Raw genomic sequence first — 55,009 nt, forward strand, 5'->3', positions numbered from 1 at the left:
TTCTACTGGTGGCTGGGGGGGTGGGGGCCCGCCATACACTTGGGGGGGCCCCCGCCACCGCCATGCCATGTCACCACTGGATTGTCGTTGTGCGGCTACCAGCGGTACCAGCGGCCGCTGCTGCCCTTGGGACGGGCGACAAAGCCGATGAGCCACAGGACCAGAACGATGAGGGCGACCCACCAGAGGATCTTCACCGCAAAACCGGCGCCGAAGAGGATCAGGGCGAGAAGCAGAACAAGAAGCAGGGGAACCATAGTTATCAACCTCCAAAGCACCTTGTGCCCGACCATTCCCCGCCCATGCATTCGATTCTTACTCGTTTCTTATGCCTGCTGGCGGGCAGGAGAACGCGCCCTGCAGCGTGAGGAGGGGCGAGGTGGTGGCCCGCCCGGGCGAGGTTTGCGGGCGGCGCGTGCGAGCAGGAGAGCGGGCACGACCAATCCGGCTACATCACGAGGAGGTCCCCATGTCGGGTGAGCAGAAGACCAAGGCACACGCCGAGCAGGTCAAGGGCAAGGCGAAGGAAACTGTCGGCCGCGTCGTCGGCAACGAGCGCATGACCGCCGAAGGACGCGCTGACCAGGTCAAGGGCAAGGCGCGACAGGTCAAGGAAGACACCAAGGACACGTTCCGTCGCTAGCCGGGCGGCAGGCCACCGTAGAACTGCTGGGGCCTTACGCGACGTCGGCCTACAAGACCTGGTCGTGGTCTTGTAGGCCGACGTCGTCATATGGGTTGTGACAGATGTCGATGAATTCCAAGAAGCCTCGGAGATCCCGACTGGACGGTGCGCTGACACGGTCTAGTTCAGGGGCCGGCTCGTTCAGCCCGACGCCGGGCAGCGGGTGTTGGACGGCATCCCTCGCCGCGGCCGGGACGAGGGCCTACTCACCGACACGGACAAGGCCCGGCGCGCCCCCCGCACGCGCTACCCCGGGGCGAATACGGCGTCGACCGCCTCCGGTTCGATGTCCAGATCTTTTGAGGGGATCGTGAGCGGGCCAGGAGCTCCCTCAGGCGGACGCCGCGCCCGCCCCGCCCGGTTCCGGATCGGGTGCGGGGCTGGTGATCTGCGTGGCGTCGAGCAGCCCGGGGAACCGGGCCTCAAGGTCATCGCGCCGCAGGGTGATGATCCGGGTCGTGCCCCGGACCTCGGTGTGCATCACACCGGACTCGCGCAGCACCTTCAGGTGGTGCGAGAGCGTGGACTTGGCGATCGGGTAGACGAGCTGGCCGCAGGAGCGGGAGCCCTCCAGGTGCATCACGCGCGCGATGTCCCGGCGGATGGGATCGCTGAGCGCGTGCAGCACCCGGTCCAGGGAGAACTCAGACCGATCAGGATGATGGAGCGGGCTGCGCATGAGCGACCTTCTTCGCGTGGTGGGCACCGGGACCGCGCCTTCCCTGCATGGTCGCTCCCGGCCGATTCAACGTTCGACGATTATAGAAGAATGAAATAGGAGGAGAGGTGACGGACCCTCGGACCCGTCGACCAGAGCCGCGATGTCGGGTACACGGCTGTCGGGGCCCTGGTGGCGGGCTGACCCGCCGGATACGAGCACGATCTTCCCGTCAAGCCCCCCCCGCAGGGAGTGCGAAGTGCCTCGCCGGTCCGCTCCAACCGGTACCGGGCGACCACGGGCAGCTGGAACGGGGCGGTACCGATCATGTTCGATCGGGTTGACTCCGATCGTGGTGTACCGGATGACCACCTGACCGGGCTCGGCCACGGGGTCGGGCAGCTCGGCCGGGTACAGGACCCCGGGTTCCCGGTAACGGTGGAAGAGGAGGGCGGTGCTCACGTGCCCGCCTCATGCTTGCCGAAGGCGCCGGATGCCGCGTACACGAAGAGCGAGAGCAGGTAGGCGGCGACGGTGAACCCGGCCACGCCCCAGAACCCTGTGACATTGCTGAGGAGTATGCCTCCGACGGCGCCGCCGACGGTGGTGCCCACGTACATCGCGGAGTTGGAGAGGGAGGAGACGGTGCCGCGGGCGGTCTCGGTCTGCGACTGCAGGATGCTCATGAAGACCGGGAAGACGCACCCGCCGGTCGTCATCACCAGTGCCAGCAGCGTCAGCGCGACCGGCAGGTTCGGGCGAGCGGGACCAGAGAGTACAGGACGGCCATGGTCAGCACGCCGGTCAGCAAGGACCGGTACAGGCCCAGACGGCCGACCAGACGGCTGCCGAAGAGGGAGCCGATCACGTTGCCCGCGCCCACCGCCGTCATCGCGGTGCCGACGGAGGCGACGTTCAGCCCGAAGTCCTTGGTGAACCAGGAGCCGAAGAAGGAGATCGCCTCGAAGTTGCCGGTCTGGAAGACGAGGTAGCCCAGCAGGTACCAGCGCAGCCGGCCGGTGCCCAGCACCGTCTTGTACGTGCCGAGGAAGGCCTTTGCCCCGCTGCCGGCGCCGGGCCGCCCGGGAACCGACGGGAAGAGGCGGCCAAGGAGCAGCCACAGCGCCACGGAGAGGCCGCCGATGGCCCAGAAGGGCAGGTGCCAGGAGACGGCGGCAAGCCAACTGCCGAGCGGGATGCCCGCGAACTGGGCGATGGACAGCCCCGCGGTGGCGAAGCCCATGGTCCGGACGATCTCCTGGGGCCTCACCAGCACCGGGATGGACGCCCAGATCTGCGGCGAGACGAACGCGGCGCTCACGCCGGCGAGGAACCGGAAGAGGATCATCGTCCAGAAGTTCTGAGCGAACCCGCACAGCGCAGTCATGACGATGAATCCGGTCATCCCGGTCAGCAGCACCGTGCGCCGGTCCCGCCCGTCCGAGATCGGCCCGGCGATCAGGGCGAACACGGCGTAGCCGAGGGCGTAGGCGCCGACCATCCAGCCCGAGATGTCGGGGGATACGTCGAAGGCGTGGGTCAGGGTCGGCAGGAGAGGGGCGACGAGGAAGGTGTCCGTCCCGATGACGAACATCGTGGCGAACGCGAGGAAAGCGACGGTCCGCGACGAGCGGGCGGCCGGGGCCTGCCCTGGCGTCGGGCCGGTCGAGGAGGAGAGGGGTGAGGTGGTGGTCATGTCATCATCACCGCCCAGGAGCGGTTGAGTTTCCCTTCGAGCATGTTTCGAGCATGTGCAGTGCTTGTATGCGTTGAATCCCTCGTCGGTGGTCTCCGACGGGGTGCCGGGCGTGCGTGAGAAGCCTCCGTCGGCAGGCCGCGCAGCCAGAGGACGGTCTCGTCTGAGTGCGGCGGGCGCAGGCCGAGGGCGATCAGGGCGCCGATCGCGCGGAAGGTCGCGAAGGTGTCGGACGGGGAGCCGGGCCGGTTGCCGTAGCCGCCGTCCGGTTTGCGGCATGCGAGCAGGTGTCGTCCGGGCCCGGGAGCGTCAGGAGGGCCAGGGCGGCGTATCGCAGGGTGCGGTTGGGGGGATCACGTCGGCGGAGTCGCGGCCGAGGGCGGCCGGACGCGGGCCTCTTCGTCAAGGAAGTGTTCCCGGACGAAGGTGCGGAGGAAGAAGGACTGGTCATCAGGGCTCCTTTGGGTGTGGAGCACGTGGGTCAAGGCGCCCAGGGCCCGAAGTTCGTTGTTCGGCGAAACTCGAAGTATGGGGAGGCTAGCAGACCAGATCCGATGCGACAGCACGCGAAGGGAAGGGAGTTGAGACGGACGGCGAAGGGGCTGGTGGAGCCGGTTGCCCGTCGAGACCACCCCGATGGTGAAGCTGTCGGCGGCCACATCGCCGACGACGACGGAGTCGGCTCATCGCTTTCGGCCCCGCGGTGCTGGCCGGCAACGTGATCCCGCCGCCTCACGCAGCGCATAATCCGGAGTCCGCGGTGGCGTTCCGAGAGCGCTGGGCCCTGCGTGAGGACAACGGCCCCAGTTGCGCGGAGGCTCTTGCGACAGTCCTGCGCGACGAGGCCATCCCGCAGATCGTCCACCTCCTCGACCGAGGCAATCTCCTGCAGGAGTGCCGCCACCCAGCGCTGCCAGTTGTGCGACTCGTGCCGCTTACGAGAGTGGAGATCCTCCTTCGGGTCGATGACGCTCCGAGGGAGGAGGTCGAATCTCTGCTGGACAACGTGCAGTTGGTCAGCCCGCACGATGACTTCATCAGCTGGACGCGCCGACGGCTGACGGCGCGAGACAGCACGGCCGATTGAGTGGAGCAGCTGACAAGATCGAGCTGATACCAAACGATCACCCGGAGGGACCGAGGACGATCTCGGTGCCCGGCTTCTCAAGGATCAGGCTTACGCATCGACGGTTCTGGCCTCACGGGGGCGGCCGTGAGAAGGACTCGCTTGGGGAGGAGGGGCGGCTTCGTGCGCCCGAACATCTGACGTTTGACCATTCTGATGTAGTCCGACACGGCCCTCCCCAGCTGGTCGAGACCTGCGCGGAGCAGGGCGCGAGACGGTACTGCTGCAGTCGAAAGGCCAAAGCCGCGAGCCGCCTCTTGTCCGCGGACAAGAGGCGGTACCCGAGTCCGACGGTTTCGGCTCCGAACACGCCCCTCGCGGGCAGGGCTGCGAGGGTCCGGGGAACTGCTCTAGTACGGGCCGCCGCGGAAGAGCAGACTGCCGTGGTGGCGCGGGCGGTCGCCGCGTTCGTACGCCGCATCGGAGCGGTCGGCGGGGGGGGGGCGGAGAGCTGGGCAAGCCTTCCGAGAGGATGGCGAGGCCGGCCGGCACCTCGTCACGGCGATCCGCGGACTTCATCCAGACCGGCAGCCGGGCGAACATCGACCTCGTCGGGGAGGTGTGCCGCTCGCGCAGCTGGGCGCCCACGTGGTCGGCGAGGGCTTCGATGTGTTCCTCGTTGTAAGCCCAGAGGATCCGCCCCGCGCAGCGGGTCTGAAGCCAGAGGGGCCGGCGGAAGAAGGGGTCCTCGGTGCCGCCGGGCACGGCACCGACCAAGGCGCCATCCCGCTCCGCGGCCGTCCACTCTGTGACAGGGCGCTGTAGTACTTCGGCTTCGCCATGCGCGGCAGAGACACGAGGAGCGCGCGGCCCCCGCACCGCGGGTAGACGATTGGCGGGTGACGTTGCGCGGTGCTTGCGGCAGCAAGAGCCGGTAGATTTCGTCCGGCCGCCACGACGGTGGCCCGGCGGTAGGTTGACGTGGAAGGGCGCCATGGAATTCTTGCGCGAGGAAGGCCACCGGCTGCTGCTGGGTTCTGCCGGGCTCCTCGCCATGTCGGTGTCCGTCGCGCTCGCGGTGCGGACCTACGGGCGGTGGCTGTTCGTCCGCAAGACGTTCGACGAAGGGCTACCTGCCCAGGGCAGGGTGCTGGACGCCTACGTGCTCCCGGGAGACCAGGGCCGGGCGGGCCTCCAGCACGCCATCGTGGGCTTCCGTGCGGCCGACGGGCGCGAGTACCGGCTCGACATCGACACCGACCGGCGGCGGTCACTGGGCGCGCAGATGCGACTCCGCTATCTCCCGTCGAGCCCGGAACGAGCAGTCCCCGTAGAAGCGGGCCGGGGCACCGTGCGCACGGTGCTGACCCTCCTGCTCCTGGTGGGCCTCGGGGTGGTCGGCGTCTACCTCACGGCGCTGAGCCTGCCCTGAGGGCGAGCCAAATCTTGCGTCGCAAGCACGCCAACCAACCTGCACGAACCGACCTCCAAACGATCGACCGCCGGCGGCTACGCAGTTGGTGACGTGGCCGACGGCCCTGGTGTCCCAGCGACTCCACGGATTCCCGGTCTCCTGATGCGGCCAGGAAGGCAGCAGCCCCGGGAACCTCCAACCACGCGCACCCGACCCAACTGGCTGCCGACCCCGATCCCATGTGCGCGAGGCTGTCGCAGACCACCCGAACCCTGCCCACCGATCTGCGCGACGTACTGGCTCCGCAATCGCATGGCAGTCGCCGCGTGAACGGGCACGCGCACCCCGGTCTGTTCGTCTCGGTCGACGGCCCGAACGCGGTCGGCAAACCGACCACGGTTGCCGAGCTCGGCCGCCTGCTCGCCGACCGCGGCGGCAGGGTGCACACGACGACCGAACCCTCGACGAGCGAGCTGGGGATGGCCCGGCCACACGTAATGTCCAGTTCAGCAAGCCTGCTCCCCACACCTACGGGCATGACCGCGCGTTCCTTGGTTGAGCTCGCACGATGGCCTGGACTGGCTCGCTGGCGATGAGCCCACGTTCGACCGTTCTGTCCGGAGGTCAGCGGGACGATCCGCGCTCAGCGCCCGCCGCTCACCCGTCGACGTTATCTGCAGCGCAGCCCTGCCGGTGCAGCGTCGGTGCTACGCGCCCGAGGCCGAAGCGCTGGGCACCCGGCGTGCCCCCGGGCGTACCTGCTGTCCTGTACTACCGGGCATCCGCCCGAGAGGATTCCGGATCTGCCGGCCGCCGACCGAAATGGCCCGAACCGACGATGGTCGATGTGAATGCGTGGGAGAAGCGTTCTCTCAACGGGAGATGACCGCAGTGCTTCAGAACGGCCTGCTGCCTACCCGAAGTGGCACGTCAACAAGTTTGCTCCCCGCGCCCGCTGCGATGACCCCAACCGAGGATCTGGCGGTGGTGCCGGGTGCGGTGGTGCGGTTCGCGGCCGAGTCGGCCTGGTACGCGGCGCGGAAGCGGACTTTCGGTGAGGCCGAGCAGGAGGTGCGCGTTCCTGGCGGCGCGCCGGTGTGGGCGTCGGTGGAGTGAGCCACGGGCGCTGTTCGACGGCCGGTGGTGGGGCTGGTGGACAACCGGGTGGCGCTGCGGGGGATCACGACGCTGACCCGGCTGCCGCGGGACCGGCTCGCTGACCTCCTCGGTGAGGTGCGCATCATCGGCTTCGCATGCTTTCTCCGGACGGGCGCCCGACCGGATGGGCGATGCCTTCGCCCACTACAGGAGATTCTTCAAGACCCTGCACCTGCTTCACTTCATTGGCCGAGGCCCGCCACCGTCTGGCCCGCCGGATCTTCTTCAGCCAGCGCGGCGAGCTCCGGGCGATCTTCATATGGGGCCGTTCACCGATCGCCCTGAACGCCGGCGCAAGCACGCAGGCTCGCCGTCGAATCAACGAAGCAGGGCCCGGCACCGGCCAGGCGGACCCGGAACCCACACCTGCGGCGTCGGTCCTGGAACGGGTGGTTCATTTCATCGAGGAAAGGGGCACCGCGTAGAGGCGTGGCTCTGAGCCTTTGTCGTCCGGGCCCCCCTTGTGCGGCGGGCGGTCCGCGCACAGTGCGTAGACGGTGTCGTCGACGCAGCGGGCTGTGAGGAGCCCCTTCTCGGGCAGGACGCGCACCGGTCCTCGGTGCCCGGTCTTCACGTCGACGTGGACCAGGCCGACGCCCTCGATGTCGGCCTGGAGGATCAGCTGGTCCTCCCGGCCCGCGGCGACGGTGAGGGACGCGGTGACGAGAAACAGGTCGCCGTGCAGCCAGCGCTGCTTCCCGTTGTGGATGTCCACGGCCAGGACGCCGGCCGATTTTCCGTCCGATGTGGACTTGGACATCACGACGGTGTCGCCGAAAACGAGGGGGAAGCCCGCGTCGGAAACGGACCACAGACGTCTGCCGTCTGTCGCGGACCAGGCGTCCACGGTGTCGTTCCCGTCCCGCAGGAACAGCTTGTGCTCGGGAGCCACGCGGACCTGGCTGTCGAGCTCCTCATAGGTGCCGATGGGCCGGCCGCTGGACGCGTCGAGCACGTCCAGGCCCTGGCGACCTTCGAAGAAGAGTCGGCCGGCGGCTGCGCCGACGTACTGACGCGACAGGGCGTTGTTGTCCCACTCCCAGGTCCACAGCTGCTTCCCGTCCACGTCCGCGATGGCAATCCAGGCGCGCTCCCTGCTGCGGGCGAGCACGGTGCCCGGGGCCTTGCCAAGGGCGGCAACGGTGGAGATGTCCGCCGGGAGTTCGTAGCGCCAGAGGACCGAGCCGTCCGCGTGGTGCAAGGCGGATACGTACTGGGCTTGTCCGACGTACACGGCCGCCGGTTCCGGAATGACGAAGGTGCCACTGGTGACGCGCTGGCCGGGCGGGTCGTAGGTCCATCGGGCGGTGCCGGTGCGCGGGTTCAGCGCCTGGAGCGCGCCGCCCGTACTGTCCGTGGCGTACAACGTGTCGTCGGAGAAGGGTGCCGTTTCGCGGATGCCCTCCGATCCCCGCCAGAGCTGCTCCCCAGTGCGGCGGTCGTACGCCACGGGCTCGTCCTTCTCCGGCACGACGATAACGGGGCCGGACAGTTCCGGCCTGACGCCGGGGTTGAAGGGGCGCTTCCACAGCGGCTTGAGCATGCCGGGTGCGCCCTTGTTCGCCCGCTGGCCGTTCTCACCGTCGTCGCCTCCGGCAGCAGCTTCGGCACTGACACCACGGTCGTCGACACGGAGACCACGCCCAGGAATCCGAGCAGGACCGTGCGCCGCCGGACAGGCCGACCGCTTCGCCGGTCTTCTTGCGGCTCTCCGCGCCGCTGGAGGGCGGGCTGCTGTGGGGGGATCCCCGGGCGGCCGACGGTCTCCGCGCCTCCCAGGCGGTGCAGCACAGCGCCCAGGCGCGCTGCCGTCTCGGCAGCCGAGGCCGGACGGTTCCCCGGGGACTTGGAGAGTAGCTCCATTACCAAATGGTCAAGGTCGGCCGGCAGCTCCCGACGGTGGCTGGACGGCCGATCTGGAGTCTCCGTCGCATGGGCGACGATCTGCGCCAGCGCGTCCCGGTTGCCGAACGGAGGCGCCCCGGCCAGCAACTGATAGAGCAAGCAGCCCACCGAGTACAGGTCCGAGGCAGGGCCGAGCTCCTCGCCGCGCGGCCTGCTCCGGCGACATCCACGGCGCGCTGCCCAGCACACCTCCGGCCTGGCTGAGCCGGTCGAGGCCGAGCGCGGGATGAAACCACGCGATGCCGAAGTCGAGTACCCGCACGACACCGTCCGCAGCGACCATCACGTTGGCCGGCTTGATGTCCCGGTGCACGATGCCCCACTCGTGGGCTGCCTCCAGCGCGACGCACACCTGGCGGGTCCACTCCACGGCACGCACCACCGGGGGTAAGCCGTCGGCCGAGAGCACCCGGTCGAGCGGTCGCCCGGCGGCCAGGGCCATCACGATGAAGAGGGTGTCGCCGTCCCGACCGAAGTCGTGCACGGTGACCACATGAGGGCTGTCGGACAGTCCGGCCGCAGCCCGCGCCTCACGCTCCAACCGCGCCGCCGCATCATCGGTGACACCAGGACCGGCCACCGTCTTCACCGCGACCTCGCGATGCAGAACCAGGTTCTCGGCCCGCCAGACCACCCCCATCCCGCCGGCTCCGAGCAGCTCCACGAGTCGATAGCGCCCGGAAAGCACCCGCTCTGCCACTGCCACCCCCATGGCACGCCGAGCGGGCATGTCTCGCCCGCACGACGCACCACACGACCCTCCGTGACTCCAAGCAGCGCGGCGACGGTCTCCATCACACAGTCCGCCGCCATGTCCGACAAGAAACGCGAGACGAGCCCCGAGATCCGCAAGGTAGTCGTCGCCGCCAGCGCGGGCACCGTCCCGCCGGTTAGGTGTCTTGCCCACCAGCGCCGTTGACAGTGGTGAAGTCTGGAACATGGCGAAGACCTCCGGTGCGGTGGGAGCTGTCTAGTGCTGTGACCGGAAAGGTCCACCGGGTCGCGCCGCCCGGCACGGCACCTCGCTGCGTTGTCGGACCGCGCAAGTACGTCCAGTACGAGCCGCGGGCCTCCGCCTTGCGATGCACCGCACCGGACAACGCGACCCGGCAAACCTTCCCGGCCACAGCACTAGGAGCTCACCGCACGGAGGTCTTCGTGTCCCACCGTCATGCCAGGCTGACCGTTCACGGCAGGCGCCTGCTGGTCCCGGCCGCCGCCGCGGAACGGGCCGCCCGCTCGGGCACCTTCCGCGTCTTCGCCCCGCCGACGATGAGCGCCATCCCCACAAAGACGATGCCGAGGTATGCGGTGGACGGAAGGTCGACGACCCTGTGCATCCAGCCCCACTCCGTGCCGAAGAAGGTCTGCGAAGCGAAGCTGACAAGCCCCTGGGCTCCTACGACGTAGCCGATGCTTTCGACGGTGTATCCAATGGTTGTTCGCACGGATCAACCCTCTCGCGGCGGTGCCGCAAGATCATCCCCCTCGGGGCCGAAAACACAGTAGTCCAAAGGATGCAGTCGCTTGCGGAGAGCACCGGCACAGCACCCCGCCGCGGCAGAGGAGTGGTCGACACCAGACGGCTCGAAGATCACGCCCTACGCGCAGCGCATGGGCCGTCGACCTTCCAGACCAGCTTGCCTCCGTTGTGGCGCGGAAAGCGGCTGCGGAGGAGACGTCGCGTCTGGTCGATGGGCTCTGCATGTAGGAGGGGCAGAGTGCCAGGACTCTTGATCAGAGACGAGTCGATGTAGCGGTCACGGCCCGCTCGAACCGGTCGAAGGCGGACCAGGACCCTGCGGAGTGGCTGCCGCTGTCTCCGGATGCCCTGTGCTGGTACGGCGCGGAGTGAACCCCCCGTGTTGGCGCCGCGCGCGGTCTCCGTGCACCAGCAGCTCGCCGAGAATCAGGGCGTACGGGTGGGCCGTGCGCAGGCCGTCGAAGGAGACGCTGCCCAGCAGGCGAGCATCGTCGCGGATGCGGAACCCTCCACCTGCCGGTCGAGTTCGGCCGTTCGCCGAGCCGTGCTCCCGGCCGGCTGTTTGGCCGTTTGGGTGTCGACCCGGTCCGTACGGTGATGGCGGCCGGCTGGCGGAACGTCTGCGAAGGCCGTCACACGGGTGTCGACCCCTGCGGTTGGGCGGTCCGTGGGGCGTGGCGCGGGTCGCGTGTCGCGGATCGGGAACCGTTCCGCCGGATCCTGCGTGAGCTCTTGATGGGCAGTCGGCTGGTGGAGGGATCTGATGGGAACGCGGACGATGGTGAGCGTGGCGGTATCGGCATGCGTGGCGCTGGTGGTGTGCGGGTGCAGTCCGGATAAAGCGAAGGAGAAGGCTGACGGGAAGCCTTCGCAGCCATCCGCGTCCACACCGGCGAAGGCGCCGTCGGGCACGCCGTCCGCGTCCGCCGGAACCGAGAAGCCGTCGGCCGCGGTCACGGGTAACCAGCCTGCGCCCAAGACGAAGGAGCGCGCGATCCAGCGGTACGAGCAGTACCTCCACGGCCTCGGGCGTGAGGACATCGACACGGTCTGCGAAGTGGCCGGGCCCGGCGCGAAAAAGGCAGAGGACCAGGGATTCGGTCCGTGCACATCGACGTACGTAGTCGTGTTCCAGATGATCTCACCCGAGCAGAAGAAGGCCCTGCAGGCCGCGACCGTCGATCCGCAGCGCGTCACCGTGCGTACCCTCGACAAGATCGAGATGCCGCTCGAAGCGGTCAGGTCCTCCGCCACCTTCTCCGAGGAAGATCTGGGCAGTTACACCCTGGAGTACCTCAAGAACGACTACTACATCACCGACGGAAAGTGACCCTCCGTACGCGGAGACCCTGGCGGCAGAAACGGATTCGTTGGCGATCGGCCCATGCCGGCCATCAGCTCACCCGCCGGGCCCTCGCCCGCGGCAGCCGGCTGACGGCCGGAACGGGCGCCCGCCGCCTGCCGCGGGGCTGGTTCCGTGCGCGCGGAAATCCCTCGTGTCGGCCCCGCTTTCGGCACACAACTTGGCATGCACCCGAACCCAACAGGTGGGACAATCCAGGCTTTCGGGGCGGGCTGCCCGGCTGCTGCTGCTTGGCTGAGGTTGCCCTAGCGGGTTTGGTGCGATCACAGGTGCGATCGCACTTGATGACCTGGTCCGCTTGATACAGGACCCGAAGGGGTTGGCCCCCACCACAGACATGCGGCAACCTTTTCGCCTGCGGTGGCAACTGGCTGGTGTACACCCCCAGCCATCCCCGAGGACAGTGAAAATGGACACCACTCAGCACAAGGCGCGGCACCGCAGGCGCAGGCTCGGCCTCAGCGTCGGCATCCCGTTGGCAACGGCCACCGCGGTGGGCATGTCGTACGGCGGGGCCTTCGGAGTGTTCGGCGAGGACGCCCGGCCGGAGGCAGGAGCTGCCACCGCGGACACCGCGTGGGCCCGTGAGGTCGCGGACGGCTTCGCCTCCGTCAACGCGCTGGGACAGAACGGCACCTACGGCGGGCGGGACGGCGCGATCGTCACCGTGAAGACCCTTGCCGACCTGGAGAAGTACGCGACCGCCTCCAAGCCGTACGTCATCGTCGTGGCGGGCACGATCGCCATGTCCCCCAAGGGCAACGAGATCAGGGTCGCCTCGAACAAGACCATCGTGGGCGCAGGCACCTCGGGACAGATCGTCGGCGGTGGCTTCTTCCTGGGCCAGGGCGTCCACAACGTGATCATCAGGAACCTGACGATCCGTGACTCCTACGCCGGCACGTGGAACGACAAGGACCACGACTGGGACGCCATCCAGATGGACGGCGCCCACCACGTGTGGATCGACCACAACAACCTGCGGAACATGGCCGACGGGCTGATCGACAGCCGCAAGGACACCACCTACCTGACGGTGTCCTGGAACCAGCTGAAGAACGACAACAAGGCCTTCGGCATCGGCTGGACCGACCACGTCACCGCCGACATCACGATCCACCACAACTGGTTCCACGAGACCGAGCAGCGCAACCCGTCCACCGACAACGTGGCGCACGCACACCTCTACAACAACTTCCTGCAGGACGACCCGGGCTCGTCCATCACCTCCTCCTACGGCAACTACGCGCGCGGCGGGACGAAGATGGTGCTGGAGAACAGCTACTTCGAGGGCGTCAACAACCCGGTCACCAAGGACAGCACCGCCTCCCTCGTACAGCGCGGAAACGTCTTCGTGGACACCACCGGCCGCAACGAGAGCGGCGGCACGGAGTTCGACCCCACCACGTACTACCGCTACACCCTCGACCCGGCCGCCGACGTCCCCTCCAAGGTGAAGTCCGACGCGGGGCCCAGGCGTTCCCTGGGCACGGCGGCCCCGACCGCCGCTGCCGCCACCAGGACCCTCACCGTCGCCAAGGACGGCAGCGGCCAGTACAAGACGGTCCAGGCCGCGGTGGACGCCGTACCCGTCGGCAACCCCTCCCGCGTGGTCATCTCGGTCAAGCCCGGCACGTACCGCGAGACGCTGAACGTTCCGGCGAACAAGCCGCACCTCACCATCCAGGGCTCGGGCGCGAGCCGCAAGGACACGGTGATCGTGTACGGCAACGCGGCCGGCATGCGGAGGCCGGACGGTTCGGGTACGTACGGCACTCCGGGCAGCGCCACGGTCGCCCTCCGGTCGGACGACTCCGGGCTCCGCAACCTCACCGTCTCCAACGACTTCGACGAGGCCGCGAACCAGTCCCTGAAGGATCACCAGGCAGTCGCCCTGCTCACGACCGCGGACAAGATCGTGCTGGACGGCGTCATCATCACCGGCGACCAGGACACCCTGGAGATGGAGACCGCGGCGAGCGACAAGCCCGGTCGCGTCTACGTCACCAACTCCTACATCGTCGGCAACGTCGACTTCATCTTCGGCCGTGCCACCGCGGTGATCGACCAGTCGGTCATCACCCTCAAGAAGCGCTGGAACGGCACCTCGGCCGGATACATCACCGCCCCGAGCACCCCGGCCGGCCGCAACGGCATCCTCATCAACCGCTCCACAGTCAACGGTGACGTGGCCGAGTCCTCCTTCCACCTCGGCCGTAACTGGCATCCCGGCGGCGACAAGACGGTCGACCCCCAGACCACCGTCCGCAACTCCACCCTCAGTGCCGCTATCAAGCGCACGCCCTGGACCGACATGGGCGGCTTCTCCTGGAAGGACGACCGCTTCGCCGAGTACATGAACACCGGTCCAGGCGCCGGCCCGAAGGGCATCGACCGGCCCCACCTGACGGACCCCCAGGCCGCATCCCAGGAGGTCTCCGACTGGCTGGGCAACTGGACCCCCTGATCGTGCGTGGCGGCGGCCGAGGAGGAGCTGCGGGGCCCGATCAGGGTGGTCGGTGGTGGCGTGGGTGCCGTCCGAGCGGATCGGTCGGGGGCTGGTGAACGCCCCGATGGTGGTTGAGGTGCATGCGACCTTCGGTGCCGGACCGGCTGGACGCCATCTGCCTCGCCTGCCGGCGACGCGCGACGGCCGCCGCCCTTGAGCTGTCCGCCCGACCATGTGCGAAGCCAGAGACCACGGTGGCGGCGGTGATGGTGTCAAGGAACTCATAGCCGCGCTCGTCATGGCGGGTCGCCAGGGCCCGCGCGTTCTTCAGCTTTGATGGCCCGTTCAACGGTTTGCGCTTCTTGTGCCGGTCCTGTCCAAGCCTGGTAGCCGCCCGCCGCGTGAGCCCTTGCGCAGGCGGGCGGCCCGGCTGTCGGCCTTCTCCGGGATGCTGTGCCGGACACCCCGGCGCCGCAGCTACTCCATGCAGGGGCCCGGGACATCTACAACGCCGAGGACCGCGAACACGCCGCGCAGGCACGGCCATCATGACCTTTGCCAAGCTCTACGGCGCCAACTTGCCGAAGGCCGTCGCGGAGTTCATCGACGACCAGGAAGTCCGTCCAGGCGTGCTGGCTGACTGTCAACGGCGCCCAACTCGTCTCGCTCGTCCGCGCGGAGTCCGCTTCGAACGCGGCCATCAGGCTTCGACGAGGACCGGCACAAGAAGGCGCAACACCGTTGACCGTGCCAACAACAACCGAAGAAGGGCGGCACCCACACCCCTGAGGTCCGAGCCGTCGACAAGGCGGACCATACGTCTGAGCCGGTCCGTACACCTTCCACGCGGGTCCGGGCGGTTTCGTTCAGCCCGGTGCCGGCGCGCGCACCGCCCGCCGGCTACCGCTGCCGACTGAAGCGGACGATGCCAAGTACGACAAGGCGTCCTTCTCCTGGCGGCGTTCCGAGGCCGATACATGGACGCAGATCCCTCCGGGCCACGTCACCACCGGCGCCACCCCGCTCACGGCCTGGGCCCTCCCGCTCACGGGCGGCAAAACACCACACCGCTGGGGTGGAACGCCACCGACACGGTCGATCTTGACGGCAGCGTCCAGATCAAGGCCAGCCGCCTTCTGGTTGTCACCCGCGTTGAGCGGAATGGCCATGAGCGGAGCAGCTGTTCCGGGGGACTCGGGGGCGACTGGGCGGACTGGTTGTCGCTCTGGCGGCATTTTCCTTCCGATGCCATTCCTTGATCTTGATGCCGCTTCTAGGCTGACGGTGTGGCGGCCAGGGGCGAGCGTTCAGCGTCAGATCCTCGAAGCGTGATGCGTTGGTCGTTGAGCCTGCACGTCGCTGTTGTGGTGTTGCTGGCCGCCTTCTCAGTCGGCATCGTCGCGGCAGCGCTCTGGCTGCTTCTGGGTACGCCCCGGCTGCACGTGGCCGGACCGCTGAAGCCCGGAGACATCTACGACGGCATCAAGATCGCACTGGCGATCGTCGCCGGAGCCGGCGGTGTGGTGGCTCTGGTCGTCGGCTACCGGCGTCAGCAGCTCAATGAGGTGAGTGAGGAGCGCGAGCACGGTAGGGCCTTCACCGACCGGTTCGGGGCCGCGGCCGATCAGCTCGGGGCGGATCAACCAGCGGCTCGGATGGCGGGTGCATATGCCATGGCCCGCCTCGCAGACGAATGGCGCCAGGAGCGTCAGACCTGCATCGACGTGCTATGCGGCTACCTGAGGATGCCCCATGCGCCGGATCCTCCAGCCGACGAGCCGGCTTTCGTTGCCTGGCAACGCGAACGTGAGATACGCAAGACCGTACTCCGGCTCATCGCCGCCCATCTGCGAGACGACTCACCCGAATCCTGGCAGGGGTACGATCTCGACTTCAGCGGCGCCGTGCTCGACGAGGCGTACTTCCGCGGCGCCCGCTTCACCGGCGGCGACATCATCTTCGTCAAGGCGCTCTTCGTCGGCCACGATAGAGACCAGGTGGTCTTCGACGAGGCTGAATTCGCCAGTGGGAGTTGCGTCTACTTCCGCCTCGCCGAGTTCCGTAGTGGCTCCGTCCGCTTCGACCGCGCCGTTTTCAGCGGAGGTTGGGTCACCTTCGACAGTGCCCGCTTCACCGGCGCTCGTGCGAACTTTCGGGATGCCGCCTTCAGAGCAGGAGAAGTTCGCTTCGAGGACGCGGAGTTCTCCGACGGTCTCGTCGACTTCGCCGGCTCCAGCTTCACCGGCACCGTCATGGACTTCGGCGAGCACCACCTCCAGAGCCTCCACGTGACAGTCCCGCCCGCCCGTTTCACCGGTGGCACTGTCGATTTCTCCCGTACCGCGACGTTCACCCACCCGCCACGCTTCGGCCGCCAGACAGCGCCCGAAGGGCTCCTGCTACCACCCGGCACCAACATCTCCGACTTGCCCTGACAGCCCCCAGAAACCGCGCTTTCCCTGTCCAGAGCTGTGGTCACTCACAGTACGCGGCAACACCCTGTGCCGGCCGTCCGCGGCAACGTTGACCTCATCTACGTCAGCAACACTCCACCTGGTCTACCGAAGTCTCACGCGACCCTGCTCTGCCCCGCGCACCTGAGCGCGTGCCATCGGTGCAGCCTCACCATGCACCCGGTCGACGTGCCTCGATGCGCCGCTGTTGGCGGCTGGCGGGGACTGGTGAGAGCAGTCCTACCGCGACACTCCGGGGTTTCGCTGAGCAGCACGCATCAATACGGTGGCCTGATGACGTCGATCAAGAAGTTCCAAGTCACTTTTGACTGCGCAGAGCCCGAGCGCCTCGCTCGTTTCTGGTGTGACGTGTTGGGGTATGTCGTGCCGCCGCCACCGGAGGGGTTTGCCACTTGGGACGATTTCAAGCGCTCGCAGCCCCCTGAGCAGCAGGACGCATGGTTTGCCTGCGTTGACCCTTCAGGCGTGGGCCCGCGACTGTACTTTCAGCGCGTCCCCGAAGGGAAGGCCGCCAAGAACCGGCTGCACCTCGATGTGCGGGTCGGCACCGGACTCGTGGGTGAAGAGCGCCTCGCCGCACTTGAGGCCGAGTGCGCACGACTGGTCCCGCTCGGGGCGGTACACGTACGAACGCTGTATGACGGCAACGATTCGTGCATCCCGATGCTGGACATCGAGGGCAACGAGTTCTGCATAGACTGACGGACCGCTAACGGGCCCTCGGTCGGACAGGTCCCGCACACCGGTGTCGTGGCGCAGCAGAGTATGCCCCCCTGCGGGTCAGCGGCTTGGGACGGGGACCACGAGAGGGGATCGCTGCTGCACCGCTCGGTGGGTGCCTACCCTCCGTCGGGGGACCGGTTCCCCGCGTTCCCGGGGCCGGATCCCGTCCCCTCTGACTCCATCCGCCTCACCCAGCCCCGCCAAGGAGCCCTCGTGCTGTTCCGGATCCGCCCCCTCCGTGCGGCCGCCCTGATGCTCTCCACCACCCTCGTCGCGGGAGGAGTGAGCAGCTGTTCCGCTCTGTCCCCGTTCACCACCTGCGACGGTACAGAAGGCCGACTGCGGGAGCTGGCGTCCCTGCCGCTGTTGGCCTCCGCACCACCCGGCGCGAAGGCAACCGAGGGCGACGGCGCCGCGTACTCCGAGTGCACTGACGACAGCGGCGACGCCTGGCTGTCGGCGGGGCGCCTCTACACCTACCCCGGCACCCCGCAGGACGTCATGGCCCACTATCGCAAGGCGGCCGCCGTCGACGGCTGGCAGCTCCACACTCCTGCGTCCCTCCACGCCGATCCCGATCTGGAGGGCTGCTTCACCCAGGGCGATGAGGGGCACTTCCGGCAGGTCACCGTCGTCTTCATGTCCCCCAGCGAACTCAGGGAGATCTACGGGCAGTCCCTGGGACCGGGGTCCACCACGGACCTCGTCTTCCGCGTCGAGGCCGGCTCGGAGGCCGACGGCGCCCGGACGCCCTGCCAGGACGGCGGATCCGCCCCGCAAGGGGGGTGAGTTCGGGCTTCTGTCGCGGAGGGGCACTCGACCATCTCTGTGGGCCCCTGGACCGAGCTCCGTACGACGGTCTTGGTGGAACCCGACCGGAACCACCTCACCTCCGCGGGGGTGGAAGGCCTTCCTCCCTTCCCACCCCGCATTGACGGGGAACCGGGACGCCGAGCACGACGCCGCCCGCGCCTGCCAGCGCCAGGGCGGGGATCGACGCCCGCGAAATCCGCCTCGACGGCCGCCTGGTGGCAGGCGTGCAGGATCGCCCGCCCGCAGTCCGTGGCCGGCGGTGGCACGGCGAGGTCCCGCAGGGCGACGGGCCGCCCGTCGGCTGGTCGGCGGCGGTGACGACGAGCAGCGTCGCTTGATACCCCGGGGTGCGGTATCGGGCACGTGGCGGTACCGCTGCCCAAGGACCACATCGACGGCGCCGAGGGTGAGCTCCCGTAGTTGCGTCTGGTCGGTGACGAGACAGGTCACCGCGAGCTGCGGGTGGTGTGAGCCCGGTGTGGTCAGCGCAGGCGCCACGATCCCGGCGCCGGTCGATGGCAACGCGGCGCGCGTGGCGGTGGCGCCGACCGCGCCCTTGACCGCCGCGAAAGCGCTCTCAGCGTCCTCCACTGCAGCGGGGATCCGGTCGGCGTGTGAGGAGCACCCGGCCCGCCTCCGTCAGTGCCACGGTGCGCCTGTCGGGGCGCGGCACATCGATTCCCACGTCGTGCCGCAGCGCGGACAACTGCTGGGACACGGCACCAGCGGACAGCGCCAGTGACTGGGCGGCCGCGGCGATGGAACCGCGGGCAGGAAGGTCTTGAGTATGTGGACCCATTGACTCTTGGTGAGGGACCTTCAGCGCATTGGAATCCTCGACTGCATCGCCGCTGTTGCTCCGGGAAGTTCGAGGGACGTGCCGATGAGGTGCGGCAACGTGGTGTCTCACAAGGTGCTTCGCCGGTGACGACGCACTTCGGTCACGATGGGGAGCAGCGGATTGGCTCGTCGTGTACCTGTACTGCAGGCTGTGCCCATGGCGAGGCGATCACAGGTCCGGACGGGTACGGCGGGCGGTTGCCTGCTCAACGGATGTCTGACCCTCTTGGGTTTGTTGCTCGCGACCGTCGTCGGGGTGTGGATCTGGTTGGAGACACAGTCGGCGCGTGACGAGGCCCAGGCACGGAAGAACCTGCGGGGGAACGTCGAGCTGTTCCGCGATCGGCTGGGCGGGGCAGCGGCCGACGGCAGCCTGACCGACACGGAGATCGCCCACGTCTTCCCTCCGTCGAAACACGCCAGGGGCCTCGTCGCGGTGACGCGGCAAGGCGGGGCCGTCACCGTCGTCGCGGAAGTGCAGGGTCAGGGACCGCCGCGGGCCTTCATCTCCGTGTACGAGCGGTCGGTGGCGGGCTGCTACGCCTTCGAGGTGCCGCCCCCGACACCCGGGGCCCGGCGGCCTTCCGTGCGGGAACTGTCGGGGGCGGCGTGTGCGGCGGACCCGGCCATGCCCCCGGGATCCGACCGCCAGGACTGACGAGCACACGACTCGGAGCAGTCCGTCAGTGCCTCGTAAGACTTCGCGGCCCCTGGGCCGGCCGACCGCAGGAACTCCAGCAAGTCGGTGGGGCGGAAGGCGCGACCGAGGATCTCTCCGGCGCACCGGACGCGGCACCGCCCGGAGTGTCCGGCGGATTGACGACCACACGCAGGTCGAAGGCCACCCCTTCACCCTGCCGGGGCCCGGCCATTACAGCGCTCCGAGGGAGTGCCTGGACCGGCGGTGGACACCCTGCGGGCACGCCCTCGGCCCAGCAGCCGGCGTACCTCCTCCGGGTCGGCGCGACCGGGCTGTCCGCCAAGGGCGCCCCGAGGACGGGCAGACTCCCTGCCCGGTACATCCAGCCGCGCCGAGCCGCCGAGGTAGACCGAGCCCAGGTCGCTCACGTCCAGGGACAGGTCAGGCGCCCGGCGCGTCGGGACGCAATCCGCCGTGCCGTCCCGGGCGGTCAGCGGGTGGCCGCCGTGTTCGCCGAGGAACAGGTCGTCGACGTCCACGACGGGCTCGCCCGCGGCGCCACGCGAAGTCCAGCGTCGAACGTTGCCAGGTCAAACGAATAGGCCGGCCCACCCGATGCCGGCGGGTTCGTCGAAAGACACGCCGCGTTCGGGTCACGGTCCTGGGCCGATTGCGGGCGGCCACGCCACGCTGTGCGTCTCCGGTCGTGGGGCACGGCGTCGACAGGCCCGCGTACGCCTGCCTGCCTGACTGCGGGCCGGTCCCCAGGAGGAGGTCACGTGATCGGCAGACTGGCGTCATCGCTGGTGGGAAAGCGGGTGCTGGCCTTGGTCGACGGTGAGTACTACTCCGATGTGGTCCGGGAAACGCTGCGCACGTTGCCCTGCCAGGTGGCGGGTGCCTTGCTCGTCGGCGGGAACGAGAAGCTGCGGGGGACACCGGACTTCGGAGTCCCGCTGCTCACCGGCAGCATCGCGGACGCCGTGTCCGCCTGCGGTGCCGATCTCGTCCTCGACCTGTCCGACGAGCCGGTGCGGAGGCCCCGAGCGGATGGCGTACGCGGCACACGCGATGGCCTGCGGGATCCCCTACGTGGGAGCGGACTTCTGCTTCGAACCCCCGCGGCCGGCACCGTTCGCCCTCCTGTCCATCGGCATCGCGGGCACGGGCAAGAGGATCGGCAGGACCGCCGTAACCGGCGCTGTCCCGCTCCGGCCGGCACGCCGCCTCCGACTACATCGAGGACGCGGTACTCGCCCAAGTTTGTCGTTGTGGGTGTGCAGCGACGTGGTCAGCGGCGGGGCGAGCGGCTTCGGTTTCCGCCAGCTGATCGTGGAGGCCACGGCCGAGGACGGCACGCCCTACGAGCTGCACGACCGCATGAACAAGGCGGGCACCAGCGGTTCTTACGAGAAGGCGACGGTTACGCTGCCCGACGCCTTCTACAGTTCTTCTCCGCAGAAGGTGAACATCAGCTTTCGACCGTCCGGTGGTCATTCCCGGCGGGATCTTCCGGCCCATCGGGGGCTGTACCCCCGGCCAGGCAGGGCGGCACGGTCCGCGTACGACCTCGGTAGACCTGTGGCCACCAGGGTGGCCGGCCCCGTGCCGCTCGTCGGGGCTCTCCGGCGGCCCCGGGCCCCCAGCCCCGTACCGTCTGCTCGCCCCCGCGCCTCCGTGCGTCCTTCGGCGCGATCCCGTGCGGCGGTACGGGGTACGGGGGTGCGGGTCCGGGGGCATCGGCGCCGTTGCCGTCCCCGCCGCCGCGGGTGCGGTATACGTCCTGGGGGCATCCCGATGCCGGCGAAGGGAGTGGTTGCCGTGGAGCGAACGGCCTGCTGTGTGGTGGGAGGAGGGCCCGCCGGGATGGTACTGGCCCTGCTGCTGGCCCGGGCCGGGATCGAGGTGACCGTACTGGAGAAGCACGGCGACTTCCTGCGCGACTTCCGCGGCGACACCGTGCACCCGTCCACCCTGTCGCTGCTGGACGACATCGGCCTCGCCGGACGGTTCGCCCGACTGCCGCAGCGCCGGGTGACCTCGGTTCAGCTGCCCATCGGGCAGGACGGCTCCCTCGTCACGGTCGGCAACATCGGGGCGCTGCACGGAAAGTACAACTACATCGCGATGGTGCCGCAGTGGGACCTGCTCGACCTGCTCGCTGACGAAGCACGCCGGGAGCCAGGCTTCCACCTGCGTATGAACACCGAGGCGACGTCCTTCCTGATCGAGCGCGGAAGGGTCACGGGCGTGCGCTACCGCACCGCGGACGGCGCCACCGGCGAGCTCAGGGCCTCGCTGACCGTGGCCTGCGACGGACGTGGTTCGCTGGCCAGGGCGCTGCCCGAACTCGGGCTGGAACACTTCCCCTGCCCCATGGACGCCTGGTGGTTCCGGCTGCCGCGCCGCAAGGACGACCCCGCCGGACTCGTGGGAGGCCTCGGGAACGGGCTGCTCATCGCGCTCATCGACCGCGGCGACTACTGGCAGTGCGCGACGCTGATTCCCAAGGGATCCGATGCAGTGCTCCGCGCCGAGGGCCTGGAACGATTCAGGGCCCGGTTCACGGAGGCCGTTCCTTGGCTGGCCGACCGGGCCGATGCCGTCGCCTCCTGGGACGAGGTCAAGCTGCTCGACGTACGCCTGGACCGGCTGCGCCGCTGGCACCGCCCGGGGCTGTTGTGCATCGGTGACGCAGCCCACGCCATGTCACCGGTCTTCGGGATCGGCATCAACCTCGCCGTCCAGGACGCGGTCGCCGCCGCCCGCCACCTCGTGGGGCCGTTGGGACAGGGCGCCGTGGGGTTGCGGGACGTACGCCGCGTGCAGCGCCGCCGCCTGCCCACGACCGTGGCGACCCAGGGCCTCCAACGCCTGGCCCACACCCAGGTCATCGGGCCGCTGCTGTCTGGCCGGGTCGCCTTCGGCCATCCCCGGCGGGTCGAAAGGCTGACCGGACTCATCACCGACTCGCCGTGGCTGAACCGGCTACCGGCCTACTTCCTCGCCTACGGGACCCTGCGCGAACGGCCCCCGAAGGCATCACTGCGCTGAACGGGGCACGCCGCCGCGGGGCGCGCGGCCCGTTCTTGCTCGGCTCCTCGTCCGCTGGCCTTCCGGTCGTCAGGGATGGACTGGAGGCCGGTCGCCGGGCCGCCAGGGGGTGGGCACCGCCTCCAGGGTCGCCTGTAGGCGATTGCAGTGCGCGCAGTCGTGGAGCAGTCACAGGCCGGTGATCCGGCAGCCGTCGGCCCCTACCGGATTTGCGGTTCGCGGCTCCGTGCGGGCGGCATGGGGCAGGTTCACCTCGGCGAGTCGCGGAGCGGTCGGCGGGGGGCGGTGAAGGTCGTGCGGTGTGGCGGCCCGGCGACCGGGCGCATGCCGTTCGGGAAGGACCCGCCGTTTGCCTCTCCGCCCCCGCTGCTCTGCAGCGGTACGCCGCATACCTCGCCGGTCGGGGACGCGGTCATGGATGCGGTTCCTGACCAGGCGGCCGTCCAGCGGGAACCGGCCCGCCCGTCGAGGTGCGGTACGCGACGGGACACTCACACATCCGCAGGCCGCGGCGGAGGCAGTAGAGCGGACCGTTCGGCGACCGTGCGGCATCGACCCTCGGTGTTCCTGGCCGCCCAGGCCGCTGCCTGGCACATGGGCGACGGCGGGCGGATCACCAGTAGCGGGTCGTGCCTCAACCGGCGTGTCCCGGCTCGGACTTCGTCCTCCAGGCGATGGCCAAGTCAGCCCTCGTCGGGCCGACCGAGGGTCTTGCCCGGGTGCTCGGTCCGCTCGGTCACCGCCCCCATCGTGGACCCGCGGCCGCCCGCGCCCGTGCAGCTTCGACGACCGGCTCGCCGGTGGTGCTCTGACGCGGGAGGCAGCCCCTGCGGAGGAGAGGAGGGGTTGATCACCTGGGACGTGAACGTCGATTCCACCGTCTGCCGGACCCACCAGCACGCCGCCGGAGCGGCGAAAGGGGGACCTCCAGAAGGAGCCGCTCGGGGTGCCCCGGCTCTGCCTGCGTAGCCGCTCAAGCGCCGGGACCGGGTGCGGGCCGCCAAAGGTACGACTCCCGCAGCAACCGCTCCTACCCGCGCAGACGCGGGATCAAGGCCACGATCCCGGCCCCGGCGGACCCTGTGCGCATCCGGCTTGGCCGTGGTTCGCGCGGCGGCCGGCTGCCGAAGTTCGACAGAGACGACTACAAGCAGTGGCACGCGGTCGGGTGCGGGAACAACCGCCTCAAGCGCCACCGAGCCGTCGCCACCAGGCGGTGCCGGCTCCTGGGCGCCGATCGATGCGGCGATAGACCGATGGGATCAACACGGACCGCGCCATGTAGAGCCGCCGCCCGCGCACCGGTCTGCGGCGGATGGGCCTCAGGCCGGAGCCGGCCTGGGAGAGTCTGCAGGTAGGGCGAGGGGTGAGCTCAGTCGGAAGCGCATTTCCCGGGCGGCCTGGCGTACCTCGTCGGAGCGGGCCTCGCCGTTGAGGGCGCCCAGGAGCATCATGATGGCGCGGGTCTCGTCCGCGGTGAGCAGCTTCAGGCGGGTGTCGGTCAAGGTGTCCAGGAGCCCGCCGAGGAAATCTCTTTCGTCCATATCGTGCCCGAACAACGCGGCGCCTCCGCCACCGGTCACCGGCCCTGCGCACACCCTGACTCGCCCATCGCCTCACCCCTTCCTGCCCGGGCCGGCCGGTCCGACCCTTCGCTTCCGACGCTGCGAGCCTGGTCTGACAAACCGGCTCCAGCCGGGGGCTGCCCGCCGCCCAGATCTTGCCCCGCCGACCCACGCCGCTGACCGGGCGCTGCTCCGCTTTTCCGACGCGGATCTGTGGGAGCAGGCGCAGGTGAGCCGTACGTTCCGCGGGTCACCGTCACCTGAGGCCCGCCACCGGCCCACCCTGAGCAGGCATACCCCGAGTACGTACCTGCCTCCCGGGGGCGTGACGTCGCGGAACCCGGGCAGGTGCGGTTCATGGGCACACTGAAGGGCTGGGAGCGGGCGATAGAGCGGGTCGAGCAGGCACTGGCGGAGAAGCTGTTCGGCGGTGATGCGGTGGAGGCGGATGTGATCGAGGCGCTGCTCCGAACGTGCGACGAGCAGGCCGTCGTGTGCAGCTCCCACCGCACCGTGGTGCCGAACGTGTACACCGTCGAGCTGCCTCCGCCCGTGTACGCCGAGATCGGCCCGCACCTCACCGTCGTGGGGCAGGAGCTGACCGACCGGTTGGAACGCCACGGCGAGCACCAGGGCTACGAATGGGCCGGGCCGCTCACCGTGCGGCTCGCCGAGGTCGAACATGTCCCCAACGGCCGCTACCAGATACGCTGCGCCCCCATGGCACACATCACGTCCGCGCCGCTGAGCGCTCCGGACGCGTAGCCCGTCGGCCCTGCCGCGAATGAGCCCCGTACCGCCCGACGGCGACCTTAGGCTCCCCCCGGCTCGCCCGTCGCATCGCGGATGCTGGGCGTGAGCCATACCACCCGCGTCGTCTGCCTGGTCTCGCAAGCAGGGGGCGATCAGCAACGCGTCCTCACTTGTGATGCATCAGACGAATGGCAGTGGTACTGCCTTGGCCCCTCATTTCCGGTCAGTCGCACCTCGGCTGGCGTCGTCAAGAGGGAGGGCAGTTGGTGTGTGCGGTGGTGGTTGTGCTGGGGTGTTGCCAGGTTGTGTGAGACCGCTTTCGCGGCAGCTGATACCGCCGCCCGCAGTTTCACTGGTCGGCGACACTGATGGCCGTTAGCCCGGTCTGGTGGACCGGTGGGGTTCCAGCGAGGTCGCGACACCGGGAACCTCAAGGAGCAGTTGCTCGTGCCCGGGAGTGATCGCGATGATCCGGTCGCCGCGGATACGCGTCTCGCCGACACCTAGCCAGACCCGAGATGGCCCGGCGCTCACCAGAGGACCCCACCCCCGGTGCGGCCTCTGCGCCTGAGCAACTGACGTACCCACTTCTCCAGCACCGAGGCTTCGAGCCTCGCAGCCGGCTCTGTCAGCGCAGCCGTGAGAGCCGGCTGCCGCTCGAAGGCGGTCGCGGCCTGCGGCGTGATCCTGCCGTGCGCGATGGTCATGGCGGCTTGGACGACCCCGGCCTGGCACCGGGCGGGTCCGCTGACGGGCATCCCCGCACAGCCAAGGGCTACAACACCAAGATTCCGAGACGGCCGACCCGGTCGAACTTCGCGTCACGCACGTCGATATCGGGAGATTCCGGGACGCTCAACCCTATGGTGGCGAGGTGAACGGCTACCAGCGAATGCGGGAAGACGAGGGGAGCGCGACCCGGGTCCTCGCGCTGTCGGACGGCGTCTTCGCCATCGCGATGACCTTGCTGGCGCTGGACATCAAACTGCCCGCCGGGCTGGACACGGCCGCTTTCAAAGAGGCTCTGGGCGAGGCGGGACCAAACCTGTGGGCGTACGCCCTCAGCTTCGTCGTCATCGCAGCGTTCTGGCAGGGCCACCATCAGGTCTTCCGGTACGTGCGGGAGGTGGACGGAACAGTCATCAAGCTCGGGCTGTTGAACCTGGGGCTGATCGCCCTGATGCCCTTCCCCACCACCCTGCTGGCCGAGTACGGGGACCAGCCGCAGTCGGTGGCGGTCTACTCCGGCGCCGCCGCGGCCATCGGGGCCGCACAGCTCGTGCTGACGGTCGTGCTGTGGAAGCGCCCGTGGCTGAGCAGCAAGGCGATGCCCGATCCCGTGGCGCGCAACGACGTGCTCGACCTGGCGTCGATGGTCCTGGTCTTCGCCGTCGCCGTGCCGCTCGCCTTCGTCTCCCCGACGGGCGCGCAGCTGTGGTGGGTGGTGCTGGTCCCGGTGAAGGTGGTGCTGGGCCTGCGGGGCAAGCGTCTGCGCGCGGCAACCTAGCGGTGCCGCGGCTCGGGCGGTTGGGGCATCCAGGCACCGCATGAAGGGCTATTCGGGGGAACAGCGGGTGTCGCGCACAAGAAGGCCGCAGGTGCGGCTCCTACGTTCGGCTGCCATGACGTACGTACCGAGCGACCCCGCCTCCGGCCCCACCCGTCGCACCACGCTCGCCGGGCTCGTCGGCGGGGCCGGGGCCGTGCTGGCCGCCGGGTGCACGCGGTCGGGGGCTTCGCCTGCGAATGCCCCCGCCCGCGCTCCCTCGGGGTCGGCCTCCGTCCCGGCGGGCGGACCCACGCCCGGAGTGATGACCCTCTTCAAGGACCCGGCCTTCAACTTCAACGGGCTCTTGGCGCTCGGCGGGGCCGGATTCGGCGCCGCCGAGGTGGGCGAGGTGCTCACCGCCGTGAACGCAATCAACAAGGCCGGCCTCTCGGCCCAGACGTACACCGAGACCTTCAGGAAACTCGGCGATCAGCTCATGGGGCCGCCCCAGGGCCGCGCGCCTGACCAGGAGACCACGCGCTTCCGTGCCCTGCGGGCCGCGCAGTACTACGGCCAGGCGCTGTTCTTCGTCCTGGGGTCCGAAGACCCGGGCAGCGAGGAGCGGCTGTACAAGGCCGGGCGCGGCGCCTGGGACAAGTTCTGCGGACTGGGCGACCCGGCGCCGGTGACGGGGAAGGTCCCGTACGGGAAGACGCCGCTGCCGGTGTGGTTCTTCCGGCCGGACACCTCGGGCGAGCGGCGCCCCACCGTGATCCTCACGAACGGCAGCGACGGGCAGGACGTCGACATGTGGACCTACGGCGTCTCGGCCGCTCTGGCGCGTGGCTGGAACGCCCTGGTGTACGACGGGCCGGGCCAGGGGCAGCTGCTCTTCGTCGACCGCGTGGTCTTCACACCGCGTTGGGAGACCGTCGTGACGCCGCTCGTCGACTGGCTGGTAGCCCGGCCGGACGTGGACACGGACAGGATCGCCTTGACCGGGCTGAGCATGGGCGGAAACCTGGCGCCCCGGGCCGCGGCATTCGAGAACAGGATCGCCGCTCTGGTGGCGATGCCCGGCTGCTTGTCGCCATGGCTCGGCTTTCCTCCGGAGCTCCGGAAGATCGTCACCCCGGACAAGGGGGAGACGAACACCATCTGGAACAAGGAGGTCGTCCCCGAGCTGCCCCCGGACGTGGCCGCGACGATCAAGAAGCGCATCGAGCCCTTCTCCGTGCCGGCGATGCTCGACGCTCGCAAGGGCAAGATGTTCACCGACTTCTGGACCCCCGCCAAACTCATCGAATCGATGGACATCACGAACATCGTCGGCCGCATCAAGGTGCCCACGCTGGTCCTCGACTACGACTACGAGCAGTTCTATCCCGGTCAGCCGCGTCAGATGTTCGACAAGCTGACGGCTCCCCACAAGGACTTCCTGAAGCTCACCACGGCCACCGGCGCGCAGCTGCACTGCTCCCCGATGGCTCCGCAGCAGCACTGCGATGTCGTCTTCGACTGGCTGCAGGAGCAGCTCCCCGGCAGCTGACGCAGGCGACTCCGGGCCGACAGCTGACGTAGGCGCCGGGCCGACAGTCATCGACCGTCGGCCCGCCGCTGTGCTGTCGCGCCCGAGTCCTTGCCGCTGCCGGTGTCGGCCACCGCTGACGCCGCATCCACCCACTGCTGGGCCGGCCCGGCCCGGAGCCACCGCGGACGACTTCCGCCTCGCCCTGGCGACGACGGCCCGCCGCGTGCGCACGGCCACCAGTGCCGACCTCCAACCCGAGCCCGCCCCCGTGTGACCTCGCCACTCACTCCGGTAATGAAGTCCAGGCACTTCGCCGTTTCGAGCGCACTGAGGGGCGTCTCCTTTCGTTTCGCCCTCCAGAGCCCGTAGTCGTGGATCCGCACATCTGCGTACCGCACACCAGCAGCCAGGGCGTCCAGCACTCCGACCACCAGGTTCACCCTCAGATGGACTTGGCCCCCGCGGTAGGCCGGGGGGACTGCATGGGCGTCCCGCCGGCCCCTGTAACACGACACGCCGCGGGCGGCCTGACCCTGTGGAACTGCTCCTCGACTACCGATGGCTCCTGACCCGAGACACCCTGACGCCTTCTGATGCGCCGCAGTGTTCCTGGAGGAGTGCGTTCTCCTGCGCCCGCTCCCCGCGCGGAACGAGGCCTACGGCTACGGCGTCGCCATCGCCTACCTGTGGAGGCATCCGGGAAGCTCTTCGACCCCTCGTACGAACCCTGGCGACCTGATCACCGATATCCGCGCCCTGCGCCTGGACTTGTACGAGATCGCCGACCGGCTGCGTTCGCTGCGGACCACCACCCCCCCGGCGAGGACCTGATCCGTCTGGACATCGAAGCGGACCAGACGCACAAGACGGTCCTGGACGCGCTGGCCGCGCGGACCGCTGGCGCCGGGGCGCGGCGGTGAGCACGGGCCTGGGCAGTGGGCAGTCACCGAGGCGGCGGGGGTGAACGTCCAGACGGTGCGCTACCACGAGCGGCGCGGCCTGCCGGCCGAGCCGGAACGCAGCAACGGCGGTCACCGCGTGTACGGCGATCCTGCCGCCCACGCCGCAGGTCACCGCGAGGGCGGCCAGCATCCCGGCGTGGCACGGCATACGGACGCGAGTCCTCTAGCAGGACGGAAGGTTGGTGAGATCAGGCGTCCAGCCGGGCTCGGGCCGCTCGCGTCTTCCGACGCTTGACTGCGCGCCGCTCGTCCTCGGTCAGGCCGCCGCACACGCCCATCTCCAAGCCACCTTCAAGGGCCCACTTCAAGCAGTCCTCCAGAACCGGGCAACGGCGGCATACTGCCTTGGCCTTCTCGATTTGGAGCAAAGCCGGGCCACCGGTACCAACGGGGAAGAACAGGTCCGGGTCTTCCCGTCGGCAGGCAGCCTTGTGACGCCAGTCCATCGTCGTGCCTCCATTCGCGTCGCCGGATGTTCCTCCGCCCGCCTGACCGGTATCGCCAGCGATATGCAGCAGTGTCGGCAATCCCCACCGATCGTGCGAACCCGGCAGAGCGCGACCTCTGTTTAGCCCAGGCGTTTGGGGTAGGCGAGGCGCATGTTCAGGCATCGACGCATTCGTACGGCAGTTGTACTTGTGATCAGCTGGGCGGCGTTGACAGGCGTCGAGCGTTGGAGTGAGCACGCACCCTGGCGGACGGCGCTACTCAACGGGTTGGTGTGGGGATTCGTGGTCACCGGCGCCTGGTGGTTTTCCGAATGGACGCAGCTCGGGCACCCCCGGGTGACACCGTCAGAGGACCAAAGACCAGCAGGTCAGGAACTGAATACCTGATGTAGGAAATCATCACCCCACCCCGTTCGGTAACCGGGGCGTCGGCGCGTGCGGAGCAGCGAGTGCGCCACATCGGCCAGACCTTGTCGCCGGATGAGGACGACACCCACGCGAACGGCGGCTCCAGGCTCAGATTGCAAGGACCGGCTTTGCCCGGGTGTTGGATTCGCATAGGCCCAGCTTCACGAGCGACGGCTCAGCCTCACCGTCGACCGCGATCTCTTCGCCGTGGCCCCTTGGCACCGGCCGGTCGAGCCCTCCCGTTCGACCCACTGCGTGAGGGCTGCCAGGCCCCGTCGGAACGCCTGCTGCGCCTTGCTCGGTCTTCACCCCGGGCTTGGCACCGCGGGCGGGAGACAGTGCTTCAAGCGGCTTGACGCCCAGCGTGGACAGCCGCTCCTGCTGATCGGTGACAGCTGCGCCCAGGGCCCGGCTGCTTCTGCCGCTGAAGCCCCTTGCCCAGGTCGTCGCCCTCGAACAGCACGCCGGGCTTGATCTCGGGCAGCACCCCGCCGGCCTCGGTTCCGCGAGGTCGGCGAGGACCCGGTAGTGCCGCTGCCAGTCCTGCGGCCGGCTCCTTCGACCTCATCAACAAGAAGGACGGCTCGCGCCTCGCCCTGCTGGACAACAACACCGCGGCCGAGGGTGCCTTCGCCAACAGCTTGCGGGACCCGAACTGGAAGTACAGCACGGAGGAGTGGACGTCACAGGTCGTCAGCGGCCGACTGCCCGACGGCACGCACAACCGCATCCTCAGGAACGTGGCGGCGAACAAATGCCTCCAGCCCCTGACCAATTCACCCACGCGCGGGATGCGAGTCGTCGTGAAGACCTGCAACGGGTCCGAGATCCAGAAGTGGAACCTCCAGCCCGAGACGGTCTCCGACACGAATTCGCCCTGGCAGATCTGGCGTCCCGTCGTCGACAAGAGCCTCGCGCTGACGATCGACTCGTATGGGAACGGCAGTTGGAATACGCTCTACCTCGACACCTCGTACCCGTCCTCCGACAGGCTCTGGGCCCTCGGGCCGAACGACCAGCCCTGGCGTTACTGACGCTCCGCAGGCCGCCTTCCGTCCGGTCGAACACGACATCACTCCGGGACCAGCCAAACCGAGGTGCTTCATGCGCACGCAACGTTTCCTTGCCGTCGCACTGGTATCGGCTTCTCTCGCCGGGATGAGCATGATGGGCGCTTCATCAGCTCAAGCCGCCACCGGCATTGACTGCATCAAGGGCGGCGGCAAAGTAGCAATCAAGGTCACCAAGTTCCATCACAGCATTCCGGTCTGTTACGGCGGGACACACGATGGGGAACAAGTATTCATCCCCTATCACCAGCACACGATTCCCGTGCTCATCAATGTGGACCACTAACGAGCTCGTGCATGGTTGGCGGTGAGACGTCGGGTCCGCGATCGTTGATCACGGTTGCCGCAGACCTCCCAGTAGACGAGATTGCCGTCGCCGACGTCGAGCATCCCCTTCTCGTACGGCTCGACCGGCGGGTACAGCTCGCGCTCGCCCATCTTCCAGACCTTCTGGACACTGCATGCAGTGAACACGTTCTCCGAACGCCTCGGCGTCCGTCCCGGCACAGTCGTGCCCACCTTTCCCCGCACGGGCAACGTGGCCGCCGCCACCCTGCCCCTGCAACTCGCCTTCGCCCACGAGGAAGGCCGCCTCCACCCCGGCACGAAGATCGCCTTGTTCGGTCCGGCCAGCGGCGCCAGTGGCGCCGTGATGCTGATCGACTGGACAGCCTCAGGGTAGAGTCTGCATGACCCCTGCCTTCGCGACCATGCCCCCAACGACCCGGTGCACGCAGCCCGCTGCCGCGTACCCACGCCACCCCGCCGACCCGCCGGTACTCCGCGGGGGGCGCTGAGCCGGCAGCGGATGCAGGACAGCACGCCCTCGGCCAGTAGTCGCCGTATCTGCTCGGGGTCGGCGAAAGCGCAGCGGTGGCCGGTGTCCCAGCAGTCCCCGGTGTGCACGCGGGCCGGAAGCCGACCGCCTCCGATCCCGCGCTCGACCAGCCACGCGGGCGGCTCCTTCGGCCGCCGTCTGGACGCGGCGAGGGCCTCGCGTTCCTCAGCCGTGGCGAGGCACCGCCGCAAGAGCCAGCCGGGACTGTCGCGTGAGCCACGCAGCGAATGGGTCAGCCGGCCGGTTGCAGCGAAGCCGGAGCGGGAGAGGCATGGACGCACGCGATGCCGGCCGGGGTGGTGGAGATACGCATGCGGCGCAGCAGGTCACGTGGGGTGTGCAGGGTCTGATTGCTGCGCCAGGTCGTGCCCGCGTGGCGGGAGCGCAGCTGTGACAGTGCGCGGGTGGGCAGTCCGCTGGAGAGGAAGCGTTCGTCGATGTCGACGCCGGTGATCACACCCTCACCGCAGGCGGTGCAGAGCCGGTAGTGGATCTGACCGACGACCATGCGGAGGTGGACCAGGAGCAGGCACTCCTGCCCGGGGCCGGGATCGTTGGGAATGCGGGTGGAGAGGAACTCGATGCCGCGGTACGTGAGGATCCTGCGCCGCAGCCGTCTGCCGAATCCCTCCCGGCGCCCGTGCCGCGCTCCGTGCGGCGACTCGGGGTCGGGGCCGGGGTCGGAGCGGAAGAGGGCGCTCGTGGGGCGTGCGTGTTCTCCGGACATGGACCGCGTGTGCCCAGGCGGCTGGTCCTGACGCACCCGCGGCAGGACGCCCCCGGCGACCCGGCGCGGGGGAGCGTCGCCGCGTCCTCGTCTTGGAGATGGCCACTGGATCCTGGCCGATGCTCTGCCCGCCCTGGTCTGGCGGTCAGCGGCCGTCGGCTGGGTCGGGTCCAGCCCTGTTTCCGGCGCACTGATGAATCGTTTATCCATATCGTCGCGCACGACCGCTTCCCCCTTGCGGTGACGGCGACGCCCCGGCCCCCACCGTGCGCACCTCTTCACTGAAAAGACGCCACCCTGACTCCCTGCAGCGACCGCGGGGGACCGGACTCGTGGATCGAGCGCGCCCTTATGGAGCATGGCGAGGATCATGAGCCGGCTACGAGCAAGGGGCTCCTTGCCGCGCACCTCGCACATCGGGTGATGAGCGTCCAGCGGGGCTGGGTAGGCGTGGGTCTCGCGGGTAGGTGCGCCGTGGTACGACGCACGCGCTATTCGTGGGAGGTACTCATGGGCAAGCTGGGAGACATGGCTGACAAGGCCAAGGAGATGGCCAAGGGCCACCCCGACCAGGCCGACAAGGGTGTTGCGAGCGCCGAGCGGCTGATCGATGAGCGTACAGGTGACAAGTACGACGCTCAGACCGACAAGGCCGCCGACGCGGTCCGTCGTTCCTACGGCAGCGATACGCCGGAGCGCTGACCCATACTCCACGCACCCTGGCCCCCGGCACTGCTTGCCGGGGGCCAGGTGGTGCCCGCGCTTCCGGCCGGCGAACTCCGGCCCCGCCGCGGGGCGAGCCGTCGGCCCATGCCGGCGCTGTGCCATGGCATCCCCGCACTGACCCCGCCGGCCCGCGACGAGGGGCACGCGGCGACGACGCTCCATGTGGGCACAGCAGGGCTGCCGCGCTCCTACGAGCGCAGCTCCCAGGCGGGGCGGGGTTTGCCGCTTGTGAGGCGGGAGCAGCAGGGTTTCTCCACGAGTACGTACAGCAGCCAAGAGGCGAGCAGCGCCAGTAGGAAGCACACGCAGACGGTGCCCACCGTTCCCCGAGGCGCGTTCTGCGGGAAGGCGGCCAGCACGGGCCAGTGGACGAGGTAGAAGGCGCAGGAGATCTCGCCGAGTAGGACGAGAGCCGGAGTGCGCAGCAGCGTCATGGTTCCCCGTGTGTCCAGTGATGCCGCGCTCCAGACGAGCATCAGAGCGCCTCGCGGACCGAGGCGACGACCCGCTCGTCGGCCCGCCCCGTGGGACTGAAGGCGCGGTGCCGGTGGTCGAGAAGGCCCCGCAGGTCCTGCTTGCGGTAACCCAGGCGCATGCGTTGCACTGTGGTGCGCGAAACGCGGCCGAAGCCGAGCAGGGTCAGTTCCTCGGCTTCGGCTCGCTCCCGCTCGGCCGGCGTGTGCTGCTCGGGGTCGCATTGCTCCCGTACAGCTCCTTCGCTGCCGGTCCCGCCGGCAAGGCCGCATTCGACTTCTCTCACCCGGGGTCGGCGAACAGGTACTCAGGTGCCGACAGCGGTGACGCCGAACATCAGCGTTCGACGGCTGACGTCGTAGTGCACGGTCGGCGTACTGCGCAGGAGATCCTGGAGGACGTCGGCGTCATCGGCGTCGACGGTGAGCACCTCCTCCCAGGCGCCTTCGTCGAGTACGAGTTGCACGGTGAACGTGCCTGGGGCAGCGGGTTCACCGGCTACCCAGCTGAACTGGTAGTGGCTGAGTTGGCGCACCTTGATGCTGTCGTCCGTGACGGGTTGCGTCACCTTCGTCGTGGCAGCTCTGGGCACAGCGTCTCTCCTTGCGTGAACGTGAATGATCTCGGGTGCGGACAGCGGACCGGGCGTCCACCAGCCAGCAGGAATGCAACGGTCCGGGGCAAGCCGAAGGCCCAGGCCGACGCTTGTGCCGAAGAGCTCAGCAGCGGCCCGTCACCGCGCTGTGATGGCGGGCACTGCGTACGGCAGCCACACCCCTCCCGCCTGCCATTGCCAGGGGAGAGGCGGCCCGACGCAGCAACCCTGCCTGCTGCTGCTCAGGGCGCTGCTGCTCTCCGTGCAGGACGTTGAGTACCAGCATCCCGGCCGTCAGAGCCGGTACGACCCACTGCAGCATCGCGAGGTGGCGCTGCGCCTGCTCAACTTCCACCGGGTTTGCTTCGGCCGCCGTTTGATCCTCGGAGTTCGGGGACGAGGCGAGTTCCACCTTCTTGCCGAGCACACGGCTGTAGGCCGTGGCGGCCAGCGCGGCTCCGGTAAGGACGGTTTTGGTGACGGTGGAGGCGCCGACGCCGCTCTGGTAGGCCACTCGGGCGCTGTTGGCGCCCAGAAGTCCGGCCCCGCCGACCAGGTGAGTGCCGATCGCAGCCGCGTTCACCGGAGTCCAGGCAGCCCAGCCGGCACTGGCAATACGCGAGGCGAGAACAGAATCCTTCACCGCGTTGCCCGTCGCCTTGTTCAGGGCGACCGCTCCCATCAGGGAGCCGCCGAACCAAGCCGCCAAGCCGATGTCATGCAGACTGCGCATGACGGTGTTGCGTTCGGACATCTGACTCCTTCCAGACACATGTCCCCGCACTCGCAGGGCACCCAGCCAGCTTCGGGGCGACCCGCGTCATCGGCCACAGGAGGCAAGCACATGGACGAACCTCCCCCCGCCAGGAGCGGGTCCCGTCCCGTGTACCACGGGTTCGACAACGAGAGCGTCGGCGGCCAGGACGGCCCTCACCGACCAGCTCCGACACCTCCTGGCGGATGACCGCCGGCATCGTTCCGGACCACCTGCGGCCGCTGGTGTCAGTCCTGACCGACGCCGCCAACCCCTACCCGGTCCTCGCCTGGGTCCGATGCAGTCCTTCAGTGCGCCTTCTGGCTCAGCTCGTCCGCCAGCCGGGCAGCCTCACCCACGAAGCCCTCGACGCTTTCCCGCAGAACGCGCCCACGTCATACGTCCGAGGGGTGCTGGTGACGGCAGGGATCCTCGCCAGGCGAGACGAGAACCGGGCCCGCCTCGAACGCTGGGTCACGCACACCGTGGCCAAGCTGCCAGCGCCATGACCTACGGCGCCGTCGGCGTCATCTTCGGATCCCTTCTGCGCCGCGAAGTCGAAGGCATGTTCGCCATCGGGATGACCGGCGTCGTCGACACCACCCTGCAAAACCCCACCCGCAGCTCCGGCGCCCAGCGCGTGCACGGTTACTTTCCGCGCGCCGTTCGGGCGACACGGGATGGATGACGATCTCCGTCTGGTCGGGCATGTCTCCAGCCTGCGCCCGCCCGGCCGGCTCGCGGGCACCTGGAGCCTGCCGTCCGGATGGCCTGATGGCTCGCCTGGTGGGGTCTCAGGACACGGCCCGGTGCCCAGAGCCTGTCGAGGCGGCTGCCGGCGAAGGCTGCGGTGGCTCGGTCCTATCTCAGAGGAACCGTTTGAGCGCCTCCAGCAGGATGTCGGGTTGTTCCAGATGGAGGTCGTGTCCAGCCCCGGGAACGCTCACGGCCACCGTTTCGGGTCGCTGCTGGAGCATCCTGCCGCATTCCTCCGGAGCGATGATGCCGGATTGGCCGAGCACGGCCAGTGTCGGGCAGGTGATGCTTGCCCACTCGTCCCAGTAGGAACGCTGGGCGTTCTCGGCCAGGGAGTCGACCATCACGTCGCGGTCAAAGCGCGGCCACCATGCGCCGTCACGTTCCTCCAGTCCGGCGGCCCAGCCCTCGCCGACCGGGCCGCCGCCGAGGAACGCCGCGGCGGCCTCTCTCGTCGGGAACGGGGCCGGCCACGAGTCGAGCCAGCTGCCGATCTCGGCGGGAAGCTGCGGACTCGGCCCGCCGGGTGCGGCCTCGACCAGGACGAGCGCGCGGACGAGGTCGGGATGCGCGGCGGCGGTGAGCATGGCGGTGTGGCCGCCGAGCGACTGGCCGATCAGGACGGGCTGCCGGAGGTCCAGTTGATCGAGGACCGCGACGACGTCGGCGACGTATGCGGCGCGCGAGCGGTCATGGGGGTGCCGCTCGCTGGCACAGTGGCCGCGCTGGTCGACTGCGACGACACGGCGATGGGGGCTCAGGTTTCGGGCGATCGCGTCCCATTCGCCCGCGTGGCCGGCCAGTCCGTGCAGCAGGACGACGGGTGGCTCCACTCCGCCCCAGTCGCGACAGGAGATGCGTATGCCGTCGCGCACAACGGTGCGCTCGGACCAGGGCATGTGGCCCCCCTCAAGGGTGTGTCGGCAGCGGTCAGCGGTAGGCGGCGAGGAAGGCCCGGACGCCAGCGGTGGCGTAGTGGTCGAGCTCGGCCTCGGTGTGCTGGGGGCTGCCGTGGAACATGGCTTTGTTCACGGGGATCCACAGCAACAGGCCGGAGAAGTGGTTGGCGGCCAGGAGCGGTTCGTCGCAGAGGAGCAGCCCGTGGTCGGCGAGGCGCTGAAAGGTGGTCGCCAGGGTGGCCAGGACCCGTTCGAAGCCCTGCTTGTACCAGTTGGCACCCAGTTCAGGGAAGGCGTCCGCGTTGGCGATGACCAGGCGCCGCAGCTGAAGGACCTGGGGCTGGGTGAGTGCGGCCAGGAACTGGCGGGCGAGATGGGTCAGGTTCTCTTCCAGGGCGTCGGCGTCGGCCGGGAGGTGGGACACCAGGTCGACCATGGTGTCGATCCGGTCGGTGGTGGCCAGGACGATCTCGGCGAACAGCTTCTCCTTGTCGGAGAAGTGCTTGTAGACGGTCTGCTTGGACACCGCGGCCAGCTTCGCGATGTCGTCCATGCTGGTTCCGGAGTAGCCCTTGCTCATGAAAGCACTGGTCGCGGCCTCCATGATCGCCTGGCGTTTGAGCGCTGACCGGCCGTGCTCGCTTGCTTCCATGCCGCCTCCCAAGTTCAGTACTGGACAGTCCAGTTCCCGCGTGAGTACTGTACCGTCCAGCTCGAAGCAGTACCACACCGTCCAGTTCCGATATTGGCTCTCTCCGCCGAGGAAGACATCACATGACCCAGACCATCAGTGCCCGGATCACCGTGTCCGCCCCGGCACGGCCGGCGACGCGGGCCCTGCTGGCCGGCGCCGCCGTGGCGGGCCCGCTGTTCCTGGGCGCGGGCCTGATTCAGGGACTCACCCGCGACGGCTTCGACTTCACCCGCAACGCCCTCAGCCAGCTGAGCCTCGGCGACCTCGGATGGATCCAGGTCACCGCCTTCCTGCTCACGGGCGTCCTGGTCATCGCCGGCGCGGTCGGGATGCGCCAGACGCTGCGCGAGACACCCGGCGGCACCTGGGCGCCGCGGCTGACCGGCGTGTTCGGCGCCTCGTTCCTGCTCGCCGGCGCCTTCGCCGCCGACCCGGGTGCCGGATTCCCCGCCGGTGCCCCCGAGGCCCGCGCCGCCTCCCTGAGCACGCACGGCGCCATCCACATGTTCAGCGGCATGGTGGGCTACCTGGCGCTGTGCGCCGCATTCCTCGTGCTGGCCCGCCACTTCGCCGCCCAGAACCGACGCGGGTGGGCCGTCGCCTCCCGCATCGCGCCGGTGGGCATCCTCGCCGGGTTCGTCGGCTCGTCCGCCACCGTCCTGGCGTTCACCGCCGGAGCCGGGCTCGGCCTCCTCTGGCTCACCGTGGTCACCACCCGGCTGATGCCCGCGGCGCCCACGGCGCGGCGGTAGCCACCTCCTCCCTTGCCCGCTCCTCCCGGCAAGGCGACAATCCAAGATCACTAAGTGCGAACCGAAGGGAATCGGAAGCATGACCGAACCAGTGAAGGGCCCCGCCAGCTACTTCCCCTCGATCGAGAAGAAGTACGGCCGCCCGATCGCCGAGTGGAAGGACCTGATCCGCTCCTCACCCCTGACCAAACACATGGAGCTTGTCTCCTGGCTCAAGACCGAGCGCGGCCTGGGCCACGGCCACGCCAACGCACTCGTCGCGCACACCCTCGCCGAACACGGCGGAAAGTGAACCGCGCCTGACACCGAACAGGGGAAACCATGGCCTCGTGCGTGATCAACCGCGGGAGGCCGCGGTGCTTGTCCGGTCCCCGGTCGACCGGGTACGGGGCACGGCAGCCGACACCCAGGGTCGAGCCGCGTGCTCATATCCAGGCGGAAGGTGCCGTACGGGCTGACGTTCGACCCGAACAGGTCTCTGGGTGCTCCTTGTCCAGGCCGGTCAGGGCACTGGCTGTGTCGGTTCAGTAGCGAGTGCGTTTGTTGCTCAAGAGCGAGAACACTCCGTGGGCACGGAAGACGATGAAGCCGAGTTTCAGCAACGCCCGGTTGCCTGACTTGCCCGGGATGTCGTGTGTTTCCCCGGCGGGGGTGGACGCGGAGCCTGGCGGTGTGCCGGGTACGGCCAGCGTGCGCATCATGAGCAGGCCCCTCGCCACGTGGTCCGAAGCCCTGCGGACGGAGCCGCCGGTAGGCGACGCCGCATTCGTAGTCGGGCGGCCCGGTTCAGGAGGCGAGGTGGCAGGATGACACGGTGTTCGACTCTCTGCGTGAACCGTGGCTGCGCGGCATCGCCTTCAATCCGGCGGCGCCCTCCGAGGTACTGGTACGCCTGTTGGATCGAGCGGCTGGTGAGGTCGGCCTGCTGATGTGCGAGGATCGTGACCTGCCTGACGCCGTCATCGACGCTGCCCTGCGCCATCCGGACTACGTCATCCGCCGCGCGCTCGCCCGTAACCGGTACGTCGACCCGGCGCGGCTCGCCCCCTTGGCGACGGACCCGTCGGGGATCCTCCGGGGGTGGCTCGCCCGCGGCCCCCGTCACTACCCCCGATGGGTCCGACCGCTGCCGGACGACATTCTCGTCACCCTCCTGACCGCCCAGGACGGGGGCGAGGACGGCAAGGTCACCGAGAACGAGATCATCGCGGAGCTCGATTCGTCCCGGCAGATCCCGCTGTTCTTCTTCCGCTCCATCGTCGGCCACGAGCAGCCCGAACTCCGGATACGGGCCACTTGGAGGTGGCACTCCCTCACCCCGGCGCAGCGGGCGGCGCTGCTCGACGATCCGGACCCCGCCGTCCGTGAAGCGGCGCAGGACAGGAACTGGTCGCTGGACCCGGAACGGGTGGAGGCCATGCTGCCGTCCTTCGGTTCGCGCAACGGATTCGTGTTCGCCACGTGTGCTCTGTCCCCTGCGCTCGTCGAGCAGTGCTTCGCGGACGGCACGGTGCACCTCTTGACCCGGAACCAGCACACCCCGGCCTACGCCCTCGCCAGGCTCGCCCGCCACCCCGACGCGGAGGTCCGCGCGTCGGTTGCCGCCCGGCCCGACGTAGGACCGGACCTGTTGGCGGAGTTGAGGGAGGACCCGGACGAGGACGTGCGGATGTGCGCGCACCTCCACCCCTTCTCCCGAACCTGGGCGGAGTACTGGGCGATCGATCAGGTCCTCGGGCACGGTCCTGACTGCACCTGTCCTTTCGGCGAGCCGTTCACCAGGTCGCATATTGAGCCGGACGTCGGGCCGTCACCCGACTGGTTCGCCGCCTGTGCGGTGTCCGAGGAACCGGTGCTCCGCCGGGTTGCGGCAAGTTGGCCCGGCCTGCCGGCGGAACTCGCCGCGACGCTTGCGCAGGACGACGACGAGGAGGTGAGGATCCGGCTGGCCTGCCACCACCCGCTGGCTCCGCCGCACCTCCTTCTGGACGTCTTCGTCACCCGCCCGGCCCACCGTCCGCACCTGCTGGCCCTGCCCGCGTTCCCCCGTACCGGCCGGGCTCACCTCATCGACCACCCGGATCCCGAGGTACGCGCCCTGGCTGCAGCCGATCCCGCCCTGCCCGACCCCCCGGTGGAGGACCCCGACGCGTCGGTGCGCCGCGCAGCGGCCGCCAACCCGAGCCTGTCACCGGAAGCCCTGGAGACCCTCCTCGCCGACCCCGGCACCGCCGAGGGCGCTGCAGCCAACCCGGCCCTCCCCGTTCCGCGCATGCACGCACTGCTCGACCACTGCCTGAACGAAGCCGCCGCCCTGCCGGGGGCCGTCCACCGCTGACAGACGACGCTCCATCTCGGCTCCGTCTCTCCTGCGGCCAAGCCCGACGCCTGCCTCACGGCCCGCACCTTCTTCACTGCCTCAGCGCCGACCGGCACCGTCCTCGGCGTACGCATCAGCTCGACACAGAGAACGGCGGCAACTGGAAGTCATACCTAGTGCCGCATCAGGCAACCTTCGCCCTCTCATGACCTGTCGCCCGGTTGCTGTGGTCGTTCCTGTTCTCGTATAGCGGCGAACGGACGTGTAGCACAGGGTGATCGCCCTGATCCTCGTCCCCTAACTGGGCGCCTCGTTGAGTTGGAACCGCCAGCGCCCGGGCAGGTGCGACGGTTCGGGTTCGGGCCACATCACGGCGTCGAAAGCACCAGGTCCTTGGTCAGCGTGAAAGTTAAGGGGTAGGGGACGAGGGCCTGAGGATGACAATCGGTTCCTCGGCCCGGGCCCGGGCGAGGGCGGTGGCAGCCTCGGCCTCTTCACAGGTGACTTCTTTGTAGAACCGTTCCCCGTCCGCGCCGGTGACGTCGATGACGATCTAGGTCCACTTTTCGGCAGGCTGCTCCGGCACGTGCCCGAAGTGGTACTCGGCACCCTTGAGGAGTTCCTCTGTGAGCCGTACGCCCGTCAGCTGCTCGGTGAGGGCAAGAACCGCCGCCTTGGTATCGGTGCTCGGGCCCGTGCCGTCCTCGTCCTCGGTCAGGTCGAAGCCGATCTCACGCATCACCGGGACCAATTCGTCCTGGGTGCTGCCATACCTGTTCGTGGGCCATTCGAAGCCGGTCCGCAGCTCGCCGTCCTCATACCAGTCGAAGAGATCGATCGGCGCGCCCCCATTGGTGGAATGTGACACGGCCCGCCCGTTCAGCGACAGGGCCGGCAGGAACCGCGACATCCCCACGCCCCCGTTGAAGTCGAAGACGAGCGGCCAGTCACCGTCCGTGCCAGGCACGGTGAAAGCGCCCGCGATGGCGGAGTTGTCCCAGTAATCCGTCGCATCGCGATGCTCCAGATGTTCCTCGACCAGAGCATCCAGTCCCTCACCCGTGCCCTGCGGCTCGGCCTGCATCAGACGCAGCACGTCGGTGGGGGCGACGTCCCGCACAAGGCCCAGGCCGTACCCGCTCGCCATCGCGTCGCCGAACATCCGGGAGGAACGTATCCAGGCGTAATCCTGCGCAGTCACCAAAGTCGTGCACCGCAGTCTGCCCTCCGTCCTCGCCGACCGCCTCCATCTCGTCGAGCAGTGGCACGACGGCGAGCACATCATGTTCACCCCGATCGTCGAAGTCCTCCGTTGAAAGCGGCACAGGCCGACCGTCGGCCGGGCGGCCGACGGCCCACCCCAGGACGTTGTTCTAGGGTGCCGGCGTGTACGTGACTTGGTAGTCCCGCATCGGTCGGCGATGGCCCGCAGCGCGTTGTTCTCGGCCTCGTCGACGGTGAGGCCCCAGCGGAGTTTGGTGGCGGTCCATTCGGCGCCGTAGCGGCACAGTGCCCAAGCTTGAGGGGGTCCGCGGGATGTCTCACCCTGACACCGGCAAAACCGCAAGTATCCCAGCTGTCCGATCGACCGCTCAAGCCGTTGACCGGGGCGCACCTCTTTCACGTCTTCGCCACCTTGGCGGATCTTCCGAGAACCCATCGTCATCGGAACCAACGAGGGCCTGGCCGCTGCCCGTGCCCGCGGCTGAGTCGGCGGGCGCCCCAGCACCGCCAGTGAGGAGGTCATCCGCGCAGCCCTCGACCTGCTGCCCGACCGGGGCTCCATCCACTCGATCGCGAAGCTACTGGGCGTCTCTCCGGGCACCCTGCCTCGGCTGCCGCACTCCTCGCATCGCAGGAGGAGCGGCTCCAGGAGGTCCATGCGTATCGGATTCGGCCGCCGAGTGCGGAGCTGGTCTACCTGCCGTAGGCGTCGTTGCGGGCAACGGGGCTGACGTCGGCGTGGCGGCCGGGACGGAGGGCGGCGTGGCGTTGTCCGGGGCCGGGGCCGATGCTTCGTGCGGCGACGGCGTCGGCGACTGCCCCGGTGGCGAAGAGCGACCCCCGCGCAGCACGTCCAGAGTCGCGTTCGAGGTGCTGCTGTTCCAGCGATGGCTCGGCGAGAGGGCTGCCTGCCATCGACGATGCTGGGCACCGGCGGCTGCTTGAGCTCTTTACGGAGTGGCGCGCTCCTCGGCCTTTCGGACGACTGCCCGACCACTGGCAGCAGCGCTCACCCCGCAGCGGCTGATCGAGCGGGTCGTGGCCTCGACGAGGCGGCAGCGCTGCTGCCTGGCTTCGACCGGGCCTCCCCGCCGGGATGACGGTGATCGATCCGCTCCGGCTGAATCCACGGCGGACGCGGCCGGGGCGGCGGGCGTGGCGTCGGGACTTGTACGGGTTATCGGGTGATGATGGCGCAGTGCGACTTGATCACGTGTCCTATGCGGTGGCCCGCGACAGCTTCGTCTCGACCGTCCAGTGGATCGGATCGGCCCTCGGCGCCGGGTTCGTCGACGGGGGCGTGCACCCGCGATTCGGCACCCGCAATTTTATTCTCCCGCTGAGCGGCGGCACCTACGTCGAGGTCGTCACCACACTCGACCACCCCGCCGCCGACCGCGCACCCTTCGGCCAGGCGGTCGCGCGCCGCGCCGCCGAGGGCGGCGGCTGGCTCGGTTGGGTGGTCTCCGTCGACGACATCGCCCCGGTCGAGGCCCGCCTCGGCCGCACCTCGGCCGAGGGCCACCGTGTCCGCCCCGACGGGTTCGACCTGAGGTGGAAGCAGATCGGCCTGTTGGAACTGCTGGAGGACCCGCAACTGCCCTACTTCCTTCAGTGGTTGGTCCCCATCGAGGAGCGCCCGAGCGCCGACCCGCGCACCTCCACCACCATCCACGGGGTCTCCATTGCCGGCGACGCCGCCTCCATCGCCGAATTCCTCGGCGAACCGGCCGACCACCCCCTCGACCAGATCGACGTCACCTGGGTCGAGGATGAGGAACCGGGCCTGGTCTCGGTCGAGTTCGCCACGGCCCACGGCCCGGTCACGATCTGACCAGGGCCCGACTGCCCCGCGGGAGCAGCCGGCTGGGGGCTCCTGGCTGGGGCCTGTCCGGTAGGTCGTAACGGAGCTGCGATGGAATGCCTGCGTCGGCCCCTGGGCTGAGCCGCCAGCGTCGGTTGTTAGCCTCTGACTCACGTCCGTGGCTGCCACGTTCGGTCACAAGGGAGCATGGGTACTCATGGGCGGTTCTCCAGGTGCGTCAGTGGCGGGCGCAGTAGAGATGCCGTTCCTGATGCCCGTCGAAGACGTTTTTTGCCTGCAACAGGGCAGGGTGGTCATGACGACGGGTCGGATCGAACGCGGCCGGGTACGCAAGGGCGACGCGGTGGAGATCATTGGCTTGGGTGGCAGCACGACCGCTCGCATCGTGGACATCGAACAGAACCACATGTCCATCGGGGAGGCGAGGGCGGAGATGAACGTGGGGATGCTGCTGCGTGGCATTGCCGCGGACACCGTCGAGCGGGGACAGGTGCTCGCGGTACCAGGATCGGTCCGCGCCCATACCGGGTTCACTGCCGACATCACCCTGCTGTCCGAAGAACAGGGCAGTACGGAGGTTGTCTCCGGCGATCGTCTCTGTTTCCACGCCCGCACCGCCGCAGTTTTCGGCACCATCACACTGCCCGAGGGCGCCGACATAGTCCGGCCGCTTCACGGAGCCGAGGTGACAGTGGTACTCGAAGAACCTGTCGCGCTTGAGGAAGGTCAGTCCTTCGCATTCCGTCGCCACGGTCGTGCCGCCGGATCCGGCACCGTGATTAAACTCCCGCGTTGAGCTTCACTCACGAATGGAGCCAGAGCCGGATCGCCGCGAGAAAGACCGTTCCTTCAAAGACGAAGGCCCGCTTGTCGAAACGCATCGCGACAGCACTGTGGGCCTTGAGCTTGCTGATCAGCCGCTCGACTTCGCTCCGGCGGACATACCGCGCCGGGTCAAAGCCAGTGGGCCTGCCGCCCGCTCTTCCGCGACGACGCCCCGGCCACAACGAGGCTCAGCCCAAGCAGGGCCACGGCCCCGACGACGATGCCGTAGAGGAACAGCGTGCCGGTGGAGCCGGTGACCCCGTAGCCGAATACGGAGAATCCGCCGGTGCTCGTGGGCACTGCCGTCAGTGGCCACGACACCTGCCACACCGACGACCACCGCGGCGATCAGGAGGACAAGTCCGAGGACGACGAACCTGGCGCGCTCCAGAGATCTGCTCGCTGTCCCTCCACGGTAGGGCCGTCCTGCCTGGGATGCCACAGCCAGAGGGCGGATCCACCCCGGGAACAGGCGGGTACCGGCCTCCGCCCTGAGCGGCGCCGACGAGACCGTCCCAGGGCGATCCGTGCGGCGGCCTTCACCTCGGGCGCGCCGCTGTCAACCAGACATGGAACTCGACCGCCACGGCGCCGAGCTCCTCTTCCAGGTCCTGACCGAACGCGAGGAGAAGAACAGCGTCGCAATCGCCTCGAATGAGTCGTTCGGCGGCTGGACGAAGACGTTCACGGATCCACGGCTGTGCGCGGCCATCGTCGACCGGCTGACGTTCAACGGCACCATCATCGAGACCGGCACCGACTCCTACCGCCTCGCGAGCACACGAGCACGAGCTGAGGAGCCCGCGAAGGCTGGCTGACCCCTGCCGCTACCTGCCTCGACGGCCAGCCGCCCCGACGGGCGGCTGGCCGCCCCGTGTCGGCGTGCGAGTCAACGTGCACCCCCGAGTACAGCTGACGTGCACAGCGTCGTGCGGATTGACGATGAGACGGGCGGAGACAGGTGCGACGCTTCAGCCGACCGGGATCCGATCACCGGGCTCGGCGAGACCCATGAGAACGGCCCGGCCGGGCACCGTGATGTTCCGTCCCCAGCGCCCTGGCGTGGAGTGTGTGCCGCATCCGCTTCTGCCTGCCGACGCGAATGGGGACACCTGTCGCCAGGCGCACTGCACGGATCCGTCCGCAAGGTCAAACGTCGGGTGTGTCAGAGCCGTCTCGTGGTGAACAAGGTGGTCCCGTGTACCGCGTCCACTTCCTTCCGATCGGTCTCGGTGAACCCGACCTTGGCCAGCACTCTGCGAGAAGCGGTGTTCCAGTCCCAGACGGTGGCCCACAGACGTTCGTACCCAGACGATCGCGCCCATTCCAGAACCGCCAACGAGGCCTCGGTCGCGTATCCCTGACGCCAAACTCGGCGTAGCAGCTCGAATGCCAGTTCCGGTTCCCCTACCGATCCTCGCCCGCTGTCGACCAGCCCGCAATAGCCGATGACGTCACGAGACGCCTTCCGTTCGACCGCAAGCAACCCGGTCGACCACACCTTGTGGGTGCGGATCGAATCCTCGAGCTCCACGACCGTGGGGTGTCCGTCCGCGTCGATTCGGCGGTGCGGCGGCACTCGTGGATCACGTTCGGTCCACAGTTCACGCTGGACGACAGCCTCGTCTACCCGCCAAGGTCTGAGCAGCAGCCGACTCGTCTCGAGTAGAACCTCGCTGCCCGGCGCACCAACAGTCATGACAGCAACCATCTCACGGGCGAACGGGCTGTCGTGCCACGGGGCATGGCGCCGATCGTAGACGCTCGATATGCGGGACAACCGAGATCCATCCCTGAGCGTCGCCTTGGACCTGTGCACGTTCGGCGGCTCTGTCGCTGATCTTGTGATGCTGGGCGGTTGAGCTGGGCAGCCTCCGGGTGTGCGGTTCTGGGGGTTTGGTGCGGTTGTTTCCGCATCGGTCGGGTGTGGTGGTGGAGTCGATCTCGTGAGACGCGGGGGTGGTCACGTTTCGTACGCGGGCACAAGCCGACGCACGGCGTTGTCGAGGAGCTGCCAGCGGTCTTGGTGGAGGAATTGTCAAATCCTGTGGACTGACCCGACAGCCCAATGGCCGGTCGATCAAGCAAGCGGCTTGCGGTAACGGACGTACTCGTTCTGCCGCCGGAACCCCACACTCTCGTAAAGGTCGTAGGACCGGTGCGGATTTGCCGTGCCCGTGAACAGCCGAGCGGTCGTTGCACCCTGCTCGCGAAGGCTCCGCAGCCCGTCCAGCAGCAGGACCCGGCCGATTCCGAGGCGTCGCTGGTCCGTCCGGACACTCAGTTCTTCCACCTCGCCCACGGTGTGGTCGTGACGGTGGATGGAGCAGAGGGCGACGCCGACCATGTCCTGCCCGTTCCAGGCAGCCCTCCAGCATGTCGGGTCGGCGGTGTCGACGAAGTCCTGGAAAGGCCATCTCTGAGTGAAACCGGGGTCCGCGTACGAATCGACGACCGTCCTCCAGGCTGCACGGTAGTGGCTTGTCCCGATCGGCCCTGTCCGTATCCCGGCTGGCAGCTCGCTGCCCGGCTCGGGCACCCGCTGCAGATCGCCCAGCTCCAGCTCGACCAGGCTGAAGACACGCCGGTAGCCGGCTGCGCGCAGAAGTGCCGTGGCGTCCTGCTCGGAGGCCATGGCGTTCGCGCCGATCACTGCCGTCCGCGCCGTTCCATGCTGTTTGACGAGCTGGCGGATCCGCTCTTCGGCCCAGCTCAGCATGGCTGAGCCGATGCCCTGGCCGCGATGCTCGGGCAAGAGGTAGCCGCGGTGCAGGTACAGCCACGTATCGTCCCGCTCTTGCCACCACCGGATCGTCGAGTAGCCGACGACGCTCCCGTCGAGCACCACCAGGATCTGGTTCTTGGACGGCTCCTCCAACTTGGCAGAAGCTTCGGCGATCTCGGCCGCTGTCGGGAGCCCTTCCACTACCGAATGGACATCGACCCGGTCCCGTTCAACACACCCCAGCCGCACCGCGGCCATGGCGCCGTGGTCTTCGTCGCCGCGATACGGCCGGAACCCGAAGCCGACCGGAAGGTCCTGTCCTGCCGTGCCATCCAACATGACCGGATGTTCTCGAACTTCGAGGCAGGTCCGCCACCCTATCCACGCCGCGGTCGTCTGCGGCCGTTCAACGAGCCGGCCGCGTTCAAGGCGGGCCCCCGCGCGGACGAGGGCAACGAGGTGGGGTGCATTCACGGCTCGCCAGCGGGCCTGGGCGGACTCGACGAGCTTGAAGACCATCGCCAGGGCGGCGGCCCGGGATCCGGCGCCCTTGGTAACCTTGGTCCGCAGACGGGCGGTCGCGAAGGTCGACTCGATGGGGTTGGTTGTCCGCAGGTGGATCCAGTGCTCGGCGGGGAAGTCGTAGAACGCCAGCAGGTCATCCTCGTCATCGACGATCTTCTTGACGGCCTTGGGGAACTTCGCGCCGTACTGCTTGGCGAACGCCTTGACCGCGGCGGCCGCGTGCTCCTTGTCCTCGGCGTTGTAGATGTCCTGGATAGCCTTCTTTGCCGCAGGCTGAGCTGACTTCGGGAGGCTGCGAGGCGCCTCCAGCCGTATGCGCAGGTGGATACCGTCGGCCCAGACGTGGACGTAGTCCGTGGCGGACAGGTCGCGCTCGCTGAACGCCTTGTGGTCGGCCTGCCACTGGGCGGTCAGCCGGGTGACGCTGGCCGGCGACAGGCCCGCCGAGGAGCCGAGGAACTCCTCGAGCGCGGGCACGAAGTCCCCGCTAGACAGGCCGTGGAGGTACAGGAGCGGCAGCACCTCGCTGATCTCCGGGGACTTGCGGCACCACGGCGGCAGGATCACCGAGGATAACCGCTTGCGCTCGCCGGTTGCCCCGTCGATGCGCTTGTAGTTGATGCGTGGGGCCTTCACCTCGATCACCCAGGGCCGCGGTGGTGACCTTCCTGGGCTGGTGATAGCCGTTGCGGACCACCAGGCGGCGCCCACTCTCGTCGCGCTGGTCAACCAACTCGGCGATGTAGGAGTTGACTTCATCCTCCAGAGCGGCGACCAGTATCCGCCTCGCGCCCTCGCGGACGATGTCGTCGATCAGAGAACCGGTCCCGGTCGTTCCATCGGCATTCACTACGCTCAGCACGGGCGTGCCTTCCCAACCGACGGTGCAACGCCGGCCTACTCGATGACCAGAAGTCGATCACTCGGGAAGGTACGCCCTTCGCGTCCGGGCCCTGACCCCGGATTTTGGACAACGGAGACACTTGGATCTTGGTGGTCCAGGAGAACGGAGTCCCCGTGGGGATGAAGCATTACCCCGCGAGTTCAAGGCGGACGCGGTCGCCTTGTACCGGTCGAGGCCGGGAGCGACGATCAAGTCGGTGGCCGGCGATCTCGGGGTGAACACCGAGACGCTGCGGAATTGGATCCGGGCCGCCGACGGGCGCCGCCCCGGCGCCCATTCCGCACCGTCGGCCGCTGCGCAGTCCGGCGGCGACGGCGTGCAGGCAGAACTGGCCGCGGCACGCAAGAGGATCCGTGAGCTGGAGGAAGAACGCGACATCCTGCGCAAGGCGGCCCGGTATTTCGCTCAGTAAGGCCCGTCAGGTCCCAGAAGTCCGCGCTGTTGCCTCCGATCCGGTTCAGCACTTCGGTGAGCCCGGCCGGGACCGCCGGCTCCGGGCACTCGCCGCAGTGCGTCATACCAGCTCACAGCACTCACCTGATGGCGCCCCGCCTCCCACACGGCCGACGGCGACTCGGACACGCATAGCCGGCCCCGTCAGCGAGTGGCGATCTGCTGGAGCGCCGCGCCCTGGTAGCGGGCACCGGCGTTCCACAGGATGAAGGAATTCATCTTGTTGGCCGCCGCGGCCTTGATCTGTTCGGCCACCTCGCCCGGCCCGTAGGTGCTGCCCATGGAGAAGTCCTGGAGCCACGGGACGATTGCGGTCTGGGTGCCTTTCACCTGGCGGGCGAAGTCGGCGAGCGAACGCTGCACGATCGCATACGGGGCGGTGTCGGGCTCCTCGACGCCGTACTCTCCCGGCCCCCAGTGGGACGGGTAGACCATCGGTGCGATGTAGTCGGTGACCTTGGCCAGGGACCCGATGTCCTGCGCGATCTCGGTGGGCCGGGTGGCGGCGATACCGAAGACCGAGACGCCGAGGTACTTGACGTGCGGACGCAGCGCGGTCCGGGTGTCGGCGACGAACGAGGTGATGGACTGCTCGGGCGTGGCGGTACCGATGCCCGGGAAGCGCATGTTCGACAGCGGACCGTCCGGGCGGCGGACGTAGTCGTAGAGGATGTCGTCGAAGCCGAGCCGAGCCGCTTCGACGGCGAGGTCCCGGTTGTACTTGCGGACGGTGGGGTTGGCGAAGTTCGTGAAGGAGAGGGCTCCGTAGTGGCCGCCGTCGTAGGGTTGCCCGTCCGGCGTCAGAACGAGCTGGTCGCGCTTGCCGGACTTCCAGGAGGCCGCGGCGAGCTTGGGGTCGCGGAAGGCCACGATACGGCCGATGACCTGGGCGCCGACGGCGTGGATCTCGGCGATCGCCTTGCCGGCGTCGTAGTAGCCCTTGGCCGCGCCGATCTGGCGGGCCAGCGGCACCTGGGAGGCGTACCCGACCTCGCCGTCCTCGTCCTTGACGTCCAGCTCGACGGCGTTGAGCTTGCCGCTGCGAACGAGGGCGAGGATGTTGCCGCGCAGGGTGTCGTCGCTCCACCCGATGGCGGTGATGTGTGCGGCACGGATCATGGGGCGGCGCCCCCGGGTGGACACGTCCGTGGTGGTGGTGTTTCCGGCGCGGTCCACTGCTGTGACCGTAGCGACGGGGGTGCCCTTCGGGACCGTGACCTTGAAGGCCCCGGCCTTGTCGACGGGGACCTTCTTGCCGTTGACGGCCACCTCGGCGTCGGTGGAGGCATTGCCGGTGATGGTCACGGGGGCGGCGGCGTTCTTGATTTCGGGGTCGGCCACCTTCAGCTGGGGAGCGGTGGCGTCCACACTGAAGCCCACGACCTTGCGGTATGAGGCGAAGGGGAGGCTGCTGTCGCCCACTACCACCAAGGTGTGCCGGCCCTCGGTGAGGTGGGGGAGGGCCAGTTTCAGGCGAGCGCCCTCAGCTGTGACGCGGACCGCCGTGCCGTCCAGGGTGGCGCGCAGCTTGTCCCTGCTGCCGGCCTCCTCGGTGGCGAGGTAGGCGCTGACCTGTGCGGCCCTGCGACCGTCGAGGACGGCGGCGTCGCTCAGACCCTGGATGCACGGACCCGGCGCGAGGATCGTCCAGGCTCCGACGCCCGTTGCGGTCAGTGCGAGCGCCCCGCTCGTCGCTATCAGGGCGCCTCGACGGGCCGGTCGGCGGGGACGGAAGGAGGGGGTCGAGTGCGATATGCGTCTGGGGGACATCATGACGTCCTTCGTGCTGTGGGCCGGATGCTGCCTCCATTCATTGCCGCTCGATGTCCCACTCGCTACGTTCTGGCCGTATTTCACACGAACGCCGCGTTCGGTTCCCGGCGTGGCGGCTACGCCATGTAGGGGGTGGTTCGGTATGCGGGCTCCTGCTGGAGGTAGGGATGGCGCGACACGTTCGCCTTGGAGGGGCTTCTCATGCGCCATCCGCTCGTCCCGCTCGGCATCCTGGCCGGCGCCGCCGTGCTCGCCTCCGGCTGTTCCCCGGGGCCGTCACCGGCCGCCCGGGAACGCCGTGCGGCCGTTTCACCCGCGGCGGTCAGCACCGTCGCAGCGAAAGCGCCGGCAGAGGTCGGCGCCAACGAACTTGGCCAGGTGCCAGTGCTGATGTACCACCAGCTCACCGAGAGACCGGCCAGCGTCTACGACCGCACCCCGGCTGATTTCAGGGCCGAACTGGAGCGCCTCGCGCGGGAGAACTACGTGCCGGTGACCGCCCGGGACTTCCAGACGGGCCGCATCGACATCCCGGCCGGCACCCACCCGGTTGTCCTCACCTTCGACGACTCGACCAACAGCCAGGTGCGCCTCAACCCGGACGGCACCCCGGCGCCGGACACGGTCGTCGCCATCTTGACGGAGATGGCGAAGAAATACCCGGGGTTCACGCCGGTGGCGACCTTCTTCGTCAATGCTGAGGCCTTCTCGGCGACAGGTTCCGCCAAGGCCCTGACCTGGCTGAAGGAGCACGGGCACGAGGTCGCCAACCACACCGAACGCCACGAGAACCTGCGCTCCCTGGACCAGGCGGGCGCCACGCGGGCGATTGCCGCCGGACAGCAGGCGATCGAGAAGGCGGCGCCGGGGACGCAGGTCACGTCGCTCGCCCTGCCCTTCGGTGCCATGCCTCAGCCAGCCGGGGTCGCCATAAGGGGAACGGGCTACCGCTACGACGGCGTGTACCTCGTGGGGGCCAACCCCTCGGTCTCGCCGTTCGCGAAGGCGTTCACGCCCGGCGCGATCCCTCGGATCCGCTCGGCGGGGCCCGAGGACGAGGACGCCGAGTTCGGTTCGTCGCGCTGGCTGGACAAGCTCGCCGCTGGGAAGAACCGGTACGTCTCGGACGGGGACCCGAACACCGTCGCCTTCCCGAGCGCCTCGCGGAACGAGCTGTCGCCGGCCTTCGCGAAGCGGGCCCGGCCGTACTGAGCCATGAAGGCAGACCAGTACGGGGCGGTGGCCGGGGAGGGCCGAGAAGGCGATGGTCCTGAGTGCGTAGTCCCCGCTGGGGAACGGTCGATCGTGGGGGGAGTTCGAAGGCGCGGAGTACCGCATCCACGGCCTCCCGCTGGTGTGGTCGGAGCTGCTTCGTTATGTGACCGCATCCAGGAACTCCCGTGCTTCGAAGGGCTGCCGCAGCATTTCCACACACCGCAGCCGCCGTCCTCGTACTCACTCCAGGGGTTGCGGTACGGGTCCCGCACGAACTCTCGCCAAATGCTCACGGACTCGGCCGTGACGCCAGGCCAGAGGTAGTTCCGGCTCCCCTCGACCCTGGCAACTTCGCGGCCCGGCCCCGGCCGTGCTCCACGTCGAACCGGCGAAGGAATGCCTGCCAACAGCGATCGACCTCCTGGGGATCGGCGCCGGTCCCGACCACCCCAGCCAGACGGGCTTGTTCACCCCGCCGCTGGGCAGCTTCTCGACCGACAGGCGGATCACGGTGCCCTCGATGATCGGCAGCGGCCCTTCGTGATCGCCCCATGCCGCCCGGCGGGTGAGCCGGGGATGCAGCCGGTCCCACGCCTGCGCCGTTGCTGTCCCATACTTGTCGGTGTCCGTGAGGGTGACCGCGTCTGGATCACCCCAGGTCTCGGGCCGGCCTAAGACGAACTCACCGCCCTGCTTGGGCGGGCGGCCGCCCTGCGGCGGGCAGATCCACGGCACCGGAACGGGCTTACGCACCACCCGGTCCGAGAGCCCGTCGTAACCCGCGTCCCTCCACGGCACTGGTCGAACTCGCCCGTGCCTACGCTGCGGTGGCCTCCGGCAGTACTCGTCGGTGAGGGCGGGCGGCTGGGTCACGGTGATCTGGCCCGGGATCCTGCTCGTCCTGACGGGCTCTCCGGCCGGCGGCAGCCTGGCTACGGGTCGGCGTCGAAGGCAGCTGCCTCACCGATGTGTTCGATGGTGCCTGGCAGGTCGTCCAGGCGATCTCGCGGAGACGCTGCCCAGCTACCTCGATTCCCAGGCGGCCCAACACCTGGCCACCAGCGACGGCACCACGCCGCGTCCCGCGGACGAGCTGCGTCTGTGCGTTCCGCTCTCCGCTCCAACCAGTTCGGCCGGACCGCAGAATGTGGCCCGGCGGCCGGGGTGGCGTACGAGCAGAAGCTGGACGGGTTCGGCACCATCGAGCTGCACGAGATCACCGGGGACCGGATTGGCCGACGCCGCTGGACCAACGCGCTCCTCGCGTCTGTCGACCTCGACCGCACCCGGTGACCGAGAGCCGCGGGCCGCTTTCTAGGCTGACCCCATGTCCGACGAGTCACCACTCATCCGTAGCGTGCGGGCGGCTGTCGCCGCCGCTCCCGAAGACGTGCCCCTGCGGCTGCACTTCACCGAACTGCTCCTGGCGGAGGGGAGGCACGACGAGGCCGTCACGCAAGCCGCTGTCGCGCTGCAGCACGCGCCGGGCGACGAAGCCGTACGGGACCTGATGGTCCGCGCCATGCAACTGCCCACGGCCGGCACGCCCCCGCCCGCGGCCACCGCAACGCCGCCCCCGCCCACCACTACCCCGCCCCGGGCCGCCGTGTCCGCCGCCCCCTCACCCGCCACGGACGGCACCCAACCCCCTGCCTTCGACTGGACCGCCGCCGAGCAGGAAGTCGCCGACGTCGTCGGCCCCCGCTTCGCTGCCGACCCCACCGATCCCACTGACCACGCCGACCCCGCCGACGCAGACAATGCCACCGAGGCCCCCCTGACCGCGGACGGCAGCGGCGACCCGGCCGACGCGTCCGCCTGGGACATCGACGCCCCCGGCGACGTACGCCTCGCCGACGTCGGCGGGATGCAGCAGGTCAAGGACCGGCTCGAAGCCGCCTTCCTCGCCCCGATGCGCAATCCCGAACTCCGCAAGCTGTACGGCAAGTCGCTCCGCGGCGGCCTGCTCCTCTACGGCCCGCCCGGCTGCGGCAAGACGTTCATCGCGCGGGCCGTCGCCGGCGAACTCGGTGCCGGTTTCATGTCGGTCTCGCTCTCCGACATCCTCGACATGTACATCGGCACCTCGGAGAAGAACGTTCACGACATCTTCGAGGCCGCCCGCCGCCAGGCGCCCTGCGTGGTCTTCCTCGACGAGCTGGACGCGCTCGGCGCCAAGCGCTCGCGCATGCACCATAGCGGTCTGCGCAATGTCGTCAACCAGCTTCTCACCGAGCTCGACGGCATCAACGCCGCACAGAACGAAGGCGTCTTCGTGCTCGCCGCAACCAACGTCCCCTGGGACGTGGACCTCGCCCTGCGCCGCCCCGGCCGCCTGGACCGCACCCTGCTCGTGCTGCCGCCCGACGCCCCGGCCCGGGAGGCGATCCTCCGCTACCACCTGCGCGAGCGCCCCATCGAGTCCGTCGATCTCGGAAAGATCGTCAAGGTCACCGAGGACTTCTCGGGCGCCGATCTCGCCCATGTCTGCGAGAGCGCGGCCGAGTATGCGCTCCTGGACTCCGCCCGTTCCGGCACCGTCCGCATGATCGGCACCAAGGACCTCCTGAACGCGGCCAAGCAGATCAAGCCGTCCAGCGAATCCTGGTTCGCCTCCGCCCGTAACGTCGCCATGTTCGCCAACGACGGCGGTATGTACGACGACCTGGTCGCCTACCTGAAGAAGAAGCGCAAGCTGTGAGTGGAACATCCCTGCACCCACGGGTCGAACAGGCCCTCGAGCTCTATGGCATGAAGCGGCGCGAGGAGGCCCTCGCCCTCCTTGACCGGCGTCTCGCCGAGGCACCCGACGACCACGAGGCGTGGACCGCGCGCGCCCGCTGCCTCACCGCTCTCGGCCGCAACGAGGAGGGGCTCGACGCCGCCGACCAGGCGCTGAAGCTCGAACCCGAGCTCGCCGACGGCCACTTCATGCGCGGATTCGCCCTGCGTAGGATGAGCCGGCTGCCCGAGGCCGAGCAGTCGCAGCGCGAGGCCATCCGCCTCGCACCGCAAAGCTGGGGCCCGCGTGCCCAGCGTGCCGAGATGCTGATCTTCGTGGGGACGAAGGAGGAGGCACTCCAGGAGGCCCAGGAGGCCGTACGGCTCGGCCCCGACGTCGTCGACACATGGCACACCATGTACAAGGTCGCCGCGTTCAACAGCCGCTCCGACCTGGTGCAGGAGTCCGTGCGGCAGCTCCTGCGCATCGACCCGACCGACCAGCTCGCCGTCACCGAGGTCACGGAGCGCGAGGTCCGCAAGCCCGGCACGTCCGCCGCCCGGGCCGCCGACCTCTACGCCGGCGCACTCGCCGCCGCCCCCGACTCCGAGTCGCTCCGCTCCGACCTCGACAGG

Annotated in this window: 52 protein-coding genes and 12 pseudogenes (1 of these 64 running past the window's edge); 35 read left to right on the top strand and 29 right to left on the bottom strand. The window is 69.0% G+C overall.

Going from position 1 to position 55,009, the window contains the following annotated elements; genetic code table 11:
* Positions 1-95: 95 nt before the first annotated feature.
* Positions 96-257 (bottom strand): hydrophobic protein, encoded by a 162-nt coding sequence (locus tag AC0666_RS26645; protein WP_468578644.1) that lies wholly within the window; start codon positions 255-257, stop codon positions 96-98.
* A gap of 212 nt (positions 258-469) precedes the next feature.
* Here AC0666_RS26645 and AC0666_RS26650 point away from each other — a divergent pair, with 212 nt between their 5' ends.
* Positions 470-643, top strand: coding sequence for a CsbD family protein (locus AC0666_RS26650; RefSeq protein ID WP_468964152.1), 174 nt, complete (start codon positions 470-472; stop codon positions 641-643).
* Between the two features lie 373 nt (positions 644-1,016).
* On the opposite strand, the gene AC0666_RS26655 is transcribed toward AC0666_RS26650, so the two are convergent.
* From AC0666_RS26655 to AC0666_RS26665, 3 genes are all read right to left on the bottom strand, one after another.
* A complete protein-coding gene (locus AC0666_RS26655) occupies positions 1,017-1,364 on the bottom strand; it encodes an ArsR/SmtB family transcription factor (RefSeq protein WP_468964154.1) in 348 nt (115 codons plus the stop codon).
* Positions 1,365-1,801: 437 nt separating this feature from the next.
* Positions 1,802-2,062: a hypothetical protein gene (locus AC0666_RS26660; protein ID WP_478708420.1), complete on the bottom strand. Its 261-nt coding sequence runs from the start codon at positions 2,060-2,062 to the stop codon at positions 1,802-1,804.
* 17 nt (positions 2,063-2,079) lie between these two features.
* Entirely contained in the window at positions 2,080-3,039 is a 960-nt protein-coding gene (locus AC0666_RS26665; protein ID WP_478708421.1) for an MFS transporter, read from the bottom strand.
* 703 nt (positions 3,040-3,742) lie between these two features.
* Between AC0666_RS26665 and AC0666_RS26670 the strand changes: the two genes are divergently transcribed.
* From AC0666_RS26670 to AC0666_RS26680, 3 genes are all read left to right on the top strand, one after another.
* The gene (locus AC0666_RS26670) at positions 3,743-4,126 is read left to right on the top strand and encodes a hypothetical protein (RefSeq protein WP_478708422.1); all 384 of its coding nucleotides are present in this window, start codon (positions 3,743-3,745) and stop codon (positions 4,124-4,126) included.
* A 973-nt stretch (positions 4,127-5,099) separates the two neighbouring features.
* Positions 5,100-5,537: a DUF3592 domain-containing protein gene (locus tag AC0666_RS26675; protein ID WP_468964162.1), complete on the top strand. Its 438-nt coding sequence runs from the start codon at positions 5,100-5,102 to the stop codon at positions 5,535-5,537.
* 942 nt (positions 5,538-6,479) lie between these two features.
* The gene (locus tag AC0666_RS26680) at positions 6,480-6,635 is read left to right on the top strand and encodes a hypothetical protein (RefSeq protein ID WP_468964164.1); all 156 of its coding nucleotides are present in this window, start codon (positions 6,480-6,482) and stop codon (positions 6,633-6,635) included.
* Positions 6,636-7,071: 436 nt separating this feature from the next.
* On the opposite strand, the gene AC0666_RS26685 is transcribed toward AC0666_RS26680, so the two are convergent.
* The 4 genes and pseudogenes from AC0666_RS26685 to AC0666_RS26700 all read right to left on the bottom strand — a co-directional run bounded on the left by AC0666_RS26685 (position 7,072) and on the right by AC0666_RS26700 (position 10,030).
* Entirely contained in the window at positions 7,072-8,220 is a 1,149-nt protein-coding gene (locus tag AC0666_RS26685) for an outer membrane protein assembly factor BamB family protein (protein ID WP_478708423.1), read from the bottom strand.
* Positions 8,221-8,561: 341 nt separating this feature from the next.
* Positions 8,562-8,849 (bottom strand): annotated as a pseudogene (locus AC0666_RS26690) (hypothetical protein); the annotation flags it as partial.
* Positions 8,740-9,522, bottom strand: a pseudogene (locus AC0666_RS26695) (serine/threonine-protein kinase); the annotation flags it as partial. The pseudogenes AC0666_RS26690 and AC0666_RS26695, both read right to left, overlap by 110 nt.
* Positions 9,523-9,769: 247 nt before the next feature.
* On the bottom strand, positions 9,770-10,030 hold the full coding sequence (locus tag AC0666_RS26700; RefSeq protein WP_478708424.1) for a hypothetical protein: 261 nt from the start codon (positions 10,028-10,030) through the stop codon (positions 9,770-9,772).
* Positions 10,031-10,335: 305 nt separating this feature from the next.
* Here AC0666_RS26700 and AC0666_RS26705 point away from each other — a divergent pair.
* From AC0666_RS26705 to AC0666_RS26735, 7 genes and pseudogenes are all read left to right on the top strand, one after another.
* Positions 10,336-10,434 (top strand): annotated as a pseudogene (locus AC0666_RS26705) (HNH endonuclease); the annotation flags it as partial.
* Positions 10,435-10,828: 394 nt separating this feature from the next.
* Positions 10,829-11,395 (top strand): hypothetical protein, encoded by a 567-nt coding sequence (locus AC0666_RS26710; RefSeq protein ID WP_478708425.1) that lies wholly within the window; start codon positions 10,829-10,831, stop codon positions 11,393-11,395.
* Between the two features lie 442 nt (positions 11,396-11,837).
* On the top strand, positions 11,838-13,895 hold the full coding sequence (locus tag AC0666_RS26715; protein WP_478708426.1) for a pectinesterase family protein: 2,058 nt from the start codon (positions 11,838-11,840) through the stop codon (positions 13,893-13,895).
* A 742-nt stretch (positions 13,896-14,637) separates the two neighbouring features.
* A pseudogene (locus AC0666_RS26720) lies at positions 14,638-15,004 on the top strand (hypothetical protein); the annotation flags it as partial.
* A 204-nt stretch (positions 15,005-15,208) separates the two neighbouring features.
* Positions 15,209-16,312, top strand: a complete 1,104-nt coding sequence (locus AC0666_RS26725; protein WP_468964329.1) for a pentapeptide repeat-containing protein — start codon at positions 15,209-15,211, stop codon at positions 16,310-16,312.
* Between the two features lie 312 nt (positions 16,313-16,624).
* Positions 16,625-17,053 (top strand): VOC family protein, encoded by a 429-nt coding sequence (locus AC0666_RS26730; RefSeq protein ID WP_468587310.1) that lies wholly within the window; start codon positions 16,625-16,627, stop codon positions 17,051-17,053.
* A gap of 234 nt (positions 17,054-17,287) precedes the next feature.
* A complete protein-coding gene (locus AC0666_RS26735; protein WP_478708427.1) occupies positions 17,288-17,863 on the top strand; it encodes a hypothetical protein in 576 nt (191 codons plus the stop codon).
* Between the two features lie 601 nt (positions 17,864-18,464).
* Here the strand turns inward: AC0666_RS26735 and AC0666_RS26740 are convergent.
* Complete coding sequence (locus AC0666_RS26740; protein ID WP_468964178.1) at positions 18,465-18,686, bottom strand: LysR family transcriptional regulator; 222 nt, start codon at positions 18,684-18,686, stop codon at positions 18,465-18,467.
* A 273-nt stretch (positions 18,687-18,959) separates the two neighbouring features.
* Between AC0666_RS26740 and AC0666_RS26745 the strand changes: the two genes are divergently transcribed.
* Complete coding sequence (locus tag AC0666_RS26745) at positions 18,960-19,385, top strand: hypothetical protein (RefSeq protein WP_468964180.1); 426 nt, start codon at positions 18,960-18,962, stop codon at positions 19,383-19,385.
* Between the two features lie 371 nt (positions 19,386-19,756).
* On the opposite strand, the pseudogene AC0666_RS26750 reads toward AC0666_RS26745, so the two are convergent.
* Positions 19,757-19,945, bottom strand: a pseudogene (locus tag AC0666_RS26750) (sterol carrier protein domain-containing protein); the annotation flags it as partial.
* 1,243 nt (positions 19,946-21,188) lie between these two features.
* On the opposite strand from AC0666_RS26750, the gene AC0666_RS26755 reads away from it, so the two are divergent.
* A complete protein-coding gene (locus AC0666_RS26755; RefSeq protein WP_478708428.1) occupies positions 21,189-22,421 on the top strand; it encodes an FAD-dependent oxidoreductase in 1,233 nt (410 codons plus the stop codon).
* Positions 22,422-23,743: 1,322 nt separating this feature from the next.
* Here AC0666_RS26755 and AC0666_RS26760 read toward each other — a convergent pair.
* Positions 23,744-23,965 carry a hypothetical protein gene (locus AC0666_RS26760; protein WP_478708429.1) on the bottom strand — a complete coding sequence of 74 codons (222 nt, stop codon included), beginning with the start codon at positions 23,963-23,965 and terminating at the stop codon, positions 23,744-23,746.
* Between the two features lie 378 nt (positions 23,966-24,343).
* Here AC0666_RS26760 and AC0666_RS26765 point away from each other — a divergent pair, with 378 nt between their 5' ends.
* From AC0666_RS26765 to AC0666_RS26785, 5 genes are all read left to right on the top strand, one after another.
* The gene (locus AC0666_RS26765) at positions 24,344-24,751 is read left to right on the top strand and encodes a DUF3662 domain-containing protein (RefSeq protein ID WP_478708430.1); all 408 of its coding nucleotides are present in this window, start codon (positions 24,344-24,346) and stop codon (positions 24,749-24,751) included.
* An 862-nt stretch (positions 24,752-25,613) separates the two neighbouring features.
* Entirely contained in the window at positions 25,614-26,246 is a 633-nt protein-coding gene (locus AC0666_RS26770; RefSeq protein ID WP_468964187.1) for a TMEM175 family protein, read from the top strand.
* A gap of 115 nt (positions 26,247-26,361) precedes the next feature.
* Positions 26,362-27,777 (top strand): alpha/beta hydrolase family protein, encoded by a 1,416-nt coding sequence (locus AC0666_RS26775; RefSeq protein ID WP_468964189.1) that lies wholly within the window; start codon positions 26,362-26,364, stop codon positions 27,775-27,777.
* Positions 27,778-28,362: 585 nt separating this feature from the next.
* Entirely contained in the window at positions 28,363-28,590 is a 228-nt protein-coding gene (locus AC0666_RS26780; RefSeq protein WP_478708431.1) for a hypothetical protein, read from the top strand.
* A gap of 66 nt (positions 28,591-28,656) precedes the next feature.
* Positions 28,657-28,956 carry a MerR family DNA-binding transcriptional regulator gene (locus AC0666_RS26785; protein ID WP_478708472.1) on the top strand — a complete coding sequence of 100 codons (300 nt, stop codon included), beginning with the start codon at positions 28,657-28,659 and terminating at the stop codon, positions 28,954-28,956.
* On the opposite strand, the gene AC0666_RS26790 is transcribed toward AC0666_RS26785, so the two are convergent.
* The gene (locus AC0666_RS26790) at positions 28,910-29,167 is read right to left on the bottom strand and encodes a WhiB family transcriptional regulator (protein WP_468964331.1); all 258 of its coding nucleotides are present in this window, start codon (positions 29,165-29,167) and stop codon (positions 28,910-28,912) included. The two genes, AC0666_RS26785 and AC0666_RS26790, sit on opposite strands and share 47 nt — an antisense overlap.
* A gap of 881 nt (positions 29,168-30,048) precedes the next feature.
* Here AC0666_RS26790 and AC0666_RS26795 point away from each other — a divergent pair.
* Positions 30,049-30,612: an RICIN domain-containing protein gene (locus AC0666_RS26795; RefSeq protein WP_478708432.1), complete on the top strand. Its 564-nt coding sequence runs from the start codon at positions 30,049-30,051 to the stop codon at positions 30,610-30,612.
* A gap of 70 nt (positions 30,613-30,682) precedes the next feature.
* Positions 30,683-30,934 carry a hypothetical protein gene (locus tag AC0666_RS26800; protein ID WP_468964194.1) on the top strand — a complete coding sequence of 84 codons (252 nt, stop codon included), beginning with the start codon at positions 30,683-30,685 and terminating at the stop codon, positions 30,932-30,934.
* Between the two features lie 47 nt (positions 30,935-30,981).
* Here AC0666_RS26800 and AC0666_RS26805 read toward each other — a convergent pair.
* Positions 30,982-31,086: pseudogene (locus AC0666_RS26805) on the bottom strand (prolyl aminopeptidase); the annotation flags it as partial.
* Positions 31,087-31,114: 28 nt separating this feature from the next.
* Between AC0666_RS26805 and AC0666_RS26810 the strand changes: the two are divergent.
* Entirely contained in the window at positions 31,115-31,330 is a 216-nt protein-coding gene (locus AC0666_RS26810; protein WP_478708433.1) for a 3-oxoacyl-[acyl-carrier-protein] synthase III C-terminal domain-containing protein, read from the top strand.
* 128 nt (positions 31,331-31,458) lie between these two features.
* Here AC0666_RS26810 and AC0666_RS26815 read toward each other — a convergent pair.
* Together AC0666_RS26815 and AC0666_RS26820 are read right to left on the bottom strand one after the other, a co-directional pair.
* Positions 31,459-31,767: pseudogene (locus AC0666_RS26815) on the bottom strand (DUF6233 domain-containing protein); the annotation flags it as partial.
* Positions 31,719-32,213, bottom strand: a complete 495-nt coding sequence (locus AC0666_RS26820) for a hypothetical protein (RefSeq protein ID WP_468964195.1) — start codon at positions 32,211-32,213, stop codon at positions 31,719-31,721. The gene AC0666_RS26820 and the pseudogene AC0666_RS26815, both read right to left, overlap by 49 nt.
* 510 nt (positions 32,214-32,723) lie before the next feature.
* Here AC0666_RS26820 and AC0666_RS26825 point away from each other — a divergent pair.
* Positions 32,724-32,915, top strand: a complete 192-nt coding sequence (locus AC0666_RS26825) for an antitoxin (protein WP_468587330.1) — start codon at positions 32,724-32,726, stop codon at positions 32,913-32,915.
* Between the two features lie 212 nt (positions 32,916-33,127).
* Here AC0666_RS26825 and AC0666_RS26830 read toward each other — a convergent pair whose 3' ends face one another.
* From AC0666_RS26830 to AC0666_RS26840, 3 genes are all read right to left on the bottom strand, one after another.
* Positions 33,128-33,373, bottom strand: a complete 246-nt coding sequence (locus AC0666_RS26830) for a hypothetical protein (RefSeq protein WP_478708434.1) — start codon at positions 33,371-33,373, stop codon at positions 33,128-33,130.
* Positions 33,374-33,720: 347 nt separating this feature from the next.
* Complete coding sequence (locus AC0666_RS26835; protein ID WP_468587334.1) at positions 33,721-34,005, bottom strand: hypothetical protein; 285 nt, start codon at positions 34,003-34,005, stop codon at positions 33,721-33,723.
* A gap of 127 nt (positions 34,006-34,132) precedes the next feature.
* Positions 34,133-34,762 (bottom strand): hypothetical protein, encoded by a 630-nt coding sequence (locus tag AC0666_RS26840; protein WP_478708435.1) that lies wholly within the window; start codon positions 34,760-34,762, stop codon positions 34,133-34,135.
* A 206-nt stretch (positions 34,763-34,968) separates the two neighbouring features.
* Here AC0666_RS26840 and AC0666_RS26845 point away from each other — a divergent pair, with 206 nt between their 5' ends.
* Both AC0666_RS26845 and AC0666_RS26850 read left to right on the top strand, forming a co-directional pair.
* Positions 34,969-35,271: a hypothetical protein gene (locus AC0666_RS26845; RefSeq protein ID WP_478708476.1), complete on the top strand. Its 303-nt coding sequence runs from the start codon at positions 34,969-34,971 to the stop codon at positions 35,269-35,271.
* Positions 35,262-35,396: pseudogene (locus tag AC0666_RS26850) on the top strand (ABC transporter permease); the annotation flags it as partial. The gene AC0666_RS26845 and the pseudogene AC0666_RS26850, both read left to right, overlap by 10 nt.
* Positions 35,397-35,628: 232 nt before the next feature.
* Here the strand turns inward: AC0666_RS26850 and AC0666_RS26855 are convergent.
* Entirely contained in the window at positions 35,629-36,417 is a 789-nt protein-coding gene (locus AC0666_RS26855; RefSeq protein WP_478708436.1) for an alpha/beta fold hydrolase, read from the bottom strand.
* Positions 36,418-36,448: 31 nt separating this feature from the next.
* Positions 36,449-37,069 carry a TetR/AcrR family transcriptional regulator gene (locus AC0666_RS26860; RefSeq protein ID WP_478708437.1) on the bottom strand — a complete coding sequence of 207 codons (621 nt, stop codon included), beginning with the start codon at positions 37,067-37,069 and terminating at the stop codon, positions 36,449-36,451.
* Between the two features lie 122 nt (positions 37,070-37,191).
* Here AC0666_RS26860 and AC0666_RS26865 point away from each other — a divergent pair, with 122 nt between their 5' ends.
* Positions 37,192-37,863, top strand: a complete 672-nt coding sequence (locus AC0666_RS26865; protein WP_468964205.1) for a DUF998 domain-containing protein — start codon at positions 37,192-37,194, stop codon at positions 37,861-37,863.
* A 79-nt stretch (positions 37,864-37,942) separates the two neighbouring features.
* Complete coding sequence (locus AC0666_RS26870) at positions 37,943-38,155, top strand: DUF4287 domain-containing protein (RefSeq protein ID WP_478708438.1); 213 nt, start codon at positions 37,943-37,945, stop codon at positions 38,153-38,155.
* Positions 38,156-38,387: 232 nt separating this feature from the next.
* On the opposite strand, the gene AC0666_RS26875 is transcribed toward AC0666_RS26870, so the two are convergent.
* Positions 38,388-38,564, bottom strand: a complete 177-nt coding sequence (locus AC0666_RS26875; protein WP_468964209.1) for a hypothetical protein — start codon at positions 38,562-38,564, stop codon at positions 38,388-38,390.
* 113 nt (positions 38,565-38,677) lie between these two features.
* On the opposite strand from AC0666_RS26875, the gene AC0666_RS26880 reads away from it, so the two are divergent.
* Positions 38,678-40,201, top strand: coding sequence for a hypothetical protein (locus AC0666_RS26880; protein WP_478708439.1), 1,524 nt, complete (start codon positions 38,678-38,680; stop codon positions 40,199-40,201).
* 535 nt (positions 40,202-40,736) lie between these two features.
* Here the strand turns inward: AC0666_RS26880 and AC0666_RS26885 are convergent.
* The gene (locus tag AC0666_RS26885) at positions 40,737-41,384 is read right to left on the bottom strand and encodes a DUF6461 domain-containing protein (protein WP_468964212.1); all 648 of its coding nucleotides are present in this window, start codon (positions 41,382-41,384) and stop codon (positions 40,737-40,739) included.
* Between the two features lie 1,221 nt (positions 41,385-42,605).
* On the opposite strand from AC0666_RS26885, the gene AC0666_RS26890 reads away from it, so the two are divergent.
* Both AC0666_RS26890 and AC0666_RS26895 read left to right on the top strand, forming a co-directional pair.
* Complete coding sequence (locus AC0666_RS26890) at positions 42,606-43,241, top strand: VOC family protein (RefSeq protein ID WP_214939799.1); 636 nt, start codon at positions 42,606-42,608, stop codon at positions 43,239-43,241.
* A 148-nt stretch (positions 43,242-43,389) separates the two neighbouring features.
* Complete coding sequence (locus tag AC0666_RS26895; RefSeq protein WP_468964217.1) at positions 43,390-44,028, top strand: EF-Tu/IF-2/RF-3 family GTPase; 639 nt, start codon at positions 43,390-43,392, stop codon at positions 44,026-44,028.
* A 7-nt stretch (positions 44,029-44,035) separates the two neighbouring features.
* Here AC0666_RS26895 and AC0666_RS26900 read toward each other — a convergent pair.
* Together AC0666_RS26900 and AC0666_RS26905 are read right to left on the bottom strand one after the other, a co-directional pair.
* Positions 44,036-44,227: pseudogene (locus tag AC0666_RS26900) on the bottom strand (IS5/IS1182 family transposase); the annotation flags it as partial.
* A complete protein-coding gene (locus tag AC0666_RS26905) occupies positions 44,187-44,357 on the bottom strand; it encodes a hypothetical protein (RefSeq protein ID WP_478708477.1) in 171 nt (56 codons plus the stop codon). The gene AC0666_RS26905 and the pseudogene AC0666_RS26900, both read right to left, overlap by 41 nt.
* Positions 44,358-44,626: 269 nt before the next feature.
* On the opposite strand from AC0666_RS26905, the pseudogene AC0666_RS26910 reads away from it, so the two are divergent.
* A pseudogene (locus AC0666_RS26910) lies at positions 44,627-44,875 on the top strand (ATP-binding protein); the annotation flags it as partial.
* 347 nt (positions 44,876-45,222) lie between these two features.
* On the opposite strand, the gene AC0666_RS26915 reads toward AC0666_RS26910, so the two are convergent.
* The 3 genes and pseudogenes from AC0666_RS26915 to AC0666_RS26925 all read right to left on the bottom strand — a co-directional run.
* Positions 45,223-45,756 carry a GNAT family N-acetyltransferase gene (locus AC0666_RS26915; RefSeq protein WP_468964221.1) on the bottom strand — a complete coding sequence of 178 codons (534 nt, stop codon included), beginning with the start codon at positions 45,754-45,756 and terminating at the stop codon, positions 45,223-45,225.
* A gap of 381 nt (positions 45,757-46,137) precedes the next feature.
* On the bottom strand, positions 46,138-47,121 hold the full coding sequence (locus AC0666_RS26920) for a GNAT family N-acetyltransferase (protein WP_468964333.1): 984 nt from the start codon (positions 47,119-47,121) through the stop codon (positions 46,138-46,140).
* Positions 47,122-47,166: 45 nt separating this feature from the next.
* Positions 47,167-48,157 (bottom strand): annotated as a pseudogene (locus AC0666_RS26925) (transposase); the annotation flags it as partial.
* 133 nt (positions 48,158-48,290) lie between these two features.
* Here AC0666_RS26925 and AC0666_RS26930 point away from each other — a divergent pair.
* Positions 48,291-48,623 (top strand): transposase, encoded by a 333-nt coding sequence (locus AC0666_RS26930; protein ID WP_468964223.1) that lies wholly within the window; start codon positions 48,291-48,293, stop codon positions 48,621-48,623.
* A gap of 185 nt (positions 48,624-48,808) precedes the next feature.
* Here AC0666_RS26930 and AC0666_RS26935 read toward each other — a convergent pair whose 3' ends face one another.
* Positions 48,809-50,434, bottom strand: coding sequence for a putative glycoside hydrolase (locus tag AC0666_RS26935; protein ID WP_478708440.1), 1,626 nt, complete (start codon positions 50,432-50,434; stop codon positions 48,809-48,811).
* 204 nt (positions 50,435-50,638) lie between these two features.
* Here AC0666_RS26935 and AC0666_RS26940 point away from each other — a divergent pair, with 204 nt between their 5' ends.
* Positions 50,639-51,649 (top strand): polysaccharide deacetylase family protein, encoded by a 1,011-nt coding sequence (locus AC0666_RS26940; RefSeq protein ID WP_478708441.1) that lies wholly within the window; start codon positions 50,639-50,641, stop codon positions 51,647-51,649.
* A 373-nt stretch (positions 51,650-52,022) separates the two neighbouring features.
* Here the strand turns inward: AC0666_RS26940 and AC0666_RS26945 are convergent.
* Positions 52,023-52,417: pseudogene (locus AC0666_RS26945) on the bottom strand (NF041680 family putative transposase); the annotation flags it as partial.
* Positions 52,418-52,753: 336 nt separating this feature from the next.
* Between AC0666_RS26945 and AC0666_RS26950 the strand changes: the two are divergent.
* The 3 genes in view from AC0666_RS26950 to AC0666_RS26960 are tightly spaced (at most 34 nt apart) and all read left to right on the top strand, a layout consistent with a single transcriptional unit that may run on beyond the window.
* A complete protein-coding gene (locus AC0666_RS26950; RefSeq protein WP_468964229.1) occupies positions 52,754-52,945 on the top strand; it encodes a hypothetical protein in 192 nt (63 codons plus the stop codon).
* Between the two features lie 34 nt (positions 52,946-52,979).
* Positions 52,980-54,353, top strand: coding sequence for an ATP-binding protein (locus AC0666_RS26955; protein ID WP_478708442.1), 1,374 nt, complete (start codon positions 52,980-52,982; stop codon positions 54,351-54,353).
* Positions 54,350-55,009, top strand: partial view of a tetratricopeptide repeat protein gene (locus AC0666_RS26960; RefSeq protein WP_478708443.1) — the 5' portion only. The gene runs 402 nt beyond the window's last position; the window shows 660 of its 1,062 coding nt (coding positions 1-660); it begins with the start codon at positions 54,350-54,352; its stop codon lies beyond the right edge, outside the window. Before AC0666_RS26955 ends, AC0666_RS26960 begins: the two co-directional genes overlap by 4 nt.

The sequence above is a fragment of the Streptomyces sp. NPDC043680 genome (assembly GCF_056436685.1).

Coding starts and splice junctions, on each gene's coding strand:
- AC0666_RS26685 (WP_478708423.1), bottom strand. CDS start 8,220: ATGCTCAAGCCGCTGTGGAAGCGCCCCTTCAACCCCGGCGTCAGGCCG.
- AC0666_RS26860 (WP_478708437.1), bottom strand. CDS start 37,069: ATGGAAGCAAGCGAGCACGGCCGGTCAGCGCTCAAACGCCAGGCGATC.
- AC0666_RS26855 (WP_478708436.1), bottom strand. CDS start 36,417: ATGCCCTGGTCCGAGCGCACCGTTGTGCGCGACGGCATACGCATCTCC.
- AC0666_RS26825 (WP_468587330.1), top strand. CDS start 32,724: ATGGGCAAGCTGGGAGACATGGCTGACAAGGCCAAGGAGATGGCCAAG.
- AC0666_RS26715 (WP_478708426.1), top strand. CDS start 11,838: ATGGACACCACTCAGCACAAGGCGCGGCACCGCAGGCGCAGGCTCGGC.
- AC0666_RS26760 (WP_478708429.1), bottom strand. CDS start 23,965: ATGGACGAAAGAGATTTCCTCGGCGGGCTCCTGGACACCTTGACCGAC.
- AC0666_RS26920 (WP_468964333.1), bottom strand. CDS start 47,121: ATGTTGGATGGCACGGCAGGACAGGACCTTCCGGTCGGCTTCGGGTTC.
- AC0666_RS26865 (WP_468964205.1), top strand. CDS start 37,192: ATGACCCAGACCATCAGTGCCCGGATCACCGTGTCCGCCCCGGCACGG.
- AC0666_RS26775 (WP_468964189.1), top strand. CDS start 26,362: ATGACGTACGTACCGAGCGACCCCGCCTCCGGCCCCACCCGTCGCACC.
- AC0666_RS26740 (WP_468964178.1), bottom strand. CDS start 18,686: ATGGGTCCACATACTCAAGACCTTCCTGCCCGCGGTTCCATCGCCGCG.
- AC0666_RS26870 (WP_478708438.1), top strand. CDS start 37,943: ATGACCGAACCAGTGAAGGGCCCCGCCAGCTACTTCCCCTCGATCGAG.
- AC0666_RS26915 (WP_468964221.1), bottom strand. CDS start 45,756: ATGACTGTTGGTGCGCCGGGCAGCGAGGTTCTACTCGAGACGAGTCGG.
- AC0666_RS26820 (WP_468964195.1), bottom strand. CDS start 32,213: ATGTCCGGAGAACACGCACGCCCCACGAGCGCCCTCTTCCGCTCCGAC.
- AC0666_RS26730 (WP_468587310.1), top strand. CDS start 16,625: ATGACGTCGATCAAGAAGTTCCAAGTCACTTTTGACTGCGCAGAGCCC.
- AC0666_RS26665 (WP_478708421.1), bottom strand. CDS start 3,039: ATGACCACCACCTCACCCCTCTCCTCCTCGACCGGCCCGACGCCAGGG.
- AC0666_RS26830 (WP_478708434.1), bottom strand. CDS start 33,373: ATGACGCTGCTGCGCACTCCGGCTCTCGTCCTACTCGGCGAGATCTCC.
- AC0666_RS26800 (WP_468964194.1), top strand. CDS start 30,683: ATGCGCACGCAACGTTTCCTTGCCGTCGCACTGGTATCGGCTTCTCTC.
- AC0666_RS26655 (WP_468964154.1), bottom strand. CDS start 1,364: ATGCGCAGCCCGCTCCATCATCCTGATCGGTCTGAGTTCTCCCTGGAC.
- AC0666_RS26845 (WP_478708476.1), top strand. CDS start 34,969: ATGACCGCCGGCATCGTTCCGGACCACCTGCGGCCGCTGGTGTCAGTC.
- AC0666_RS26840 (WP_478708435.1), bottom strand. CDS start 34,762: ATGTCCGAACGCAACACCGTCATGCGCAGTCTGCATGACATCGGCTTG.
- AC0666_RS26935 (WP_478708440.1), bottom strand. CDS start 50,434: ATGTCCCCCAGACGCATATCGCACTCGACCCCCTCCTTCCGTCCCCGC.
- AC0666_RS26675 (WP_468964162.1), top strand. CDS start 5,100: ATGGAATTCTTGCGCGAGGAAGGCCACCGGCTGCTGCTGGGTTCTGCC.
- AC0666_RS26940 (WP_478708441.1), top strand. CDS start 50,639: ATGCGCCATCCGCTCGTCCCGCTCGGCATCCTGGCCGGCGCCGCCGTG.
- AC0666_RS26645 (WP_468578644.1), bottom strand. CDS start 257: ATGGTTCCCCTGCTTCTTGTTCTGCTTCTCGCCCTGATCCTCTTCGGC.
- AC0666_RS26660 (WP_478708420.1), bottom strand. CDS start 2,062: ATGACGACCGGCGGGTGCGTCTTCCCGGTCTTCATGAGCATCCTGCAG.
- AC0666_RS26680 (WP_468964164.1), top strand. CDS start 6,480: ATGACCCCAACCGAGGATCTGGCGGTGGTGCCGGGTGCGGTGGTGCGG.
- AC0666_RS26955 (WP_478708442.1), top strand. CDS start 52,980: ATGTCCGACGAGTCACCACTCATCCGTAGCGTGCGGGCGGCTGTCGCC.
- AC0666_RS26790 (WP_468964331.1), bottom strand. CDS start 29,167: ATGGACTGGCGTCACAAGGCTGCCTGCCGACGGGAAGACCCGGACCTG.
- AC0666_RS26765 (WP_478708430.1), top strand. CDS start 24,344: ATGGGCACACTGAAGGGCTGGGAGCGGGCGATAGAGCGGGTCGAGCAG.
- AC0666_RS26875 (WP_468964209.1), bottom strand. CDS start 38,564: ATGATGCGCACGCTGGCCGTACCCGGCACACCGCCAGGCTCCGCGTCC.
- AC0666_RS26710 (WP_478708425.1), top strand. CDS start 10,829: ATGGGAACGCGGACGATGGTGAGCGTGGCGGTATCGGCATGCGTGGCG.
- AC0666_RS26650 (WP_468964152.1), top strand. CDS start 470: ATGTCGGGTGAGCAGAAGACCAAGGCACACGCCGAGCAGGTCAAGGGC.
- AC0666_RS26725 (WP_468964329.1), top strand. CDS start 15,209: ATGCGTTGGTCGTTGAGCCTGCACGTCGCTGTTGTGGTGTTGCTGGCC.